The 57,671-nt window shown below is 55.5% G+C and carries 47 protein-coding genes and 1 tRNA gene (2 of these 48 running past the window's edge); 13 read left to right on the top strand and 35 right to left on the bottom strand.

Going from position 1 to position 57,671, the window contains the following annotated elements:
- Window positions 1-253: the beginning of a 7-carboxy-7-deazaguanine synthase QueE gene (queE, locus tag QLG08_RS13610; protein ID WP_013026941.1), read on the bottom strand. 419 nt of this gene lie to the left of the window's left edge; the window shows 253 of its 672 coding nt (coding positions 1-253); the start codon lies at window positions 251-253; its stop codon lies off the left edge, out of view.
- 267 nt (window positions 254-520) lie between these two features.
- Between queE and QLG08_RS13605 the strand changes: the two genes are divergently transcribed.
- From QLG08_RS13605 to QLG08_RS13595, 3 genes are read left to right on the top strand one after another with little or no spacing between them, the layout of a single operon-like run.
- On the top strand, window positions 521-1,234 hold the full coding sequence (locus QLG08_RS13605; RefSeq protein ID WP_112900404.1) for a nucleoside recognition domain-containing protein: 714 nt from the start codon (window positions 521-523) through the stop codon (window positions 1,232-1,234).
- Window positions 1,227-1,694, top strand: a complete 468-nt coding sequence (locus tag QLG08_RS13600; protein WP_194761706.1) for a YjiG family protein — start codon at window positions 1,227-1,229, stop codon at window positions 1,692-1,694. Before QLG08_RS13605 ends, QLG08_RS13600 begins: the two co-directional genes overlap by 8 nt.
- A 3-nt stretch (window positions 1,695-1,697) precedes the next feature.
- Entirely contained in the window at window positions 1,698-2,810 is a 1,113-nt protein-coding gene (locus QLG08_RS13595; RefSeq protein WP_029570604.1) for a M20 family metallopeptidase, read from the top strand.
- 57 nt (window positions 2,811-2,867) lie between these two features.
- On the opposite strand, the gene QLG08_RS13590 is transcribed toward QLG08_RS13595, so the two are convergent.
- The 6 genes from QLG08_RS13590 to rlmD all read right to left on the bottom strand — a co-directional run bounded on the left by QLG08_RS13590 (window position 2,868) and on the right by rlmD (window position 11,926).
- The gene (locus tag QLG08_RS13590; RefSeq protein WP_014594448.1) at window positions 2,868-3,983 is read right to left on the bottom strand and encodes an endonuclease/exonuclease/phosphatase family protein; all 1,116 of its coding nucleotides are present in this window, start codon (window positions 3,981-3,983) and stop codon (window positions 2,868-2,870) included.
- A gap of 239 nt (window positions 3,984-4,222) precedes the next feature.
- Entirely contained in the window at window positions 4,223-5,518 is a 1,296-nt protein-coding gene (gene eno / locus QLG08_RS13585) for a phosphopyruvate hydratase (protein ID WP_013026946.1), read from the bottom strand.
- Window positions 5,519-5,594: 76 nt separating this feature from the next.
- Complete coding sequence (gene pyrG, locus QLG08_RS13580; protein WP_013026947.1) at window positions 5,595-7,232, bottom strand: glutamine hydrolyzing CTP synthase; 1,638 nt, start codon at window positions 7,230-7,232, stop codon at window positions 5,595-5,597.
- Between the two features lie 229 nt (window positions 7,233-7,461).
- Window positions 7,462-8,250, bottom strand: coding sequence for a nucleoside triphosphate pyrophosphohydrolase (mazG, locus tag QLG08_RS13575; RefSeq protein WP_028715728.1), 789 nt, complete (start codon window positions 8,248-8,250; stop codon window positions 7,462-7,464).
- Window positions 8,251-8,342: 92 nt separating this feature from the next.
- Window positions 8,343-10,574, bottom strand: coding sequence for a GTP diphosphokinase (relA, locus tag QLG08_RS13570; RefSeq protein WP_013026949.1), 2,232 nt, complete (start codon window positions 10,572-10,574; stop codon window positions 8,343-8,345).
- Between the two features lie 32 nt (window positions 10,575-10,606).
- Window positions 10,607-11,926: a 23S rRNA (uracil(1939)-C(5))-methyltransferase RlmD gene (rlmD, locus tag QLG08_RS13565; RefSeq protein ID WP_014594451.1), complete on the bottom strand. Its 1,320-nt coding sequence runs from the start codon at window positions 11,924-11,926 to the stop codon at window positions 10,607-10,609.
- An 86-nt stretch (window positions 11,927-12,012) separates the two neighbouring features.
- Here rlmD and barA point away from each other — a divergent pair, with 86 nt between their 5' ends.
- On the top strand, window positions 12,013-14,742 hold the full coding sequence (gene barA, locus QLG08_RS13560) for a two-component sensor histidine kinase BarA (RefSeq protein ID WP_026020900.1): 2,730 nt from the start codon (window positions 12,013-12,015) through the stop codon (window positions 14,740-14,742).
- A 56-nt stretch (window positions 14,743-14,798) separates the two neighbouring features.
- Here the strand turns inward: barA and QLG08_RS13555 are convergent, their stop codons facing one another.
- From QLG08_RS13555 to QLG08_RS13530, 6 genes are all read right to left on the bottom strand, one after another.
- A complete protein-coding gene (locus tag QLG08_RS13555) occupies window positions 14,799-15,938 on the bottom strand; it encodes a glycerate kinase (RefSeq protein ID WP_014605158.1) in 1,140 nt (379 codons plus the stop codon).
- A 74-nt stretch (window positions 15,939-16,012) separates the two neighbouring features.
- Complete coding sequence (gene garR / locus QLG08_RS13550; protein WP_145033480.1) at window positions 16,013-16,897, bottom strand: 2-hydroxy-3-oxopropionate reductase; 885 nt, start codon at window positions 16,895-16,897, stop codon at window positions 16,013-16,015.
- Window positions 16,898-16,915: 18 nt separating this feature from the next.
- A complete protein-coding gene (gene garL / locus QLG08_RS13545) occupies window positions 16,916-17,686 on the bottom strand; it encodes a 2-dehydro-3-deoxyglucarate aldolase (protein ID WP_019104734.1) in 771 nt (256 codons plus the stop codon).
- Window positions 17,687-17,732: 46 nt separating this feature from the next.
- Window positions 17,733-19,064, bottom strand: coding sequence for a glucarate dehydratase (gene gudD / locus QLG08_RS13540; RefSeq protein WP_024471447.1), 1,332 nt, complete (start codon window positions 19,062-19,064; stop codon window positions 17,733-17,735).
- A gap of 10 nt (window positions 19,065-19,074) precedes the next feature.
- The gene (locus tag QLG08_RS13535) at window positions 19,075-20,421 is read right to left on the bottom strand and encodes an enolase C-terminal domain-like protein (protein WP_013026956.1); all 1,347 of its coding nucleotides are present in this window, start codon (window positions 20,419-20,421) and stop codon (window positions 19,075-19,077) included.
- 9 nt (window positions 20,422-20,430) lie between these two features.
- Entirely contained in the window at window positions 20,431-21,774 is a 1,344-nt protein-coding gene (locus tag QLG08_RS13530) for an MFS transporter (protein WP_014594458.1), read from the bottom strand.
- A 511-nt stretch (window positions 21,775-22,285) separates the two neighbouring features.
- Between QLG08_RS13530 and garD the strand changes: the two genes are divergently transcribed.
- Window positions 22,286-23,845 (top strand): galactarate dehydratase, encoded by a 1,560-nt coding sequence (gene garD, locus QLG08_RS13525; protein ID WP_019104736.1) that lies wholly within the window; start codon window positions 22,286-22,288, stop codon window positions 23,843-23,845.
- Window positions 23,846-23,964: 119 nt separating this feature from the next.
- Here garD and QLG08_RS13520 read toward each other — a convergent pair whose 3' ends face one another.
- The 4 genes from QLG08_RS13520 to syd form a co-directional block, all read right to left on the bottom strand.
- Window positions 23,965-24,411, bottom strand: a complete 447-nt coding sequence (locus tag QLG08_RS13520) for a flavodoxin (RefSeq protein WP_019104737.1) — start codon at window positions 24,409-24,411, stop codon at window positions 23,965-23,967.
- 12 nt (window positions 24,412-24,423) lie between these two features.
- Entirely contained in the window at window positions 24,424-25,203 is a 780-nt protein-coding gene (gene truC / locus QLG08_RS13515; RefSeq protein ID WP_019104738.1) for a tRNA pseudouridine(65) synthase TruC, read from the bottom strand.
- On the bottom strand, window positions 25,203-25,532 hold the full coding sequence (locus QLG08_RS13510; RefSeq protein ID WP_013026961.1) for a YqcC family protein: 330 nt from the start codon (window positions 25,530-25,532) through the stop codon (window positions 25,203-25,205). The genes truC and QLG08_RS13510 overlap by 1 nt, the downstream gene beginning before the upstream one ends.
- 579 nt (window positions 25,533-26,111) lie before the next feature.
- Window positions 26,112-26,660, bottom strand: coding sequence for a SecY-interacting protein (gene syd, locus QLG08_RS13505; protein WP_042677904.1), 549 nt, complete (start codon window positions 26,658-26,660; stop codon window positions 26,112-26,114).
- 61 nt (window positions 26,661-26,721) lie between these two features.
- On the opposite strand from syd, the gene queF reads away from it, so the two are divergent.
- The 3 genes from queF (at window position 26,722) to xni (ending at window position 29,893) form a co-directional block, all read left to right on the top strand.
- Window positions 26,722-27,567 carry an NADPH-dependent 7-cyano-7-deazaguanine reductase QueF gene (gene queF, locus QLG08_RS13500; protein ID WP_072138264.1) on the top strand — a complete coding sequence of 282 codons (846 nt, stop codon included), beginning with the start codon at window positions 26,722-26,724 and terminating at the stop codon, window positions 27,565-27,567.
- A gap of 169 nt (window positions 27,568-27,736) precedes the next feature.
- Window positions 27,737-29,101: a nucleotide 5'-monophosphate nucleosidase PpnN gene (ppnN, locus tag QLG08_RS13495; RefSeq protein ID WP_014605152.1), complete on the top strand. Its 1,365-nt coding sequence runs from the start codon at window positions 27,737-27,739 to the stop codon at window positions 29,099-29,101.
- Window positions 29,102-29,134: 33 nt separating this feature from the next.
- Window positions 29,135-29,893, top strand: coding sequence for a flap endonuclease Xni (gene xni / locus QLG08_RS13490; protein WP_014605151.1), 759 nt, complete (start codon window positions 29,135-29,137; stop codon window positions 29,891-29,893).
- Between the two features lie 42 nt (window positions 29,894-29,935).
- Here xni and rlmM read toward each other — a convergent pair whose 3' ends face one another.
- The 4 genes from rlmM to QLG08_RS13470 all read right to left on the bottom strand — a co-directional run bounded on the left by rlmM (window position 29,936) and on the right by QLG08_RS13470 (window position 32,950).
- Window positions 29,936-31,036, bottom strand: coding sequence for a 23S rRNA (cytidine(2498)-2'-O)-methyltransferase RlmM (gene rlmM, locus QLG08_RS13485; protein ID WP_029569102.1), 1,101 nt, complete (start codon window positions 31,034-31,036; stop codon window positions 29,936-29,938).
- A complete protein-coding gene (locus QLG08_RS13480) occupies window positions 31,029-31,424 on the bottom strand; it encodes a DUF423 domain-containing protein (RefSeq protein WP_014605150.1) in 396 nt (131 codons plus the stop codon). The genes rlmM and QLG08_RS13480 overlap by 8 nt, the downstream gene beginning before the upstream one ends.
- Before the next feature lie 50 nt (window positions 31,425-31,474).
- On the bottom strand, window positions 31,475-32,392 hold the full coding sequence (locus QLG08_RS13475) for a transcriptional regulator GcvA (RefSeq protein ID WP_014594466.1): 918 nt from the start codon (window positions 32,390-32,392) through the stop codon (window positions 31,475-31,477).
- Window positions 32,393-32,728: 336 nt separating this feature from the next.
- Entirely contained in the window at window positions 32,729-32,950 is a 222-nt protein-coding gene (locus tag QLG08_RS13470) for a YgdI/YgdR family lipoprotein (protein WP_013026969.1), read from the bottom strand.
- 211 nt (window positions 32,951-33,161) lie between these two features.
- Between QLG08_RS13470 and csdA the strand changes: the two genes are divergently transcribed.
- Both csdA and csdE read left to right on the top strand, forming a co-directional pair.
- Window positions 33,162-34,370: a cysteine desulfurase CsdA gene (csdA, locus tag QLG08_RS13465; RefSeq protein ID WP_105091895.1), complete on the top strand. Its 1,209-nt coding sequence runs from the start codon at window positions 33,162-33,164 to the stop codon at window positions 34,368-34,370.
- Between the two features lie 2 nt (window positions 34,371-34,372).
- Window positions 34,373-34,822 carry a cysteine desulfurase sulfur acceptor subunit CsdE gene (gene csdE, locus QLG08_RS13460; protein ID WP_013026971.1) on the top strand — a complete coding sequence of 150 codons (450 nt, stop codon included), beginning with the start codon at window positions 34,373-34,375 and terminating at the stop codon, window positions 34,820-34,822.
- Here csdE and tcdA read toward each other — a convergent pair.
- Together tcdA and mltA are read right to left on the bottom strand one after the other, a co-directional pair.
- A complete protein-coding gene (gene tcdA / locus QLG08_RS13455; RefSeq protein ID WP_014594469.1) occupies window positions 34,819-35,619 on the bottom strand; it encodes a tRNA cyclic N6-threonylcarbamoyladenosine(37) synthase TcdA in 801 nt (266 codons plus the stop codon). The genes csdE and tcdA overlap by 4 nt on opposite strands.
- A gap of 49 nt (window positions 35,620-35,668) precedes the next feature.
- Window positions 35,669-36,817 (bottom strand): murein transglycosylase A, encoded by a 1,149-nt coding sequence (gene mltA, locus QLG08_RS13450; RefSeq protein ID WP_019104743.1) that lies wholly within the window; start codon window positions 36,815-36,817, stop codon window positions 35,669-35,671.
- A 204-nt stretch (window positions 36,818-37,021) separates the two neighbouring features.
- Here mltA and QLG08_RS13445 point away from each other — a divergent pair.
- Window positions 37,022-37,098 (top strand) — tRNA-Met (locus QLG08_RS13445).
- Window positions 37,099-37,293: 195 nt separating this feature from the next.
- On the top strand, window positions 37,294-38,622 hold the full coding sequence (gene dsdA / locus QLG08_RS13440) for a D-serine ammonia-lyase (protein ID WP_282472975.1): 1,329 nt from the start codon (window positions 37,294-37,296) through the stop codon (window positions 38,620-38,622).
- A 130-nt stretch (window positions 38,623-38,752) separates the two neighbouring features.
- Here the strand turns inward: dsdA and amiC are convergent, their stop codons facing one another.
- Window positions 38,753-39,997, bottom strand: coding sequence for an N-acetylmuramoyl-L-alanine amidase AmiC (amiC, locus tag QLG08_RS13435; protein ID WP_013026975.1), 1,245 nt, complete (start codon window positions 39,995-39,997; stop codon window positions 38,753-38,755).
- A gap of 233 nt (window positions 39,998-40,230) precedes the next feature.
- Between amiC and argA the strand changes: the two genes are divergently transcribed.
- Window positions 40,231-41,559: an amino-acid N-acetyltransferase gene (gene argA, locus QLG08_RS13430; RefSeq protein ID WP_013026976.1), complete on the top strand. Its 1,329-nt coding sequence runs from the start codon at window positions 40,231-40,233 to the stop codon at window positions 41,557-41,559.
- A gap of 34 nt (window positions 41,560-41,593) precedes the next feature.
- On the opposite strand, the gene recD is transcribed toward argA, so the two are convergent.
- The 11 genes from recD to ptsP form a co-directional block, all read right to left on the bottom strand.
- The gene (gene recD, locus QLG08_RS13425) at window positions 41,594-43,441 is read right to left on the bottom strand and encodes an exodeoxyribonuclease V subunit alpha (protein WP_282472974.1); all 1,848 of its coding nucleotides are present in this window, start codon (window positions 43,439-43,441) and stop codon (window positions 41,594-41,596) included.
- The gene (recB, locus tag QLG08_RS13420) at window positions 43,438-46,977 is read right to left on the bottom strand and encodes an exodeoxyribonuclease V subunit beta (RefSeq protein ID WP_282472973.1); all 3,540 of its coding nucleotides are present in this window, start codon (window positions 46,975-46,977) and stop codon (window positions 43,438-43,440) included. Before recB ends, recD begins: the two co-directional genes overlap by 4 nt.
- Window positions 46,974-49,865, bottom strand: a complete 2,892-nt coding sequence (gene ptrA / locus QLG08_RS13415) for a pitrilysin (RefSeq protein WP_072138269.1) — start codon at window positions 49,863-49,865, stop codon at window positions 46,974-46,976. Before ptrA ends, recB begins: the two co-directional genes overlap by 4 nt.
- A 101-nt stretch (window positions 49,866-49,966) precedes the next feature.
- Window positions 49,967-53,344: an exodeoxyribonuclease V subunit gamma gene (recC, locus tag QLG08_RS13410; RefSeq protein ID WP_282472972.1), complete on the bottom strand. Its 3,378-nt coding sequence runs from the start codon at window positions 53,342-53,344 to the stop codon at window positions 49,967-49,969.
- 112 nt (window positions 53,345-53,456) lie between these two features.
- Window positions 53,457-53,783 carry a prepilin-type N-terminal cleavage/methylation domain-containing protein gene (locus QLG08_RS13405; protein WP_230957768.1) on the bottom strand — a complete coding sequence of 109 codons (327 nt, stop codon included), beginning with the start codon at window positions 53,781-53,783 and terminating at the stop codon, window positions 53,457-53,459.
- Window positions 53,743-54,147, bottom strand: coding sequence for a DUF2509 family protein (locus QLG08_RS13400; protein ID WP_072138270.1), 405 nt, complete (start codon window positions 54,145-54,147; stop codon window positions 53,743-53,745). Before QLG08_RS13400 ends, QLG08_RS13405 begins: the two co-directional genes overlap by 41 nt.
- Window positions 54,144-54,671 carry a prepilin peptidase-dependent protein gene (locus QLG08_RS13395; RefSeq protein WP_029569105.1) on the bottom strand — a complete coding sequence of 176 codons (528 nt, stop codon included), beginning with the start codon at window positions 54,669-54,671 and terminating at the stop codon, window positions 54,144-54,146. Before QLG08_RS13395 ends, QLG08_RS13400 begins: the two co-directional genes overlap by 4 nt.
- Window positions 54,668-55,138, bottom strand: coding sequence for a prepilin peptidase-dependent protein (locus tag QLG08_RS13390; RefSeq protein ID WP_013026984.1), 471 nt, complete (start codon window positions 55,136-55,138; stop codon window positions 54,668-54,670). The genes QLG08_RS13395 and QLG08_RS13390 overlap by 4 nt, the downstream gene beginning before the upstream one ends.
- A 192-nt stretch (window positions 55,139-55,330) precedes the next feature.
- Entirely contained in the window at window positions 55,331-56,125 is a 795-nt protein-coding gene (gene thyA, locus QLG08_RS13385) for a thymidylate synthase (RefSeq protein ID WP_014594480.1), read from the bottom strand.
- The gene (gene lgt, locus QLG08_RS13380; protein WP_024471441.1) at window positions 56,122-57,003 is read right to left on the bottom strand and encodes a prolipoprotein diacylglyceryl transferase; all 882 of its coding nucleotides are present in this window, start codon (window positions 57,001-57,003) and stop codon (window positions 56,122-56,124) included. Before lgt ends, thyA begins: the two co-directional genes overlap by 4 nt.
- Before the next feature lie 109 nt (window positions 57,004-57,112).
- Window positions 57,113-57,671, bottom strand: partial view of a phosphoenolpyruvate--protein phosphotransferase gene (ptsP, locus tag QLG08_RS13375; RefSeq protein ID WP_028715746.1) — the 3' end only. 1,688 nt of this gene lie beyond the right edge of the window; 559 of the gene's 2,247 nt are visible here — the last part of the coding sequence; the start codon falls outside the window, past its right edge; its stop codon occupies window positions 57,113-57,115.

Raw genomic sequence — 57,671 nt, 5'->3', positions numbered from 1 at the left:
TCCAGCCCTGTTGCGCGATGCTGCTGAGCAGCGTCGCCGTATCGGCGTTGCCCCAGGCATCGCTTTCCACCGTTTTGACCAGAATATCGCCTAATGATGTTTCCCGATCCGCCTGTTTTTCCCAGGTGTGTTTGGTGTCACACCAACTGCATCCTACCGGACATCCCTGTAAGCGGATGAAAATAGCCGGCACGCCGGTGTAATAACCTTCGCCTTGCAGCGTCTGGAACATTTCGTTAATCGGGTACTGCATAATGGTCTCTGTGGTTTTAGCAAAACGCGATTATCGCAGAACTCCGGGTTGAGATCATGTCAGGTGATGCGGCGTGGCTGACTCTGTCTAAGGCAAGCCGGATTTTTGCGTTTATCCAGAGGCGAATTTCACTGATTATTGTGAGCTGATTAGCACTATTTGGCCCGTTGCTGGCTCTTTGTCCTGCAAATTGATCGTCATCATTCCTCCGCTTACATCCCACTTTTAGCATCGCCTTTTGTCGCCAAAGATGTAAGGAAATAAACGATGACTGACTCTTCTCAATCCGAACCGCTTAAGGTCGGAACGGGCGCTTACCTGGCCTTGCTGTTTGCCATGGTGTTTTTCTCCGGTCTGCTTGGCGGAAAAGAGTGGTATGGCGTGTTTGACTTCACCACATTAAACGGGGCATTCGGAAAAGTGGTATCCGGTGTCAGTCTTCAAACCGACACCCTGGATGTCGCGCAAAGCGCCTTTCGGGGAAAAGGCGGTTATGGGGCAATGGATGGGTTCCTGTTCGCATTTGGCTTGATCCCTGCAGTTATGTTTGCGTTAGGCATGATCAACGTGCTTGAGCACTACGGCGCACTTCGTGCAGCCCGTAAGCTACTTACCCCGCTACTGCGGCCTCTGATGGGGATCCCAGGCTCAACCGGGCTGGCCATGATTGGGAGTCTGCAAAGCACGGATGTTGGCGCATCATTAACCCGCGTACTGGCTGATGAAGGGCAGATCACGGAAAAAGAAAAAACAATTTTTACTATGTTTCAGTTTTCCGCTGGCGCGATGATTACCAACTTTTTCTCCTCCGGTGCGGTGCTGTTTACCCTGGTAGCGCTTGATGGCTCGCATGCCGTTCCAGCCTCAATTGGTCTGTGCGTGGCGGTAATGTTCGTCATGAAAATCGTGGGCGCTAATCTGGTTCGCCTGATCCTGACGATCGGCGAACGCAGACAAGGTACAGAGGTAAAAAATGACTGACTCAGCTAAACCGATGATCACCGATGTCTTTGTGGCCGGAGCGCGAAAAGGCTGGACCATCGCGACGACCAGCACACTGCCTAACGTTCTGATGGCCTTCATTATTATTTATGCCCTGGAACTCACCGGCACGCTGGCTGGCATGGCATGGCTGTTCGGCCCCCTGATGCGGCTTTTCGGCCTGCCGGGCGAGGCCGCCGCGGTGCTCATTGGCGGCTGGATGTCCATGGGCGGTGGCGTGGGCGTTGCCATCAGTTTATTTGAGCGAGGGATTCTGACCGGTGCCCATCTGGCTATCCTGGCGCCAGCCATCTACCTGATGGGTTCACAGGTCCAGTACGCTGGACGCATTCTTGGCGTGATCGGCACTCCAGCAAAACGTATCCCTTTGATGATTGCCCTGTCGGTGCTGAATGCCTTCGGCGCCATGATAGTTATGCGACTGATGATTGCGGAGTAACCTATGGAATTAACACAGTATCTTCAGGAACTGGAACAGGTTGTCAATATTGACTGCGGAACGGGCTCGGTGGAAGGCGTGGAACAGGTATACCAGCACTTTCAGCAATGGTATCAACAGGATGGCTGGCACTGTCAACGTGTTGAGCTGGACGACAAGGTGGGCCCGGGCCTGCTGGTTACCAACAAACCTGATGCAGAGCATTATGATGTTTTACTGGTGGGGCATATGGATACCGTTTTTCCTGTCGGAACGGTGGCTGCACGTCCTTTCTCTCTTGAGGGCGATCGCGCCAGAGGCCCCGGCGTGGCGGACATGAAAGGGGGATTGCTGACCATTCTCTGGGCATTACGTGGGCTGAATCACGCTGAGCGCGATCGTTTATCTATTGCCGTCGCCATGAATCCCGATGAAGAAACCGGATCGGTGTATTCTCATCACTGGTTGACCGGGCTGGCAAAACGCAGCCGTTGCGTGCTGGTTGGCGAAGCGGCGAGAAGCGATGGCTCACTGGTCAAAGCACGGAAAGGCATGGCGCGGTATCGGCTGAATTTTAGCGGCGTTGCTGCGCATTCGGGCAACGATCCCGATAAAGGCCGTTCAGCCATCAACGCACTGGCGTACAGCGTCATTGCCGTTGCGAACCTGGCCGATCCCGCACAGGGCACAACGGTAAACACCGGCGTGATCTCAGGCGGGGACGCGGCAAATATTGTGCCAGACCACGCAGAGATGATCGTAGACGTGCGCTTTCAGCTTAACGCTGAGTTTGAGCGGGTCAACATGGCGATGAAAGCCCTTGCGCATTCTGAGACGGAGCCCGGCGTAACGACGCAGGTTACCCAGCAGGCTTACACGCCTGCCATGACGCCAGATGCTAAAACAGAAGCGCTAATGCAGATCGTCGAGCAAGCCGGGCAAACAGAAGACATTGAGATTAGCTGGCAGGCTGTAGGCGGGGGCTCAGATGCCAACCATACCGCCGCAGTGGGCACGCCCTCACTGGATGGGTTTGGCCCCATCGGCGCAAATTTTCATAGCCCGTCTGAATATATGGAACTGAACAGCATTGAACCGCGCATTCGTTTACTGAAACGCATCATTCAGTCGCTGTAATGCTGTGGCTGCACAGGCTGCGGTCAGCGCCGCGACCTGTGCCGTCTATACCTCGGACTAGATCTTCAGGTCCACCCAGACTGCCGCATGATCCGAGGCGGCATTCACCTCTTTTTTCAGTTCGGGATAGGTTTCCCATTTTACCGGGCGCACGCCTGGCCACATCCCTTTGCGCCACACGCCGCCCTTTTCCACTTTTTTCCACAGCGCGGGGGACAGTAAAATGTAGTCAATTTTATTACTGGCGCTGCAGCCGCCCCAGGTTCCTGGATAGCCGCCGTTATCAAATTTTTCATGGGTGAAGATATCTTTCAGATCGGTTTCTTTCAGCAGAGGTGCCAGCGCCTCGCTGTCCGGCGTATCGTTAAAGTCTCCGGTGATAGCAATCAGCGTTTGTCCCTCTTTAATTCGCTGCTGATAAATTGCCTTCACCCGTTCGGCCTGCAGTTTACGGCGGGCGTCGGAAAGCGTTTTGGCACCGTAGCCTTTGCTTTTAAAATGGTTAACCAGCACGTGCAGGGTTTGTCCATCGGGTAGCGGAATCGCAAATTCGGGACAATCGCGCGAGAAAATCAGGTCGCCCTGCTTATCCTTATCATCAACGTGGCTGCGAATGGTGTCGATTGCGAAGCCTGCTCCTGTCATCAGGCCAACATCTATGCCCCGCTCATCGTTGCCGTCAATCACCATGACGTGGCCAAAAGGCGTTCCCTGGCGCGCAGGCAGCATGGCGTTATTAAATTCCAGTAAAGCGGGCCGGCTTTCTGCCTCAACAACGGTCAAAATATCTGCCTTAAGGTCAATCATGACCTGCGCTGTTAATCCCATAGCTATTTCATCTACCGGCGCACGCCGCAGTTCCAGCGAACCGACCCAGTCGGCGCGTCCTGCGGCAATAATCTTTATTCCGCTGTTGTCTGTGGGGCGGGTTAAAAGCTTTCCCCGGTTACGCCGCAGGATAACAAAGGGGCCGGTATCTGACTTTTGCAGCCCCAGCGCCTCCATCAATTCCACCATTTGCTTCTTAGTCGCATCGCTGTATTCCACCTGCCCCAGCAGTGCATTCAGTTGGGCGAATTTTTCCAGCGTCGGTTTGCCCTCACGCCATTCGTTTTGGTTCATTGCTCTGGCGCGATCGAACAGGTTTTCCACGTTATAAGAAGCCAGTCTCATGCGTTTCCCCCTTCTGCCTGTCAGAAATATGAACCTGAAGCGCGTGCTTCAGGCCAGCGGTAAGGTGCGGGGTCAGCCCGGCGCACCTTGCTCGTTATTCAGTGTCGGTGGGTTTTATTAAGAACGGATGTAAACAGCATAGACGTCGCGCAAAAAGATGGCGGAAGCTGCATAAGGTCCGGGCATAAAAAAACCCGCCACGTGGGCGGGTTATGATCAGAAGTCAGACGGCAGTAAACTTACTGACCTTTAACTTCTTTCAGACCGTTGAAGGGGGCTTTTGAACCCAGCGCTTCTTCGATACGGATCAGCTGGTTGTACTTAGCAACACGGTCAGAACGGCTCATTGAACCGGTTTTGATCTGGCCCGCAGCTGTACCGACCGCCAGGTCAGCGATGGTCGCATCTTCAGTTTCGCCTGAGCGGTGAGAGATCACAGCGGTATAGCCTGCATCTTTCGCCATTTTAATTGCAGCCAGGGTTTCGGTCAGTGAACCGATCTGGTTGAATTTGATCAGGATAGAGTTAGCGATGCCTTTCTCGATACCTTCTTTCAGGATTTTGGTGTTGGTTACGAACAGGTCGTCGCCCACCAGCTGGATTTTGTCGCCCAGCACTTTGGTCTGGTAGGCGAAGCCATCCCAGTCAGACTCGTCCAGGCCATCTTCGATAGAAACGATCGGATACTGTTTAGTCAGATCTTCCAGGAAGTGGGTGAACTCTTCTGAGGTAAACGCTTTACCGCCTTCACCGGCCAGAACGTATTTGCCATCTTTGTAGAATTCAGAAGCCGCACAGTCCATGGCCAGGGTGATGTCTTTACCCAGCTCGTAACCGGCTGCTTTTACCGCTTCAGCGATAACGGCCAGCGCTTCGGCGTTAGAACCCAGGTTTGGCGCATAGCCACCTTCGTCACCCACCGCCGTGCTCATGCCTTTGCTTTTCAGCACTTTTGCCAGGTTGTGGAACACTTCAGAACCCATACGGATCGCTTCTTTAACGTTTGAAGCGCCAACCGGCTGAATCATGAATTCCTGAATGTCGACGTTGTTGTCTGCATGTTCGCCGCCGTTGATGATGTTCATCATTGGCAGTGGCATTGAGTATTTGCCCGGGGTGCCGTTCAGCTCAGCGATGTGCTCATACAGCGCCTGACCTTTAGAGGCCGCTGCGGCTTTCGCTGCTGCCAGGGAAACAGCCAGAATGGCGTTAGCACCGAAGTTAGATTTGTTCTCAGTACCGTCCAGGTCGATCATGATTTTATCGATGTTCGCCTGATCTTTCGCGTCTTTGCCTTTTACCGCTTCAGCAATCGGGCCGTTAACCGCAGCAACGGCTTTGGTTACGCCTTTGCCCAGGAAACGGGATTTGTCACCGTCACGCAGTTCCAGTGCTTCACGAGAACCGGTAGATGCACCTGAAGGTGCCGCAGCCAGACCAACGAAACCACCTTCCAGGTGAACTTCTGCTTCAACAGTTGGGTTGCCACGTGAGTCGATAATTTCGCGACCGATGACTTTTACGATTTTGGCCATTACGATTTTCCTCAGTACAAGTTAGTCAATCCTAAGACAAACAACGCGCGAAAAGTTCGCGCGTTGTTCGTTAAACTTATTTCGCTAAACGCTTCTGATGCTCATGTGCTGCTTTCACAAAACCCGCAAACAACGGATGACCATCGCGAGGCGTCGATGTGAACTCAGGGTGGAACTGGCAAGCAATAAACCATGGATGATTCGGGATCTCAATGATCTCAACCAACTGATCGTCACCTGAACGACCTGCCACGCGTAAACCCGCTGCCTCAATTTGCTTCAGCAGCATGTTGTTCACTTCATAGCGGTGACGATGGCGCTCAACAATGGTGTCAGAACCGTACAGCTGGCGAACCTTACTTTCCGGATTCAGCTGGCACTGCTGGCTGCCCAGGCGCATGGTGCCACCCAGATCGCTCTGTTCAGTACGCACTTCCACGTTGCCTTCTTCGTCACGCCATTCGGTGATCAGTGCCACCACCGGATACTTACAGTCTGGCACAAATTCAGTGGAGTTAGCGCCTTCCATTCCGGCGACGTTACGGGCGAACTCCATCAGTGCGACCTGCATGCCGAGGCAGATGCCGAGATAAGGCACGTTGTTTTCACGCGCGTATTTCGCCGTCATTAGCTTGCCTTCTACGCCACGGTAGCCAAAGCCACCAGGGATCAGAATGGCATCCAAATCTTTCAGCAATTCGACACCACGGGTTTCAACGTCCTGTGAGTCGATCAGCTTGATGTTTACGGTCACACGATTTTTCAGACCGCCGTGCTTCAGCGCTTCAATAACGGATTTATAGGCGTCCGGCAGCTCGACATATTTGCCCACCATGCCAATGGTGACTTCGCCGCCCGGATTGGCTTCTTCATAAATCACCTGCTCCCACTCGGCCAGATTGGCTTCCGGGGCGTTCAGGTTGAAACGCTTACAGATGTAGTCGTCCAGGCCCTGTGATTTCAACATGCCAGGAATTTTATAAATTGAATCGACGTCTTTCAGCGAGATAACGGCTTTTTCCGGCACGTTGCAGAACAGGGCAATTTTGCCACGCTCATTGGCTGGCACCGCACGATCGGACCGGCAGATGAGCACGTCAGGCTGAATACCGATGGAGAGCAGCTCTTTGACCGAGTGCTGCGTCGGCTTGGTTTTCACCTCGCCTGCGGCAGCCATGTAAGGCACCAGCGTCAGGTGCATATACATCGTATGCTCGCGGCCCACATCCACCGCCATCTGACGAATCGCTTCCAGGAACGGCAGGGATTCGATATCACCGACCGTACCGCCGATTTCGACCAGCACCACATCGTGGCCTTCACCGCCTTCAAGAATGCGCTCTTTGATCGCATTCGTGATATGAGGGATGACCTGAATAGTGGCGCCAAGGTAGTCACCGCGACGCTCTTTGCGCAGGACTTCTGAGTAGATACGGCCCGTGGTGAAGTTGTTGCGGCGCGACATTTTAGTGCGGATGAAGCGCTCGTAGTGACCCAAATCCAGATCGGTTTCGGCACCATCATCGGTGACAAACACTTCACCATGCTGAGTAGGGCTCATGGTACCCGGATCGACGTTAATGTACGGATCCAGTTTCATGATGGTCACATTCAGACCACGCGCTTCGAGAATGGCTGCGAGGGAGGCTGCGGCAATGCCTTTACCCAGAGAGGATACGACCCCGCCGGTCACAAAAATATAATTCGTTGTCATGCTGAACCTGAGAGTTTAGGTTTAAAGACGGTGGAATAACCAGGACGGGAAAACAGTATACTGGAAACCGCTATCAGCCACAATTGATGAATCACATCCCTCTCCCAAAGCATTGCTGCGGGTAACATAGCGGATAGCGGTAAATAAAATTTTGACCTGCGTCACAAATCTGACGTCAGGCTGAATCGAGTAAGCTCGAGCGCACACTTTATGCGCGGTACAGGAATAATCAGCTTTTTTCCGTTGCCTTCACCTGCTGCCAGGCGGCCTCCATCTGTTCCAGCGTCGCCCCCGGCATTGTCAGGCCCTGCGCGCTGATAATAGCTTCTACCGCGCGGAAACGTCGCTCAAACTTGTCGTTGGCTTTCTGCAGCGCCGTTTCGGCCTTGCTGCCCAAATGACGAGAGAGGTTAACGGTCGCAAACAGGAGATCGCCAATCTCTTCTTCCAGTTTTTGGGGATCGATAACGCTTTGCTGCGCTTCATGCATGACTTCGTCAATCTCTTCATGCACCTTATCGACCACCGGCCCCAGTGTGCTCCAGTCAAAGCCCACGTTGTGGCATCGTTTCTGAATTTTATGGGCGCGCATCAGGGCTGGCAGGGCTTTGGGAATATCGTCCAGCGCCGAGTGCTGGGCTTTTTCTGCCCGTTCGGCGCTTTTAATCGCTTCCCAGTTTTTTAACACGTCTGCGCTGTTCTCTGCCGTGCCGTCCGCAAAAATGTGTGGATGGCGGCGTTCCAGCTTGTCACTGATGGCATGGCAGATATCATCAAAATTAAAACGCCCCTGCTCCTGGGCCATCTGGGCATAAAACACCACCTGAAACAGCAAATCGCCCAGCTCCCCCCGCAGATCGTCGAAGTCCTCGCGCTGGATGGCGTCCAGCACTTCATAGGTTTCTTCCAGCGTGTAAGGCGCGATAGTGGCAAAGGTCTGCTCGCGATCCCACGGGCAACCCTGCTGCGGATCGCGCAGGGTTTTCATAATGCCCAGCAGGCGATCAATTGACGTCATAGGGAAATCCTTCAGGTGTTCAGTTGGCATAACAGCGGTGATAAAAGCAGCCAGGCGCACGTCGGTCAAGACATGCGCCTGATAACGGACGATTAGTGCAGGCGGCGGGCATCGATAATGTCAGGCACCTGATTCAGGCGAGACAGCACGCGCCCCAGGACCTGATGGTTATAAATCTCGATGTCCATATCAATGGTGGCGAGCTGTTTTTTGGTATCGCTGCGGCTTGAAACGCCCAGGACGTTAACCTTCTCATTCGCGAGGATGGTGGTGATATCGCGTAACAGCCCGCTACGATCGTTGGCCGTCACCCTTACGACCAGCGAATAGCCGCTGGAGTAGCTTTCGCCCCATACGGCATCCACAATGCGCTCGGGCGCGGTGGAAATCAGCTCAGACAGTTGGTCGCAATCGGCGCGGTGAATCGAAATGCCCCGTCCGTGCGTGATAAAACCCACGATGTCGTCACCCGGAATCGGCTGACAGCAGCGTGCAATATGGTGCATCAGGTTGCCCACGCCTTCCACGACCACACGGCCGCTCTCTTTGCGTGACGTTGGCGCATGCGATTTTTGTGTGAGCTGGCGCAGGGCTTCACGATCCTGCTCTTCCGCCGTCGGCTTATTGAGCTTCGCCTGCAGGAAATTCACCATCTGATGAAGGCGAATGTCCCCCCCGCCGATGGCAGCCAGCAACTCGTCCAGCGAGGTAACGTTATAGCGCGGCAGCAGCAGTTTCTCGGCTTCACGCAGGCTGATATCCATCTGATTCAGCTCGTTATCCAGAATCTGACGGCCGGCAAGAATGTTTTTATCGCGATCCTGCTTGCGGAACCAGTTATGAATCTTGGCGCGGCCTCGGCTGGTGGTGATGAACCCCAGGTTAGGGTTCAGCCAGTCACGACTCGGATTCGGCTGTTTTTGGGTGATGACTTCCACCTGATCGCCCATCTGCAACTGATAGGTGAAGGGCACGATGCGGCCACCAATCTTGGCACCGATGCAGCGGTGACCGATATCGCTGTGAATGTGGTAAGCGAAATCCAGCGGGGTAGAACCTGCCGGCAAATCGACCACGTCCCCTTTTGGCGTAAAGACATAGACGCGGTCGTCAAATACCTGGCTGCGCACCTCTTCCAGCAGCTCGCCGGAATCCGCCATCTCTTCCTGCCATGAGATCAGCTTACGTAGCCAGGCAATGCGCTCTTCGTGACCTGCCGCGCCGCGCGCATGGCTGGACGACGGCCCTTCTTTGTATTTCCAGTGCGCGGCGACGCCCAGCTCAGCGTCCTCATGCATCTGGCGGGTACGGATCTGGATCTCGACGGTTTTGCCCTCGGGCCCCAGAACCACGGTATGAATGGACTGATAGCCGTTAGGTTTGGGGTTGGCGACATAGTCGTCGAACTCGTTGGGCAGGTGGCGATACAGCGTGTGCACCGTGCCCAGCGCGCCGTAGCAGTCCTGCAGTCGCTCGGCGACAATACGCACCGCGCGAACATCAAATAGCTCATCAAACGCCAGCGACTTCTTCTGCATCTTGCGCCAGATGCTGTAGATATGTTTAGGACGGCCGTACACTTCGGCCCGCACGCCCTCTTTTGCCATCTCTTTGCGCAGATTATCGACAAAGTTATCGATGTACTGCTCACGGTCGATGCGGCGCTCGTGCAGCAGCTTAGCGATGCGCTTGTACTCGTCGGGATGCAGGTAGCGGAAGCAGTAATCTTCCAGCTCCCACTTAAGCTGACCAATGCCCAGGCGGTTCGCCAGCGGGGCATAAATATTGGTGCTCTCTTTCGCCGCCAGTACGCGTTCATCTTCCGGCGCGTCTTTAACTTCGCGCAGGTTCATGATGCGCTCAGCCAACTTCAGCACCACGCAGCGGAAATCTTCCACCATGGCGAGCAACATACGGCGGACATTATCCACCTGCTCAGAAGCCATTGAATCGTTATGAATGGCTTTCAGCTGACGAATGGCGTCCATATCGCGGACCCCGTGCACCAGCGAAACGATGCCCGGACCGACGGTTTTTTCCAGCTCTTCTTCGCTGACAACTTCGTCATTCGCAAGCGGGAAAATCAATGCGGCGCACAGGCTTTCGATATCCATGCTGAGCATCGAGAGAATTTCCACCATCTCGATGCCGCGCCACAGCAGCAGCGACTGGTGAGGATGCCCCTGAGTCTGCGCTTCACAATAGCGCCAGGTTTCAGCAAGGCGATCACAGGAATGCGGGTTAGCAACGCCAAGACTGGCGATCCACTGGTCAAGGGCAAACTCCCCTTCCGTATTTAAATGCGCACTTCTGACCGCAACCATATCCTCTCCTGCACAGCGCCCCTGCCGGACACTTATATTTTTTTTCTGAACAGCACCATGGATTCGAGATGACGGGTATGAGGAAACATATCCAGCATCGCGACCCTTTCCAATTGGTAACCCGCTGACAGCAATGTTTCACTGTCACGTGCGAGTGTCACAGGATTACACGAAACATAGACCACGCATTCTGGCGATAATTTGACGACATGTGCCATGACACCTGCCGCCCCAGCGCGAGCCGGATCGAGTAATACCTTGTTAAATCCCTGCATAGCCCAGGGCTGGCGCGAAACATCTTCTTCCAGATTATGCTGGAAGAATTTGACGTTTTTTAGCGCATTCACGTCAGCATTATACTCTGCCTGCTGCACTAATGCTGCAACGCCCTCCACACCCACGGCACTTTGTACCGATTTTCCTACAGGAAGCGTAAAGTTTCCCATGCCGCAAAACAGATCCAGCACCCGATCTTCAGGTTGCAAATCCAGCCACGCAATGGCCTTCGCCACCATCTGCTGATTCACCGTATCGTTGACCTGAATAAAATCCTTTGGACTGAAGATTAGCTCAAGCTGGTGAGAATGATAAAACGGCTGCCGATCGCCAGATGCGCGCAGCGTCTCGCTTCCATCATCCAGAAACAGCATCAGTTGGTGCTGATGCGAAAAACGTTCCAGTTTTGCAATATCATCGGTACTTAATGCATCGAGATGGCGCAATAACAGCACCGGGCCGTTGTCAGCCAGCACCAGCTCAACATGACCTAAGCGTTTGACAGCATTAAGCATAGTGAGACAATTGCGCAGCGGAATAATCAGCGCTTCAAGCTGGGGCACCATGATGGGGCACTGCTGGATATCGACGAGATCGTTGGTGGCCGCCTGGCGAAACCCCATCAGCAACTGCTGTGTTTTGTTCTGCCACTGCAGGCCAAGCCTGACGCGGCGACGGTAGCCCCAGGCCGGTCCGGCAATGATCTCATCAACCGCCACCGGCTGGTTCGCTGCCTGGGTCAACATCCGTGCCAGCGCACGTGATTTACTTTGCTGTTGTAACGCCTCGTCGACATGCTGCTGCTGACAACCGCCACAGCGGCTAAAATGGGGACAGCGCGGCGCAACCCGTGAAGGACTGTGGTTAAGCAGGCGCACGGCTTTCGCTCTGGCATACTGGCGTTTATCCTCCAGCAGGGTGACCTCGGCCTGCTCTCCGGGCAGCGCGCCCGAGACAAACAGGGTTTTGCCCTTGTAGCGGGCAACGCCCTGACCAAACGGGTCGAGGTCTTCAATGGTGACGGTGATCCGTTGTTGGGTCGTCACGCGCTGTTTTGCGGAGTAAAATTGCGCCATAGTGTGGTTCTTTCTCTTTAAGATTCGATGTGCACAAGGTTCAGCAGATGCACAGGGACGTTCATGCCGGACAGCAGGCGACTATTATGACCAAATACAGCCTGCGGGCGCGAATGATGATTTTAATTTTGGCCCCAACGTTGATGGTTGGGTTACTGCTCAGCTCATTTTTTGTCGTGCATCGTTATAATGAGCTGCAGCGCCAGGTCATCGATGCCGGGGCCAATATCATCGAACCGCTGGCGGTTTCTACCGAATACAGCATGACATGGCACAATCGTGACGCGCTGCGTGAACTGGTCAGTTTACTGCATCGCCGCCATTCCGGGATCGTGCGCGCCATCTCCGTTTTCGACGATAATAATCAGCTTTATGTCACCTCTAATAATCACCAAAACCTGAGTCTGGAAAGCAAGCAGGCTATTCGCGCGCTGCCTGAGGATGTGTCCGTTGAAGGCAGTGGCAACCTGCTGATCTTACGCAAGCCGATTATCTCTGAACGTTACGCCGTGGATGAGCTGCCGGGTCAGGATGCCAAACCCGCAGGTAACCCGTTGGGCTATGTGGCGATAGAGCTGGATCTGCAATCCGTGCGCTTACAGCAATATCGGGAAGTTTTTATTGCTACCCTGATGCTGCTGTTCTGCCTGTGTATTGCCATGCTGTTTGCCTATCGCCTGATGCGGGACGTCACCGGCCCTATTCGTAATATGGTCAGCACCGTTGACCGAATTCGCCGTGGACAACTGGACAGCCGGGTTGAAGGCCATATGCTGGGTGAATTGAGTATCCTGAAAAACGGTATCAACGCGATGGCGATGTCGCTCACCGCCTATCACGAAGAGATGCAGCACAATATCGATCAGGCCACATGGGACCTGCGGGAAACGCTGGAGCAGTTGGAGATTCAGAACGTCGAGCTGGATCTGGCCAAAAAGCGCGCGCAGGAAGCCGCCCGTATCAAATCCGAATTTCTGGCAAATATGTCGCATGAGTTGCGTACGCCGCTTAACGGCGTGCTGGGCTTTACCCGTCAGATGTTGAAAACGCCGCTGCGCACCACGCAGCGCGACTACATGCTGACCATTGAGCGCTCGGCCAACAATCTCCTGTCCATCATTAATGACGTGCTTGATTTTTCCAGACTGGAAGCCGGCAAGCTGATGCTGGAGTCCATTCCCTTTCCGTTGCGCGCCACCCTGGATGAAACCCTGGTTTTACTGGCCCCATCCGCCCATGAGAAGGGGCTGGAGTTGACCGTGGTCTGCGATAACAGCGTGCCGGACAACGTGATTGGCGATGCGCTCCGCCTGCAGCAGATCCTGATCAACCTGATGGGCAACGCGATTAAATTTACCGAAAAAGGGACCATCAATTTACGGGTAGAACAGCACACGATTACGGCGACGCATGTTGAACTGGAGATTCAGGTTCGCGACACAGGCATTGGCATTTCTGAAGAGCAGCAGGCCCAGCTGTTTCAGGCCTTTCGCCAGGCGGATGCCAGCATTTCCCGCCGCCACGGAGGATCGGGGCTGGGGCTGGTCATTACCCAAAAACTGGTAAGGGAAATGAACGGGGAGATCACCTTCGTCAGCCGTCAGAACCACGGCTCTACCTTTTGGGTGCGCGTTAAACTAGACCTCAATCCCAATGCACCGAGTATGCCTCGAGTGCTGGATGCACTGTCGAACACGCGCATGGCCTATGTGGAGGCGAACCCCGACGTCGCCAGCGCGGTGGTAGAGATTTTAGGTGCCACGCCGTTGCAGGTTGAGCACAGTTTAACCCTGGAGGGTCTGAGCCAGTCGCGCTATCCCATTGTGTTAATGGCCATGCCGGTCAACGCCAGCCAGCCGCAGGTGCTTGAGGACAGGCTGATCCATACGCTTTTGGAGCGCGCCGACCAGGTCATTATGGCGCTGCCGAGTCCGATGATGTTACTGGCCGATGAGCTGAAAGTGCGTGGCATTGATGGCTGCATCGCAAAACCCGTCTCGCAGACGCGCCTGTTGCCGATGCTGCTGGAGCTGCATGCCCGTCACAGCAGCGAACTATCGGCCTCACCGCGTCTGCCGCTGACCGTGATGGCCGTGGACGACAATCCCGCGAACCTCAAGCTGATTGGGGCGCTGCTGGAAGAGCAGGTTCAACACATCGTACTGTGCAATAATGCGGAGCAGGCCATCCGTGTGGCCCACAGGCAAGTGCTGGACGTGATCTTAATGGATATACAAATGCCCGATATTGATGGCATTCGGGCCAGCGAGATCATCCGCACGCTGCCCAACCACGCAACCACCCCGATAGTCGCCGTCACCGCCCACGCTATTGACGGTGAACGCGAACATCTTATCCGGGCCGGCATGAACGACTACCTGGCCAAGCCTATTGATGAAAACAAGCTCGCTCAGGTCCTGGCCCGCTATATGCCCAGCCCGAGCACCACGGCGCCCGAGATCCCCCCAATATTACCCACGCTGGACTGGAAGCTGGCATTACGCCAGGCAGCGAATAAGCCGGATCTGGCGCGGGATTTACTCCGAATGCTGTTGGCATTCCTGCCGGAAGTGCACGGTAAAATGGCGCAGTTTATCGCCGACAACGACGCGACCTCCCTGCGTGAGATCATTCATAAACTTCACGGCAGCGCCAGCTACAGCGGCGTCCCGCGGATGAAACAACTGTGCCGTAAGCTTGAGAAAGAGCTTCATCAGGCAAGCGATATCGAAGCGCTGGAGCCGGAACTGCTGGAGCTTCAGGATGAAATGGAGAACGTCGCCAGACAGGCACGGCGCATCCTCTCCATGCCTTAGCCGGGCATACTGCGGAAGAACGAACGGCCCTGTCAGGTGAAGGGCCGTGAATACGCTTAGTGAAACCCGGCGATTTTCATTGTGGCAGCCACATTGCGCGCGGTGAGACGGACATTGTTTTCTGCCCCTTTTAGCGCCTCATCCAGCGAGCAAATACGGTAAAGCACGCTAAATACGGCATCCAGGCCATGCTGATGCACCACACCGACATCGTCAGTCAGGCTACCGGCAATGCCTATCACGGGAATATTAAAACGCTTAGCGACCTTTGCCACACCAATCGGCACCTTGCCCTTGATGCTCTGGCTGTCGATTCGCCCCTCGCCGGTAATGACCAGATCGGCATCTTTTACCTGCTCCTCCAGGCCCAGCGCTTCCGTCACAATCTCAATCCCACGGCGTAATTCCGCCTGACAAAACGCGTGCAGCGCAGCCCCCATGCCACCGGCAGCGCCGCCACCGCTGATCTGCAGCACATCAATACCCAAATCGCGCTGAATAAGCGCAGCGTAATGTGTCAGGGCTCGATCCAGTTGCTCAACCCGTTCTGGCGTCGCGCCTTTCTGGGGGCCAAACACCGCAGAGGCACCGTGATCGCCCGTCAGCGTATTGGTTACATCGCAGGCCACTTCAACGCGGCACTGCCGAATGCGCGGGTCCAGTCCGGTAACGTCAATGCTTGCCAGGTCAGGCAATGCGCCACCTCCCCGACCAATTTGCTCGCCTTGTTTATCCAGCAAGCGAGCGCCCAGCGCCTGCATCATGCCAGCACCACCGTCATTGGTGGCGCTGCCACCGATACCGATAATGATGTGTCGGACGCCTTTATCCAGCGCGTTTTTAATTAGCTCCCCAGTCCCAAACGAGGTGGTGATCAGGGGATCCCGCTGCGCTGCCGGTACCAGCTCCAGGCCGCTGGCCGCCGCCATCTCGATATAGGCGGTATCTTCATTACCCGACAGGCCGTAAAACGCCTCGACAGGTTCACCCAGCGGACCGGTGACCTTTAACCTGACCCGCTTTCCCTGGGTCGCAGCCACCATGGCTTCCACCGTGCCTTCACCACCATCAGCAACCGGTATTTTCACATAATGGGCATCGGGAAAAACCTCACGGAACCCCGCTTCGATTGCCGATGCCACTTCCAGGGCCGAAAGACTTTCTTTATATGAATCCGGTGCGATTACGATTTTCATAGGCAATCCAGGCGGTATTAATTAACGATCAGAGCGTGAAATCGGCCCGGCCTCCACAGAAGCCGGGCAAGGCATTAGCGAGAGATCTCAACCTTTGCTAATTTTTCATAATAGCAGGCCAGCGCGCTGTGGTCGGCACTCCCCTGTCCGTCATTACGCAACGCCTGCATCATTTCCATCACGGCCGCCGTCAGCGGCAGGTGCGCACCAAGGCTGTGCGAGGTATCCAGCGCGTTAGCCAGATCCTTGATATGTAAATCAATGCGGAAACCCGGCTTAAAGTTGCGGTCCATCACCATGGGCGCTTTGGCATCCAGCACGGTGCTGCCCGCCAGACCGCCACGAATCGCCTGATACACCAGTTCCGGACTGACGCCCGCTTTGGTCGCCAGCGACAAGGCTTCAGACATGGCGGCAATATTCAGCGCTACAATGACCTGATTTGCCAGCTTCGTCACGTTACCTGCGCCGATATCGCCGGTATGAACCACCGATCCCGCCATGGCTTTCATGATGTCGTAGCACTGGTCAAACACGGCTTTATCGCCGCCCACCATCACGGATAACGTCCCCTCAATCGCTTTGGGCTCGCCGCCGCTCACCGGCGCATCCAGCATGTGAATCTGCTTTGCTGCCAGCGCATCGTGGACTTCACGGCTCGCCAGCGGCGCAATGGAGCTCATATCGATCACAATCAGGCCCGGTTTCGCGCCATCGATAATGCCGTTTTCGCCCAGGCAAACCTCTTTCACCTGTGGGGAATTTGGCACCATGGTGATCACCACATCGCACTGTTGCGCCAGTTCTTTGGCATTCGCCGCTGTGGCCGCCCCCAGCTGCACCAGCTCGGCTTCGTTTTCTGCATTATGATCGCGTACCACCAGTGAATAACCGGCTTTCAGCAGGTTTTTACTCATTGGTTTGCCCATGATGCCCAGGCCAATAAAGCCAATTTTCATGTCGTTTCTCCTGGATGATTACTTTTTAAATTTGTCGCACAACGCCTGCGTGGCACTGCGGAAAACACCGAGATCGCTGCCAACGGCAACAAAGGTTGCGCCCCATTCGAGATAGCGACGGGCATCGGCTTCCACCGGTGCCAGAATGCCGCTGGGCTTGTTGGCGGCTTTTGCCCGCTCAAAGATGTGTTTGATGACCGTTAACACCTCCGGATGGGCCGGCTGCCCGAGATAGCCGAGTGCGGCAGAGAGATCGCCCGGCCCGACAAAAATGCCGTCCACGCCGTCAACGGCGGCGATGGCGTCAATGTTGTCGACAGCCTGCTGGGTTTCTATTTGGACCAGCACCGAAATGTTGTCGTTGATGGTGGCGTTATAATTCGGCACCGTGCCGTACATGTTGCTGCGATGGGAAACCGACACGCCGCGAATTCCGGCAGGCGGATAGCGCGTGGAGGCAACTGCACGTCTGGCTTCGTCTTCGTTCTCGACGAAGGGAACAAGGATGTTATTAAAACCAATATCCAGCAGGCGCTTAATGATGACCGGTTCATTACAGGGTGGACGCACCACCGGCGCGCTGCGGCTGCCCTTCAGCGCCATTAGCTGGGGAACAAACGTGGTGATATCGTTCGGTGCGTGCTCGCCATCCAGAACTAACCAGTCAAATCCGGCCAGCCCTAACACCTCGGTCGAAACAGGACTTGCCAGGGCGCACCAACTGCCGATCAGGGTTTCACCTGCCAGCAGGCGGCGACGGAATTCATTTGGCCAGGCTGTATTACTCATGATTTGACTCCTGTGGAACGGGCTTCCTGAAGGAAGCCCAAAAAAGTTAACGCACCAGGCACGGACGCTTGTTATCAAACGTCCACTGTGGGATCAGGAACTGCATGGCCTGAGCATCATCACGTGCGCCAAGGCCATGCTTTTGATACAGCGCGTTAGCCTGCATGACCTGGTCCATATCCAGTTCAATGCCCAGGCCCGGTGCCTGCGGCACTGCGACCATGCCGCCTTCAATCTGGAAAGGCGTTTTCGTCAGTCGTTGATTGCCTTCCTGCCAGATCCAGTGGGTATCAATAGCGGTGATCTTGCCCGGTGCGGCAGCGGCAACATGGGTGAACATCGCCAGTGAAATATCGAAATGGTTGTTGGAGTGCGAACCCCACGTCAGGCCAAACGCGTGGCACATTTGCGCCACGCGCACGGAACCCTGCATCGTCCAGAAGTGCGGATCGGCCAGTGGGATATCCACCGACTGTAATGACAACGTGTGGCCCATTTGACGCCAGTCAGTGGCGATCATATTCGTCGCCGTCGGCAGACCGGTAGCGCGCCGGAACTCGGCCATCACTTCACGCCCCGAATAGCCCTGCTCTGCGCCACAGGGATCTTCTGCATAGGCGAGGACGTTTTTAAGCTGCTTACCCAGCGTAATGGCTTCGTCAAGCGACCAGGCACCGTTGGGATCGATAGTGACGCGCGCCTGGGGGAAGCGCTTCGCGAGTGCAGTAATCGCTTCTGCCTCATCACTGCCGCTCAGCACGCCGCCTTTAAGTTTAAAATCGTTGAACCCGTATTTTTCATAGGCCGCTTCGGCCAGCCGCACCACGGCATCCGGCGTGAGCGCTTCCTGATGGCGCAGGCGATACCAGTCGCAGGTATCGTTGTCCTGATGCTGGTAGGCCAGCGAGGTCTTGTTGCGATCGCCAACGTAGAACAGATAACCCAGCATTTCGACTTTGTCGCGCTGCTGTCCGTCGCCCAATAGCGAGGCGACATTGACGCCCAGATGCTGCCCCAGCAGATCCAGCAGTGAGGCTTCGATGCCGGTGACCACGTGAATGGTGGTGCGAAGATCAAAGGTCTGATTACCTCGCCCAGCGGCATCGCGATCGGCAAAAGTGGCGCGAACCTGGCTCAGGATGTTTTTATATTCGCCAATCGTTTTGCCCACCACCAGCGCGGCAGCCTCTTCCAGGGTTTGACGAATCTTTTCGCCACCGGGGATTTCACCTACGCCAGTATGGCCTGCGTTGTCTTCAATGATAACGATATTGCGGGTGAAAAAAGGCGAATGTGCGCCGCTCAGGTTCAGTAACATGCTGTCATAGCCGGCAACCGGGATGACCTGCATGGCGGTAATTTTTGGTGTGGTATTCATCTGTTATCCCTTAAGCAGAGGCCCGGCCAAAGGCCGGCCGTTTACGGTCAAATGTCCATCCTGGTAGCAAGTACTGCATGGCTGTGGCGTCATTACGTCCGCCCGCCGGCAGTGATTTGTAGTGTTCGTTTGCCAGGCGGAGTCGTTCCCAATCCAGTTCAATGCCCAGGCCAGGCGCATCTGGCACCGTGATTTTGCCCTGACGGATCTGCAGCGGCTCTTTTGTCAGGCGTTGATCGCCCTCCTGCCAGATCCAGTGCGTATCTATGGCGGTGGGATTACCGGGCGCGGCGGCACCGACGTGGGTGAACATCGCGAGAGAAATATCAAAGTGGTTATTCGAATGGCAGCCCCAGGTTAAGCCCCATTCATCGCACAGTTGCGCGACCCGAACGGCGCCGCTCATCGTCCAGAAGTGTGGATCGGCCAGTGGGATATCGACAGCATTGAGCATCAGCGCATGGTTCATTTCACGCCAGTTGGTGGCGATCATGTTGGTGGCGACCGGTAATCCGGTCGCACGACGAAACTCGGCCATCACCTCGCGCCCTGAATAACCCTGCTCGGCGCCACAGGGATCTTCTGCATAGGTCAGAACATCCTGCATGCCCTTACAGAATCCGATCGCCTCGTCCAGCCACCACGCGCCGTTAGGATCGACGGTGATGCGCGCCTCGGGGAAGCGCTTTTTCAGCGCCTGCGCGGTGGCGATCTCCTGTTCGCCTGGCAGCACTCCGCCCTTGAGTTTGAAATCTTTGAAACCGTATTTATCCTGCGCCGCCTCGGCCAGCCGGACAACCGACTCGCTATTCAGCGCTTCCTGATGGCGCAGGTGATACCAGTCATGCTGCGCCTTCTCACCCGTCAGATAAGGCAAATCGGTTTTACGGCGATCGCCTAAGTAGAACAGGTAGCCTAAAACCGTCACCTCATCGCGCTGCTTACCCGGTCCAAGCAGTTCGGCGACCGGCACGCCCAGGCATTGTCCCAGAAGGTCCAGCAGTGCGGCTTCCAGTGCCGCGACCGCGTTGACGCGCAGCTCAAAAGTCCAGGCCCCTTTGCCAAAAGTCTCGAAATCGGCGGACTGATTCCCCTGATGAATCTTCTGCACCAGCCGGTTCATACGGGCGACCTGCTGACCGATCACCTGCGGCGCGGCCTCGACCAAGGTCTGATAGAGGGTTTCGCCCCCCGGTGCTTCACCCAGCCCGGTGTGTCCTGCACTGTCGGTCAGGATCACGATATTGCGCGTGAAGCGGGCATTGTGTGCCCCGCCAATGTTGAGCAGCATACTGTCGTAGCCAGCCACAGGGACCACCTGCATAGTCGTAATAACGGGCGTCGATTGCGTATTCATGCAGGCTCCTTAGCGTGTTTTCAGCTCAATGCGCTTGATGTTATCCACCAGCACCAGGTAGCTGAGTACGGCAACGAACGCGTGGATACCGACATAAACCAGCGCGCCGTTATAAGAACCGGTAGAGGCAATGATGTAGCCGATCGCGATGGGGGTAATAATGCCGGATGCATTACCGAACATATTGAACAGGCCGCCGCTCAGGCCGCTAATCTCTTTCGGTGCGGTGTCCGCCATCACTGCCCATCCCAGCGCGCCAATCCCTTTACCAAAGAAGGCGGTTGCCATGAACAGCACCACGACCCAGTCCGTCTCGACATAGTTACAGACCACCATGGACGTCGAGAGCAACATGCCAAGCACAATCGGGGTTTTACGGGCGATATTGAGTGAGCCGGTTTTGCGCATCAGCCAGTCAGAGATCACCCCGCCGAGCACGCCACCGATAAAGCCGCACAGCGCAGGCACCGAGGCGACAAAGCCCGCTTTAAGGATCGACATGCCCCTTGCCTGCACCAGATAAACCGGAAACCAGGTGATAAAGAAGTAGGTCAGAGCGTTGATGCAGTACTGGCCAATGTAGACACCGATCATCATGCGCGACTGCAGCAGTTGCTTGATCTGGAACCACTTATCACTGAAGCTGACTTTTTGCTTTTCGCTTTTCTGATCCATATTGATCAGCGCGCCGCCCTCCGCCATATAGTCCAGCTCCGCTTTGTTCACGCCGGGATGATCGCAGGGATCGTAAATCACTTTGAGCCAGATAAAGCTCAAAATAATGCCCAGCCCTCCCATAAACCAGAACACGTGCGCCCAGCCCACCGCGGAGGTCAACCAGCCCATGATGGGCGCGAAAATTACCGTCGCGAAGTATTGTGCGGAGTTGAAAATCGCCACGGCAGTGCCGCGCTCCTGAGCCGGAAACCAGGCTGCCACAATACGGCTGTTACCCGGGAATGAAGGGGCTTCCGCCAGCCCGACCATAAAGCGCAGCATAAACAGCGCCATGACGATGGTGTAGCCGCTGAACACGTCCACGAACCCCTGCAGCAGGGTAAACAACGACCAAAGAAAGATACTCCAGAAATAGACGCGCTTAGAACCAAAGCGATCCAACAGCCAGCCACCGGGGATTTGCCCAATGACATAGGCCCATGAAAAAGCAGAGAAGATAAACCCCATCCCCACGGGATCGAGGCCAATTTCTTTTGCCATGGCCGAACCCGCGATAGACAACGTGGCGCGGTCACCGTAGTTGAATGAGGTCACAATAAACAGCATGACCACTATCCAGTAACGCGCGTTCGTCCGTTTTTGTACCGCCTCCGTTGTCTGGTGATAACTACTCATGATGCACTCCTGAAATATAGCGAAAGCTACATTCGCTCTGACTGCATACACATCGCGTTGGGTATCAGAGAGATGTAGGTTAAACACGGCGATTTTTTTTAATGGCAAACCGATAATGCGTCGTGACGAATAACCTGATCGGGAAAACGGAAATCAGTATAGGAAGCGGGTTTGGGTGAGGCATTGGAACATCACCCTGGAATAAGGTGAATGAACGATGATTTTTTGGGCTAATGCATAAACTGCTGCGGGACGTTTCACGTTATTTGTAAAAAGTCACAATAAGCACGCCCAAACAGGCGTTGATAAGCGGCTTTGTGAGAATCTTCACTTGATTTAGTAAAAAGATAATAAAACCGCGTCATCTCTCAGCCGAATATAGGTCAATTGCACAATGTGCAGGCGGTAACACCTTCTTATACTGACGGTGGCAAATACCGAACCTGTGACACCTGACGTCTCATAATGAATGCGCCGTACCAGCAAGGCGCTACGCACTGGAAGGTGAGCGATGAACCCCATTTCAAAAGAGCAGCCGCTTTACATTAAAGTTCACGAAAACGATAACGTTGCGATTGTGGTAAACAGCCAGGGGCTGACTGCGGGCACCACGTTTAAAGATGGATTGACACTAACCGAACATGTACCGCAGGGGCATAAGGTGGCGTTGGTTGCCATTCCTCAGGGTCAGCCTGTGTTGCGCTATGGTGAAATTATTGGCCTTGCCGTTCGTGATATTGCCCAAGGCAGTTGGATCGATGAGTCACTCATTGCGCTTCCGGACGCACCGGATTTGCAGAGTTTGCCCCTGGCGAATAACGTGCCGCCTGACTTACCGCCGCTTGAAGGTTATACCTTCGAGGGCTATCGCAACGCTGACGGCAGCGTGGGCACCCGTAACCTGTTGGGCATTACCACCAGCGTTCACTGCGTGGCGGGCGTGGTGGATTATGTGGTGCAAATGATAGAGCGTGATTTGCTGCCCCGTTATCCCAATGTGGACGGCGTGGTTGCGCTAAATCATCTCTACGGCTGCGGCGTGGCAATCAACGCGCCTGCGGCGGTTATTCCTATCCGTTCCGTCCACAACCTGGCCCTTAACGCGAATTTTGGCGGGGAGATCATGGTAGTCAGTCTGGGTTGTGAAAAATTACAACCTGAGCGCTTGTTGACCGGTACGCCCGACGTGCAACCCATCTCGCTGGGTGAGGAGGATATTGTGCGTTTGCAGGATGAGAAGCTGGTGGGCTTTGGCGCCATGGTGGATGAGATCCTCCAGGTCGCAGAGCGCCATCTGAAACGGCTTAACCAGCGCCAGCGTGAAACCTGCCCTGCCTCGGAACTGGTCGTGGGCATGCAGTGCGGCGGCAGTGATGCTTTTTCTGGCGTGACGGCGAATCCCGCAGTGGGCTTTGCTTCCGACCTGCTGGTGCGCAGCGGCGCGACCGTTATGTTCTCTGAGGTCACCGAGGTGCGCGATGCCATTCACTTACTGACACCGCGCGTGATCAATCAGGAAGTGGGTCAGCGGCTGATTGAAGAGATGGCATGGTATGACCGCTACCTTGATCAAGGCAAAACCGATCGCAGCGCCAATCCCTCACCGGGCAACAAGAAAGGTGGGCTGGCAAACGTGGTGGAAAAAGCCCTGGGTTCCATTGCCAAATCAGGCCGAAGCCCGATTGTGGAGGTTCTGTCGCCCGGACAGCGTCCGACACGACGTGGACTGATTTTTGCCGCGACGCCAGCCAGCGATTTTGTGTGCGGCACGCAGCAGCTCGCCTCAGGTATCACCCTGCAGGTCTTTACCACCGGCAGAGGAACCCCGTATGGCCTGGCGGCAATCCCGGTGATAAAAATGGCTACCCGTAACGCGCTGGCCGAGCGCTGGCATGACCTGATGGACATCAATGCTGGCACGATTGCAACAGGCGAGGAAACCATTGAGCAGGTTGGCTGGCGGTTGTTTGAATTGATACTGGACATTGCCAGTGGCAGAAAGCAAACCTGGTCAGATCGCTGGGGAATTCGTAATCAGCTGGCCGTATTTAATCCCGCGCCGATAACCTGAGAAACGGGGGCGCGCAGGGCAATGACGGAACGCGCTGTACGCAGAATCCTGTTGTCGTAACACCGCTGCCGCCGGTGTAATCCGGACGGCAGCGGAACAGCATAGCAGCCTTGATCTTATCAGAGCTGCTTGCCCCACTGCTCAACCCACGGCGTGGTGACGGATTCAGGTTCTGGATGTTCCGTGGCATCAACCAGCAGAACCTCGCCCACCCGTTTAGCCTGATGCTCCTGTAACAGGGCATCAAAGCGCTTACCCGCACCGCAGAAATTCTCGTAGCTGCTGTCGCCCAAGGCAATAACGCCGTAGCGCAGCCCTGGCTGGTGGCCCAGTTTGTCCTGCACGTCATGGAACAGGCCAGAAATAGTATCCGGGAAATCGCCCTGACCGGTGGTTGATGTAATCACTAAGGCGACATCATTCGCATAGTTTTGCCATTCGGCTAACGTAGGATCTTCAAAAATCCTTACGTCATGGCCTTGCTGCTGCAATGCCGGTTCTGCTTCTTCTGCAACCAGTAATGCATTGCCATAAACGGTGCCTACAAAAATACCAATTTTCGCCATTTCTTTTCCCCTTTATTCCGTCCCGCTATCCTGACCTGAGCCAGCTATAAACTCAACCCGTGGCACATCCGGCATACAGGCCTGCCAGCCAAACTGATCCATTACCCGTTGCCAGACAAGATCAAGTCCGGCGCGAATAACCAGGGGTTCTCCCGTCACCGGGTGGCTGAGCGACAAGCTGCTGGCATGCAACATTAAACGATTTGCGCCAAAGTGTGCAGCCGCCCCCCGATTCTGACGCAAATCGCCATGGGCCGAATCGCCGATAATGGGATGGCGAAGATGAGACATATGCCGACGCAGCTGATGCTTTCGTCCGGTTTTGGGTTTGAGCTCAATCAGGCTGTAACGCGCAGTGGGATAACGACTCACTGCGACCGGCATTTCTACGGTTGCCAGTGAGGCGTAATCGGTCACCGCAGGCTGAGGCGCGCGGGGGTCGCTGACAAATTTGTCGGCAATTTTATCCAGTTCTTCGACAAGCGGATAATCCAGCCGATCGCGGCCTTCCAGCCAGCCGCGCACCACGGCATGATAGGTCTTCTCCATCTGATGATGCTCAAACTGCTGGGAAAGCAGGCGGCCCACCTCACTGGACAGGCCCATTAGCAGAACGCCCGATGTGGGGCGATCAAGCCGGTGCGCCGTGAAAACATGCTGGCCTATCTGGTCGCGTACCGTCTGCATGACAAACTGCGTTTCATGGCGATCAAGCCAGCTACGGTGGACCAGCCAACCGGCGGGTTTGTTCACCGCCACCAGCCACGCATCCTGATAAATGATCTCTAACATCAGGCAGACTCATCCTCCAGAAGGGCATCCAGCTGCTTTAACGTCAACACCAGCAGGGCACGACCGGGCTGCCCGGGCGTTAACGCCACTTCAAAATAGGGGGCGATCGCGACGTTCTTCGGCAACGGCTGCCCGGCACCAATGATGGCCTGAACGCGCGGTATCAGCACCCACTGTAACCATTCCAGCGGCTGAAGCGTATCAAGGAAGAAAGGTTGCTGGCTGGTGAACGCGTGATCGTCTGGCGCAACAGACTGCCAGAGATCGTGCTCGCGCATTATCGCTTCGACCTGTTCGAGTCGTTGCAAAATTAAGTGTTCCAGCGTCATGCTTCACCTCTGACCGGATAAAAATGGGCGGCAAGCATAACCCGCAGGCATAAAAAAAGGGAGCACTGTATTAAACAGTGCTCCCGGTTCGTTTGCAGCTTTCCCGCTACGTTAGTGCTCCCTGCTCATCCGTGACAACTTTTCCCGTGCGAATTCCATTCGCGCATCATCCTGACAAATCCTTAGCATCCAGGCCCGCCACCTCTTCTGAGGGGCTCTCATTCTCCGTCCTGGAGGTGTCCTTTAACTCAATCCAGAGTGTCCTGCTTCATCCTGAAGCCTTCCTTGTGACGTAAACTCCGTTACGTTCCGGCCTCCTGGCTACCGTCATCCTGACGGCTCCTGTTGTCCAGGACATCCTGTCCGCGAGTGATATTCTCGTCAGAAATTACTCAGAGCACAAGGTGGTAAAACGCCTTATAACGATATCTTATGAAAAGCGCTCATCAGCGCAGCTAATAAGTTAATGATTTACAATATTTTTACATCTTTCCGAAATGATCACTGCGTGAAGGATAGAGCGATCTCTCACAGAGCTTGTAAGAGATCTCTCACACCGCCGATAGCGGATATCTGCAACTAGTCACTAAGCGGTTGTAAATCATTAAGAAATGATGGGATATCAGGTGCCAGCGTCTGGCGATGTTTGCGCCCTGGGGTTTCGAGAATGACATGTCCGCTCAGGTTACAGAGCGAGATAATGTTTTCTTCGGAATCCGTTGTCGCGATAAACAGCGTCGGCGCCTGCTTCAGCCGGCGCTGCATCACTAAATGACCAATCAGATTTTCCTGCAGTCGGACAAAATCCTCTTCGCTCCAGACCTGCAGAAGCGTTAACCTGATTTGGTCGTGAGTGGCGCGCATGTCTCCCGCGAACTGGTGGGTATAAAATGCGGTAATCTGCGGCTGGAGCTGGATATCCAGCGCGCGTTCAACGGCATCCAGAGACGGCGGCAGGCTAAAGGGCTGCGGTTGCCACAGCGCCCGCTCGCCACGATTTTCAATCAGGCAGGGTGAAGGAACGCCATAAAGATCGCTACTGGCCGGTGCATGGCCATTATTCTGCTGCCAGTGCAGACAGTATCGGGTGGTAAAATCAGTTAACGCTTCAGCCGTTTGCTGCATCATTCAAATTCTCACTTCTGATAGGTTACACTTACTCACTTTGATGACCTCAGTGGTAACCGTTATGTCTTCTTATCAGCCGGATCCGGCGCTCAGCAACCTGACGCTTGGCAAGCCCACAGCTTATCACGATCGCTATGACAACAGCTTATTACAGGCCGTTCCGCGCAGCATGAACCGCGAACCACTCGGCCTTTATCCTGATAACCTGCCTTTTACCGGAGGCGATATCTGGACGCTATATGAACTCTCCTGGCTCAACAGCAAAGGCGTTCCGCAGGTGGCGGTTGGCGAAGTGGTGCTGGACGCCCACAGTCGTAATCTTATCGAGTCCAAGAGTTTCAAACTCTATCTTAACAGCTTTAACCAGACGCGGTTCGCAGACTGGGGCGAGGTGCGCCAGACGCTGGAGCAGGATCTGCGTGTCTGTGCCGAAGGCGAGGTGCGCGTCGCGCTGTTTCGGTTGAATGAAATTGAAGGTCAACCTGTGGGACACTTTGCAGGCTACTGCATAGATGAGCAGGATATCGAAATTGAAGATTATGCCTTTAATGCCGATTATCTGATTGACGCAGCCGGTGAGGAACAGGTGGAAGAAACGCTGGTCAGTCACCTGCTGAAGTCCAACTGTCTGATCACGAATCAGCCTGACTGGGGCTCGGTGATGATTCGCTATAAGGGCCCACGGCTCGATCGCGAAGCGCTGCTGCGCTACATCATTTCATTTCGTCAACATAATGAGTTTCATGAACAGTGCGTTGAGCGTATCTTCAATGACCTGATGCGTTTTTGTCAGCCCGAACAGCTCACCGTTTACGCGCGCTATACGCGTCGGGGCGGACTGGATATTAATCCATGGCGCAGTAATGTGCCCTTTACGCCGGGTCATTCTCGTCTGGTTCGTCAGTAGTTTGCGAGGTATTTCTCAGGCTGCCGGTCAACTATAGCGTTCCACTTGAGTCAGCCCTGCCGACAAGGCTACTCTGGGCAAGGCGGCATACAGTGGATTGCCAACCAGGGATTTTCGTCACTGCATTTGCAGTGTCAGCCATCACCCCAGCGGGTGCAAAGGAGTTCATTTGATTACACATGTCAGCCCTCTTGGCTCTATGGATCTGCTCTCCCAACTGGAAGTAGATATGCTGAAGCGCACAGCCAGCAGCGATTTATATCAACTTTTCCGTAACTGCTCGCTCGCCGTGCTCAATTCTGGCAGCCAGACTGACAGCAGCCACGAGCTCCTGTCCCGCTTTGAGAACTTCGATATTAACGTGCTGCGCCGCGAGCGCGGTATCAAGCTTGAACTGATCAATCCCCCCGAAGAGGCCTTTGTTGACGGCCATATTATTCGTTCACTGCAGGCTAACCTGTTTGCCGTGCTGCGCGATATCCTGTTTGTTAACGGCCAGTTAGCCAGTTCCGGCCGGTTACCCTGCGCAGAAGACAACGACTCGGTCATGATTACCAACACCGTGTTTTCTATTCTGCGTAATGCCCGGGCATTACACGTGGGCGAATATCCCAATACCGTTGTCTGTTGGGGCGGCCACTCGATTAACGCGGTGGAATACCAGTACTGTCGTAACGTCGGTACGCAGTTGGGCCTGCGTGAACTGAATATTTGTACCGGCTGTGGCCCGGGCGTGATGGAAGCGCCCATGAAGGGGGCGGCGGTAGGCCATGCACAGCAACGCTACCGCGACAGCCGCTTTATCGGTTTAACCGAGCCGTCGATTATCGCGGCTGAACCGCCTAACCCGCTGGTGAACGAACTGATCATCATGCCGGACATCGAAAAACGTCTGGAAGCCTTTGTACGCATTGCACATGGCATCATTATTTTCCCTGGCGGCGTGGGGACGGCAGAGGAGTTTCTTTACCTGCTGGGCATTCTGATGAATCCGCAAAATGAGCATCAGGTTCTGCCGCTCATTCTAACCGGGCCGAAAGAAAGCGCCGACTATTTCCGTGTGCTGGATGACTTTATTGTCAGCACGCTCGGGGAGCAGGCACGTAAGCATTATCAGATCATTATTGATGATGCCGCCGAGGTGGCCCGCCTGATGAGAAAAGCGATGCCGCAGGTGAAAGAACACCGCCGCGAAACGGGTGATGCCTACAGCTTTAACTGGTCTATCCGCATCGCGCAGGATTTGCAGGTGCCCTTTATGCCAACGCATGAAAATATGGCCAATCTCAATCTCTACACTAACCAGCCGCCGGAAAAACTGGCAGCCGACCTGCGCCGGGCGTTCTCGGGCATTGTGGCAGGTAACGTTAAAGAGATGGGCATCCGTGAGATCCGGGAAAAAGGCCCTTATAAACTGCACGGTGATGCCGACATCATGCACCGCATGGATGAACTGCTACAGGGCTTTGTGGCGCAGCAGCGTATGAAACTGCCAGGTACTGCCTATATCCCGTGCTACGAAATCATTAAGTAAATCAGGAGGCAGCCGCCGGGCTGCCCGTACCTTATGTCACATCACTTACTTATTGTTGATGCACTCAATCTCATTCGCCGCCTTCACGCCGTTCAAGGCTCTCCCTGTGTGGACGGCTGCGTGGCGGCATTGCGCCAGCTTCTCGGCCACACGCGTCCTTCTCACGTTGTGGCCGTGTTTGACGGGGAAGCGCGCCATCAGGGATGGCGGCATCAGCTGCTGCCCGACTATAAAAGCGGTCGCCCGCCCATGCCGGAAGATTTGCAGGCTGAAATGCCCGCTTTGCAGGCGGCGTTTCGGGCCGTGGGCGTGAGCTGCTGGATTGCCGAACAGGATGAAGCCGACGATCTGGCGGCCACGCTGGCGGTAAAAATGGCGCGGGCGGGCCATCAGGCCACTATCGTTTCCACCGACAAAGGCTACTGTCAGCTACTGGCACCGGACATTCGCATCCGCGATTATTTTCAGAAGCGCTGGCTGGATTTGCCGTTTATTGAAACGGAGTTTGGCGTTGCGCCCACTGTGCTGCCCGACTACTGGGGATTATGCGGCATCAGCAGCAGTAAAATCCCGGGTATCGCGGGCATCGGCCCCAAAAGCGCCCGGGAACTGCTGCAGCAGTTTGGCTCACTGGAATCGCTTTACCAACAGTTGGATCAGGTCCCCACCAAATGGCGCAATAAACTGCAGACAGGGCAAGAGATGGCGTTCATCAGCCGCGACGTCGCCCGGCTGAAACAGGATTTGGTGCTGGAAGGAAATCTGAATTTACTGCGTTACAGCGGTGACTAGCATCGTCAACCGATCGGGCGCCATCGCGCCCGATCGGTTCGATTAGCGCTCGTCGCGACGGCCACCGACCGCGGCCCAGATACGACGAATATGCACCGTTACTTCTTCACGATCGTGGTAGAGCTGGCGTGCGCGAATTTGCGCATTAATGCCCTTTTCCGTGAGGCGCTGCTCGATCATGGCCAGATTCTGCGTGACTTCTTCATACCGCTTCTTCATGGGCAGCTTCAGGTTGAAAATGGCCTCACGACACCAGCCATTCACCAGCCAGTCCGCCATCAGATTGGCCACGCGAGCCGGTTTTTCCACCATGTCGCAGACCAGCCAGCTGATATTGGTGCGCGGTGGGCGGAAGCGGAAACCGTCTTCGCGTTCGTGAAAGACCTGTCCGGTATCCATCAGACTCGGTGCCATGGGGCCGTTATCCACGGCGTAGACCATCATGCTGCGCTGTACCAGCTGATACGTCCAGCCGCCAGGGCAGGCGCCCAGATCCACCGCATACATGCCGCTGGCTAACCGCTCATCCCACTCGTCGGCGGGCACAAAAACGTGGAAAGCCTCTTCCAGCTTAAGCGTTGAACGGCTTGGCGCATCAGAGGGAAACTTAAGACGCGGAATGCCCATATAAAAGGGGGAATTGTTTTCTGGCAGCGAATAGCCCACGTAACAGGTACCGGGAGCAATAAAGAACACGTGCACGACCGGGCGTTTTGGGCTCTCGTAATTAAGCAGAATTTTGCTCTCACGCAGGCTGGCACGTAGGGGAACGGTAAACTTGCGGCAGAATTTGGTGAGCTCTTTTGCTTCATTGGTGTCAGGCACCTCAACACGCAGCTCGCCGCCTTTCTCGACCACACCGCTCAACATGCCAACGATCGGCGAAATACGATCGTCCTGAGGCAAGTCACGCAGCAGCTCGCCGACAACCAGCATCTGGCGGGCGAAAATCAGGGTTTCAAATGGCAGTTCCCGAATCAGCCTTTCCGCATCGGGCTGCTGATAGCATTCAAACAGCACATAACCGGCATCTTCTTTTACCCGTGGAAAGCCGTAGACGTTACGCTCTGCGGCTTTCGCACTAATCTCTGCCGCACACTCTTTTTCAAAGCCGGAGCGGCAATACAGTAAAACTTTATTCATGGCGTTCTGCCTTGGTTTTAAGACGCAGTGCGCCAATCAACATCAATAGCCAGCCGACGAGGAAGAACAGGCCTCCGACTGGCGTGATAAATACAAAAAACGTTAAATGCGACAGCGCCAGTGAATAGAGGCTGCCGCTAAATAATACGGTTCCCAGCGCCATAGACGCACTGCTCCAGTAAAACCAGATGTTACAGCGATACAGCATTGCCGCACCCAGCCCCAGTACAGCCAGCGTATGGTAAGCCTGATATTCCAGCCCGGTGTGAATCCAGGCCATTTCAGTGGCTCCCAGCGTTTTGTTCAACACGTGAGCACCAAAAGCACCAAATGCCACCAGGAAAAAGCCGCTGATGGCCGCAAAAATAAACATGGCACGTCTGGACATCAATCTATCCTCAAGGTGCGTTTGCAGGTCCCTGCAAAAAAATCAAAAAGTTACTGATCATAACGAAAGCGGAATTTTTCTTGTTCGGTTGCCGCTTTAGCGAGGATCCACTGTCGAAAGGCGGCTATTTTACCCAGTTCTGCCTGGCTGTCATGACAAACCAGATAAAAAGCATTTTTGCTCACTAAAACGTCATTAAACGGACAAATCAACCGCCCCGCTTCGATTTCGCTCTGCGCCATAACGTTATTGGCCAATGCCACGCCCTGACCATGAATCGCCGCCTGCAACACCATGGCGCTGTGACTGAAGATGGGGCCCTGTTGAACGTTGATATGCTGAACGCCGAGCTGACGAATATAGGATTGCCAGTCACGACGCGACGCATCATGCAGCAGAGTAAAGCGAGCAAGATCCATAGGGGTTTTAAGCGGATTTTCCCCGGTCATCAACGCCGGAGAACAGACCGGCAGCAGGTATTCTGCGTAGAGTTTTTCCACCCGTAAGCCAGGCCAGTTGCCCCGACCATAGAAAATCGCCACGTCCACATCGTCGGCCAGTTTCTCCTCATCGCGGTCAACGGCCTGGATACGGACATCGATTCCCGGATAAGCCAGATTAAAGCTGGAGAGGCGCGGCACGAGCCATTGAATGGCAAAACTCGGCAGTAAACTGACCGTGAGCGCGCCTTTGGCACTGCGTGCCTGCAGCTTGCGCGTGGCTTCATTCAGGGCAGAGAAGATTTCTTTAATGTCCAGATAGTAGCTTTGCCCCTCTTCCGTGAGCAAAAGCGAACGATTCCTCCGCCTGAACAGCTTTAATCCCAGAAAATCTTCCAGTGATTTGATCTGATGGCTGACGGCAGCCTGGGTGACAAACAGCTCTTCAGCCGCTTTGGTAAAGCTTAAATGGCGTGCTGCGGCATCGAAAACCCGCAGTGCATTAAGGGGAGGAAGACGTTTTGACATGGTTATCCATAGCCAGCCTGGCAAAAAATACGCGAACTAATACAAAGGCTTTACGTATTAGAATTTATAATCCGAGACATTATAAATTGTCCGTTGATGAAGCTCCAGCAAATACCTATAGTTGCGCTACTTCCTGAGCCGGAACGAAAAGTTTTTAGATTTGTGAGTGAGTTCGCAGATTTTCTGAAAGCTTTTGGCTTGTGGTCGTGATGTTGTGTTTGCAATTTTGGTCTGACCTTTACAGATCAAGCTTTTTTAATTCCTGTAGATTTACCCTGTCTGTCCATTGTGATATTGAGTAGCACCGCAAATTGCGGTGCTTTTTTTATGGGCTGATTACTTCATTTCAACCATTTCTTTCACATCTGAACGGTTAATCTGCTGCTCATTGCCATTCGCATCTTTATAGCTGATCATACCGGTGTCAGTATCGACCTTTGGTTTGCCTTCAGCGACGATAGTGCGTCCATCATTGGTATGCATCACGTAGTTGCTTGAACAGGCAGCCAGGGTAAAGGCCATTGTACAAATGGCCAGCATTGCGGCGAGTTTTTTCATCTTCTATCTCCTTGCAGATTGATTGCACCAAACCCCCCGCGTTACGCTGACCAAAGAAACGGTCAAGTGCGATCGACTGTAAGTAGGTCGTCTCGCCATGCGGGTTAAGTTTATACCTTGCAATACTCAGCATAACCCGCTTTTCCAGCTTTGCCAGACAGACAGCCATCTTTCAGCCTGGACCTGAAAATTAACAACCTGTGAGCCACGTATGAGCGCCTTCAACCCTTCTTCATTTCGTCAGCAGTTTCCTGCGCTAAACGATGCCGGTGTCTATCTTGACAGTGCCGCCACCATGCTGAAACCGCAGACGGTGATAGACGCGACGCAGCAATTCTACAGCCTGAGCGCTGGCACCGTTCACCGGAGCCAGTTTGCTGCTGCCCGCCAGTTAACGGAGCAGTACGAACAGGCGCGTAGCATGGTGGCACACTGGCTGAATGCCGCCAGCGATCGCCAGATCGTATGGACGCGCGGCACCACTGATGCGATAAACCTGGTGGCGCATGGCTGGTTAGCGCCGCGTTTACAACCTGGCGATGAGATAATTGTCAGTGAGGCAGAACATCATGCGAATCTGGTGCCCTGGCTGATGGTTGCGCAGGCCAGCGGCGCGCGGGTGGTGAAATGGCCGATTGGTGCCGATCGCCTGCCGGATATCTCACTGCTGCCTGCGCTGATTAACAACCGGACCCGGCTGCTGGCGGTCGGGCAGATGTCTAACGTGACCGGCGGCTGTCCCGATTTAGCGCAGGCCATTGCGCTGGCCCACGCAGCAGGCGCAAAAGTCATGGTGGATGGCGCTCAGGGCGTGGTGCATTGCCCACCGGATGTGCAGGCGCTGGATATTGATTTTTATGCTTTTTCCGGCCACAAGCTCTATGGGCCAATGGGCATTGGCGTGCTGTACGGAAAAGCGGAACAGCTGGAAGAGATGGTTCCCTTACAGGGCGGCGGAAAGATGCTGACACAGGTCGATTTTACCGGCTTTACGCCGCAGCCCGTTCCCTGGCGTTTCGAGGCGGGCACACCCAACGTTGCTGGCGTTACCGGGTTAAGCGCCGCGCTCGGCTGGCTGAAGCAGTTGGATATGCGCAAAGCCGAGATGTGGAGCCAGCAGCTTGCCAGCCTGGCCGAGGAGCAACTGGCTGAACTGCCCGGCTTTCGTAGCTTCCGCTGTGGCAGTGCCAGCCTGCTGGCCTTCGACATTCAGGGCATTCATCACAGCGACATCGTGACGCTTCTGGCCGAGCACGGTATCGCCCTGCGGGCGGGTCAGCATTGCGCTCAGCCATTGATGGCGGCATTGGGCGTTGACGGCACGCTGCGCGTTTCGTTTGCACCTTATAATAATCTTCAGGATGTCGATGCCCTGCTGCGCGCCATGCGCAGCGCCATCGATCTGTTATCGGAGTTTTAATAATGAACGCACCGCTGTTAGCGCCTCACCCGTTCGGCGCTGAAATCACCACGGCTGATTTACAGGCTACCTTCTCCCGCTTTCATCAGTGGGAAGATCGCTACCGGCAGCTGATTTTACTGGGACGGCAGTTACCCGGGTTGCCTGACGCGTTAAAAACAGCGGATATCGAACTGAGCGGCTGCGAAAACCGCGTCTGGTTCGGCAGTCAACTGGGAGAGAAGGGTACCCTGCACTTCTATGGAGACAGCGAAGGTCGTATCGTGCGCGGTCTGCTGGCCGTGTTGCTAACCGCCGTTGAAGGCAAGACGCCAGCTCAGTTGCTGGCGTCCGATCCGCTCGATCTGTTTGAGGCGCTGGGCCTGCGCGCTCAGCTTAGCGCATCACGCAGCAGTGGCCTGAAAGCGCTGGCTGACGCCGTGCGGCAGAGTGCCCAACGGTATCAGGGTTAAGCCTGGCGCGCCGCGCGCGCCAGAAACTTCTTCAGGGCATGGGATACCGCAACAAAGCCGAAGGTGGCCGTCACCATCGTTGCCGCGCCAAACCCGGATTCGCAGTCCATTCTTTTCGGCCCTTCTGCCGTACTGCGTGAGGCGCAAACCGTGCCATCCGCCTGCGGATAAACCAGCGCCTCAGTAGAAAATACGCAGTCAATGCCCAGCTTGCCTTTGCTGTTCTTCACGACACCAAACTGTTTAAGGCGCTCGCGCAGTTTGGCCGCAAGCGGATCCTGGATCGTTTTGGCTAAATCGGTGACCTGAATTTGTGTCGGATCGATCTGGCCGCCTGCGCCACCGGTAGTGACCAGCGGGATCTTGTTGCGCCGACACCAGGCAATCAGCGCGGCTTTGGGCCGCACGCTATCAATGGCATCAATCACGTAATCGATATCGCCCGTCAGCAGGGTCGCCGTGTTTTCCGGCGTAATAAAATCATCAATGCACACCACTTCACAATCAGGATTAATGGCGCGCAGGCGATCCGCCATGACTTCCGTCTTGGCTTTACCCACGTTGCCATGGATCGCATGTATCTGACGATTGGTATTGGTGATGCAGACATCGTCCATATCGATCAGGGTAATCCTGCCAATACCGGTGCGTACCAATGCCTCTGCAGCCCAGGAACCTACGCCACCAATCCCAATAACGCAGAAATGCGCATCCGCAAACCGCTGCAGAGCCTGCTGGCCATAAAGACGTGCCGTGCCACCAAAGCGCTGGTGCCAGGCATCGTTTAACACTTTCATAGTCAAACCTGTTACAGAGTGCGGGCCAGAACGCCCGCCACATCAAAAATTAGTTAGCACCCAACAACAGGGTGCCGTTGTTGCCGCCCTGCGCATTGCTGAACAGCGGCTGACCGGCGCCAGGGGCAGATTTAAGCACCCATACGCGTCCATAATGGTTATAGAAACCGGCAAGATGAGCGGCATCCGGGCCCACGCCCTGATAAATGTCGAAGTGCTGGCCTTTGATGGCACCGCCAACATCCAGCGCCACCATCATTCGCATCTCATATTTACCGTTAAATTTCCCTTTTTCATTTAACTGCGGCACTTCTGCCAGCAACACCGTTCCGGCAGGAATCAGTGAGCGGTCTGATGCCACAGAAGCTTTCGCCACCAAAGGTACAGCGCTGGCACCGCGCACCGGCACATAGTCTTCAGGTTTGAAAAACACAAATGAAGGGTTGGTTTCTAACAGCGCACGCACTTCCTGCGGAGAATGCTCCTCAGCCCACTGGCGAATCGCCTGCATGGACATGTCTTCTCGCTTCACTTCGCCACGATCGATCAGCTCTTTACCGATGCTATGATAGCCCCAGCCGTTTTTTCCGCCATAACCAAAAAAGCGCATTGGACGCCCGTCGCCAAAATCAACGTAGCCGCTCCCCTGTACGTCCATAATAAAGTTATCGATGAGTGAATTACTCCAGGCAATCACATAGCGATCGTCCAACCCACCACTATATATAGAAGCACGGCTTGGCAGCTTTTGTCCGCGCTTACGTGGCGGCATCCGGTAAATGGGATACTGGAACTCACCCTGACGGGTGTAACGTGCCTCAACGACTGGCGTGTAGTACCCGGTGAACTGCACGTTGCCGTAATTGTCTGTGCCTTCCATCTGAAACGCGTCCAGACCAAACTGGCGCAGCTGGCGCGTATCGCCGCCGGCTATCAGCCAGTTTTCTACCGCACTGTAAGTACTGTTGTTACGGAGAAACAGGCCAGAGGAGGCAGACTGAATCTGCCGGACCTGTTCACCAAAGTCCCGGCCGTTAACCGGGCGGCCTTTAGCGTTAGGTTGATTGACCAGCGCAAGGGGCTGATCCAGTTTGCCGTCTTTATATTGCTGACCCCGATCGGTTGGCTTACCGCTACAGCCAGCCAGCAGCGCTAAAAATGCGCCAGTAAGTGCGTACTTCGCCCAACGTCCTTTCATCTTCATCTCTTTTTATAACTGTTCGCCACGCGACGATAGCAAAGCCGTCATCAGAATGAAATCCATCCTGTTTCGTCATAACGGATATCGGCGCAATAAATCACCAAATGGAGGAATCCTTCATCAATTAACAGCAAATTTAGCCTTTTAGGGCAAAAAGGGGTTGCAACAATCATCGTGCGGAGTATAGTGCGCATCCACGGACGCGGGGTGGAGCAGCCTGGTAGCTCGTCGGGCTCATAACCCGAAGGTCGTCGGTTCAAATCCGGCCCCCGCAACCACTTTAAACACCTGAAAGGGTGTTTTTTTGTTTCTGAAATTCGCTAAACCGCCAGTGTAGTCACCTCTCCTTCTCTCCCTCTTTTTAAGCTGTTATCGCGTTTGCCACTCAGACAGAACCCTGTTCAAGCCGCAGCTATTGCTCTTGCCGCTATATTTCTGTTTTGATGATTCATTCGGACATCACAAGGTCTGCTATGAATAACCACAATATTGCTGCACTGACCACTCAGTTTCCGCAGGTCGCGGATTTAATTGCGCTCAATGAAACCACCTGGTTTAATCCCGCCACGACCACCGTCGCAGAAGCCTTACCCCATGTTGGCCTGACGACCCAGGATGTTGAAGAGGCGCATGCACGCCTGAACCGGTTTGCACCTTTTCTGGCACAGGCCTTTCCTGAAACGGCCGCCACGGGAGGAATTATTGAGTCGGAGCTCGTAGCCATACCGGCGATGCAGGCGCGGCTACAAAGGGAATACGGACAACACATTGCGGGTACGCTGCTGTTGAAGAAAGACAGCCACCTGCCAATTTCTGGCTCAATCAAAGCGCGTGGTGGGATTTATGAAGTGCTGACCCATGCCGAGAAACTGGCACTGGATGCAGGTTTACTGACCAGGGAAGAGGATTACAGCAGGCTACTCTCGCCTTCGTTCAGGCAATTTTTTAACCGGTACAGTATTGCCGTGGGCTCAACCGGCAATCTTGGCCTGTCGATTGGCATCATCAGCGCCCGCCTCGGCTTTAAAGTTACCGTGCATATGTCGGCGGACGCCCGCGAATGGAAGAAAGCCAAACTACGCAGTCACGGCGTCACGGTAATTGAGTATCAACAGGATTATGGCGTAGCGGTAGAGCAAGGACGTAAAGCGGCAGAGTCCGACCCGGACTGTTTCTTTATCGACGATGAAAACTCCCGCACCCTGTTTTTAGGTTATGCCGTTGCCGGGCAGCGCCTGAAGGCTCAGTTTGAACAGCAGGGCCGCGTGGTTGACCGCCATCATCCGTTATTTGTGTATTTACCCTGCGGCGTGGGCGGTGGCCCCGGCGGCGTCGCCTTTGGTCTGAAGCTGGCTTTTGGTGAACACGTTCACTGCCTGTTCGCCGAACCCACCCACTCTCCCTGCATGTTGCTGGGCATCTGCACGGGTTTGCACGAGGGTATTTCGGTACAGGACATCGGCATCGACAATATCACGGCAGCCGATGGACTGGCGGTCGGACGCGCTTCCGGCTTCGTTGGCCGATCCATGCAGCGCCTGCTGGACGGGCTCTATACGCTTGACGATCAAAGCCTGTACGACATGCTGAGTTGGCTGGCGCAGGAAGAAGACCTGCGGCTGGAGCCCTCGGCCCTTGCCGGTATGGCTGGCCCCCAGCGCGTCTGCAGTGCCACAGCTTACCTGCAAATGCACGGTTTTACCGCGGCGCAGTTAGGTCAGGCGACACATCTGGTCTGGGCAACGGGCGGCGGAATGGTGCCGGAAGACGAAATGGCCCGCTATCTGGCAAAGGGGCGCTGAGCACCCGGCGGCCTCTGAACAGCAGGCCAACCTGCGCGGCCTGATCCTGAAGCCGCGTGGGATCGCTTTCCGGTCCTGGTGTCTCAGCAGGCCAGGAAAATGCGCCAGCGGCCGTTTTCCTGAGGGTTACTCAGCGATGAGCCAGTGCGACACCGCTTTTAAAATAGGCTTTGATTCCTTCCAGTATCGCCTCTGCCACCTGATGCTGATAGCGCGTGGTGCGCAACTTACGCTCTTCTTCAACATTACTGATAAAGGCCGTTTCCACCAGTATAGAGGGAATATCTGGTGCCTTAAGCACGGCAAAACCGGCCTGATCCACGGTGCGTTTGTGCAGGTGATTGATGCGCCCCATGCGGTGCAAGACTTCTTTACCAAACTTCAGGCTGTCATGGATCGTCTGGCGCTGCACCATATCAAACATGGTGTGATCCAGATAGCGATCTCCACTCATGCTGACGCCGCCAATCTGATCGGCTTCGTTCTGGGTTTGCGCCAGGAAACGCGCCGCCGCAGAGGTCGCGCCGCTGGTGGACAGCGCAAACACGGAAGAACCGCGCGCGGCCCGGCTGGTGAACGCATCGGCATGAATTGAGACAAACAGGTCGGCACGTTGCTTGCGTGCTTTAGCAACCCGCACCCGCAGAGGAATAAACACATCCTCGTTGCGGGTCATGTAAGCCTTCATGTTGTGCTCTTTTTCGATCAAGGTTTTCAGCCGACGGCCAATCTTCAGCACGATATCCTTTTCACGTGTTTTATGTTTACCGTGGGCACCGGGATCTTCACCGCCATGCCCGGGATCGATCATGATGATGATCGGGCGATCACGCCCCGCTTTACCGGGCAGAGGCGCCTGAACGGCCTCATTTTTTTCCAGATCGCCCTGATTGTAATCTTTAAGTAATGCCAGAAGCGGATCATCTTCAACGCTATCCTGGCTGGGATAGAGATCGACCACCAGTCGGTGTTTGATCGTGGACACCGGGTCAAGGCTGAAGATTTTAGGGGACACGTTGCGCTTCAGTTCCAGTACGACGCGCACGGTATTGGCATCAAACTGCCCCACTCTGGCGCTTTTAATAAAAGGATCGTCAACACGCACGTGCTGATTCACGCCCTTAAGGACTGAGTTGAGATGCAAGCCATCGATATCAATGACCAGGCGGTCAGGGTTCGTCAGGGCAAACTGCTTGTACTTAAGCGCGACGTTAGACTCCAGCGTCATACGCGAGTAAGTGGAAGAGGGCCAGATGCGGACCGCTAAAATATGGCTGGTCGCGGCCATACTCACACCGCTGACGCTGAGCAGTAACAGCGCCCCTGTACCTTTTAATAATCGTCTACGTGAAACCAGGGGATTACCTTCCGACATGCCACTCCAGCTGTTATATAGTGTTTAAAAAAACGGCAGCCAAATAAAATGGCGGCGAAAACTTTATCCAATCCTGCAGGCAATGTCACCCCGGAAACCCCAAATAATGCAGGCTGTTAGCGGCTTTGGCACCAAAAAAAACGTAAATTATCGTCAGGATTAGCGCTTGCAAAACGATGGCTAAAGGCATAAAAATACACAAAATACGAATAAACATTCACTGAGGGTTAGCCGTGAAGGAACGTAGTACCGAACTGGTTCAGGGTTTTCGCCACACCGTTCCCTATATCAATGCGCATCGGGATAAGACATTCGTCATCATGCTCGGCGGTGAAGCCATTGAGCATGAGAATTTCTCCAGTATTGTCAATGATATCGGCTTGCTGCATAGCCTCGGTATCCGTCTGGTCGTGGTGTATGGCGCGCGCCCACAGATTGATGCCAGCCTGGCGGCACATCAGTTGGAACCGGCTTACCACAAATACACCCGTGTGACCGATGCTCAGTCGCTGGAACTCGTCAAACAGGCCGCAGGCCGTCTGCAGCTGGATATCACGGCCCGGCTCTCAATGAGCCTGAACAACACACCTTTGCAGGGCGCACACATTAACGTGGTGAGCGGTAACTTCATTATTGCTCAACCGCTCGGCGTGGATGACGGGGTGGATTACTGCCACAGTGGACGCATTCGTCGTATTGATGAAGAGGCCATTCATCGTCAGTTGGATAACGATGCCATTGTGCTGCTTGGCCCGGTGGCGGTGTCGGTGACGGGTGAAAGCTTTAACCTGACGTCTGAAGAGGTTGCCACCCAGCTCGCCATTAAGCTCAAGGCCGAAAAGATGATTGGCTTCTGTTCTGAACAAGGCGTGATCGATCGTGAAGGCAATATTGTCTCGGAGCTCTTTCCTAACGATGCGCAGGCACGTATCGATGAAATGGAAAGCGACGGTGATTTTCTTTCAGGTACCGTGCGTTTTTTACGGGGCGCGGTAAAAGCCTGTCGCAGTGGCGTACGCCGCAGCCATCTCATCAGCTATCAGGAAGACGGTGCGCTGCTGCAGGAGTTGTTCTCGCGCGACGGCATCGGGACGCAGATTGTGATGGAGTCGGCCGAGCAGATCCGCCGTGCCACCATCAACGACATCGGCGGTATTCTGGAGCTGATTCGCCCGCTGGAGCAGCAAGGCATTCTGGTACGTCGCTCACGTGAGCAACTGGAAATGGAGATCGATAAATTCACCATCATCCAGCGCGATAACCTGACCATCGCCTGTGCCGCGCTTTATCCGTTTATGGATGAAAAGATTGGGGAAATGGCCTGCGTCGCAGTGCATCCGGACTATCGCAGTTCATCGCGTGGCGAGTTGCTGCTGCAGCGCGTCGCGCTACAGGCTCGGCAAATGGGGCTGGAAAAACTGTTCGTGCTGACTACGCGCAGTATTCACTGGTTTCAGGAGCGCGGTTTTACGCCGGTGGATATTGAGTCGCTGCCAGAAAGTAAGAAAGAGATGTACAACTATCAGCGCCGCTCAAAGGTGCTGATGGCGGATTTAACCTGACAGTTACCGGGCGGCAGCCATGCCGCCCTTGCTGTTACGCCTGCCCGGCCGCCCCTAACCTTTCCACCAGCCCGCTTCGCCGCTGCGTTTGCAGCTGTACGGCGCGGTCAAATATTGCACGATCGCTGTAAAGCGTCAGTTGACTGCGCGCACGCGTAATTGCGGTATAAACCAGCTCGCGGGTCAGCACCGGCAGAAACTGGGTCGGCATGACCAGCGCGGTATGGTCAAACTCCGATCCCTGCGACTTATGTACCGTCATAACCCAGGCGGTTTCATGAGACGGCAAACGGCTGGGCTGAATCGCTTTCACGCTGCCGTCTGGCAACGGAAAAAAGACTCTGAGCTGGCCTTCCTCATCGCGCAGAGTAATACCGATATCGCCGTTAAACAGCCCCAGTGCGCTGTCATTACGGGTGATCATTACCGGCCTTCCCGCATACCAGCGGCTGCCCAACGCAGGACGTCTGATGCGCTGCAGCTGCATCAGGCGTTGCTCAATGCGCTGATTCAGCCCGTGCACGCCAAAGGGCCCTTCACGCAGGGCACACAACAGCTGATAACGGCTGAATGCGTCAACGACCTGCTCTGGCGTAGCCTGATGCTGAACGGCATGCAGATAGTCGCTATAACCCCGCGCTACCTCGTCCAGCATGGCCTGATAAGCGTCGCCGTCGTTCAGCGGCTGAAAAGAAACATCCTGGTGTCCGGCGGCAAAAATCGCGCTCATCTGGCGCGCATCGCCCTGGTTCACCGCCCGTGCCAGCTGACCTATTCCAGACTTTTCATCAAAACGATAGCTCTGTCGCAGCAGGCAAATGCTGTCGCGAACGGCTGGCGCGGCCTCAACATCGTCGCCTGTGAGCGTGCAGCCGGTCAGGGCCGTCAGCTGTGCAGCCCGTGACGGGCTAAATCCTGTTTCGCTGCAGCGGCAAATATCCCCCAGCACGGCGCCCGCCTCCACCGAAGCCAGCTGATCGCGATCGCCCAGAAAGACCACGCGCGCATGCTGTGGCAAGGCAGAGATCAGTTTTGCCATCATGCTCAGGTCGACCATTGAGGCCTCATCGACCACCAGCACATCCAGATGCAACAGGTTGCCCGCGTGATAGCGCAGACGCTGCGTGTCCGGTTGTGCACCCAGCAGGCGGTGCAGCGTCGTCGCTTCCGCAGGGAACCGGGCGCGCTCTTCCTCGCTCACGGCCAGTCCCTGTAGAGCTTTACCCAGCGACTCCGTTAAACGGGCCGCGGCTTTGCCCGTGGGTGCCGCCAGCTGTATGCGCAGCGGCACCGTATTCAATCGGATTAGCGCAGCCAGCAGCTTTGCCACCGTGGTGGTTTTACCGGTTCCCGGCCCACCTGAAATCACGGCGGTTTTTCGCGTCAGCGCCACGGCTGCGGCAATCTTTTGCCAGTCGTCTGGACGGCTGCCAAACAGGCTGGTCAGTACCTCGCTGGCCCGGTGCGCATCAAATGTTCCTTCGTCGGGCTGCAACGAAAAAAAGCGCGCAACCTGCCCTTCGCTCTGCCACAAGCGATGCAGATACAAACGCTCATGGCTCAGCACCAGCGGGGTGACGGCACTGCCATCACTGATTGCTGACCAGCCCGCCAGTGCAGCATGCACATCGTCCGGCGCGCCTGCGGCCTGCCACAGTGCCTGGGCCAGCGCCGGCTGACGCCCCGCAAAGAGTCCGGCCTCGCTCAGATTAGCCAGCGGCAGACAGACGTGACCTTCTCCGGCATCGGCACTGACGCAGGCCGCTGCCAGCAGCAGAAAAGGCTGGGCGTCATCCGCAATCAAGCGGGCAAACTGTATATCCAGAGGACGCAGTAAACGCTTTTCGACTGCCTGGAGCAGTAAGGCGTTTATATCACTCATAACATTTCCTCTGTATTGCCAAACAGCCTGTCCATTTCATCAATAAACGCCGGGTCGGGCCGGGTGGTGAAAATGCCGTTGTCGGCCGGGCTGCCATCGACGCCACGCAGAAACAGGTAAAAGACGCCGCCGAAATGCTGTTGGTAGTCATAGCCTGCCAGACGGTGCTGGAGATAACGGTGCAGCGCCAGGGTATACAGCTGGTATTGCAGATCGTAGCGGTGGTCGATCATCGCCTGCTCCATCGCCTCGGGCGTGTATGCGGCATGACTTTCCCCCAGCCAGTTCGATTTATAATCCAGCAGATAGTATTTTCCCTGCCAGCGGAACACCAAATCAATGAACCCTTTCAACATGCCTTTCACCTGGCGGAAATCCAGTGCCGGACCGCGCTGCGACAGAGGATCGTACCGGCGTACCAGCGCATCCAGATCGGTCGCGGTCAGCAGGTTATTGATCGGGAGATAAAATTCCATTTCAATCAGCCGGTCGCGGCTGTTAATACTGGCCAGCGTTACGCCTTCCTTGTTAAGCGGCGTTGTCAGGACGCGCGCAATCCACTGCTGAATGACCGGGAGCCAACTGAGTGAATACCCGTTTTGCTGGAGCTGATCTTCCAGCCACAGCGCCTCTGGCGGTTCGGTGAAATCGATTGATTCAAACAATCCGTGGAGGAACGTCCCGGGTGCCGCACCGCGCGGAAAATGGTGCGGCGTCAACAGGGTATCCTCTTCGTCTGCCGTTTCGCCTGCGGCGTCGATATCAAATTTAGGCAAGGCGTCCAGCAGCGGTGAGCTACCGTGCTGCTGCAAACCCGAATAACTGGTGACGCGCCAGCTGTCGGCCAGCGCTCGCGTCATTTCCCGACTGCTCAGCGCATCGTTGCTGCCCAGGCCTTCATGCCAGATCGCCCCGGGCTGGAGCGCGCTGCTGATAACCTCAATTCCCGCGCCCTCAAGCGCCTGCAGATGCTGACTGAGCTGCGTGGCATCGGCGATTTCGCCGCGCTGCACCAGATAACCGAGCGCGCTTTTGTGCAAGTCGCTTTCACCCGCTTTTTTACGCGCGCCCTTAATCAGCGGTGCAATGCCTACGCTGCAGTGGTGAACCGAACGGGTCAGTGCCACGTAGAGCAGGCGTAAATCCTCTGCCAGGCGCTCCTCTTCTGCCAGCGTCAGGCTGTACTCATCCCCCTGCACGTCCAGCATCGCAGCAAAGCTTTCACGATCGTGATACAGCGCACTGGCGGCCTCGCGGAATCCGGCGGCAAAGGGCAGCCAGACCAGGGGATACTGCAATCCTTTCGACTTATGAATGGTGACGATTTGCACCAGATGACGATCGCTTTCAAGACGCAGTTGCTGACTGGCGGCCTGGCTATCGGGACGGGCAATTTGCTGCGCCAGAAAACGCACCAGCGCATGGGTGCTGTCGAGCTGAACCGCCGCTTCCTGCAGGAGTTCACCCAGGTGCATCAGATCGGTTAAGCGCCGTTCGCCATTGTCTGATGCCAGCATATTTTCGGCCAGTTGCCGCGTGATCATCACGTCGCGCAGCATGGGTAAAACGCCGCGCTGATGCCAGATTTGCTGCCAGCTGACAAACTGCTCCACCAGCGCATCCCAGTGGCGTTCGTTCTGCGCCAGCGCGTCCAGTTCGGCGGCATCAATAGCAAAGATGGACGTCGCCAGCGCGCTGCGCAGCAATCGCTCCTGTTCAGGTGACTGAACCGCCTGCAGGAGCCATAACAGTTCACGCGCTTCCGGCGTGGTGTAAACGCTGTCGCGGCTGGAAAGATAAACGGAGGGAATCGACAGGCTGTTTAGCGCATCGCGGATCAGGCTGGCCTCGTTACGGCTGCGCACCAGCACGGTAATGTCCGATGCCTTAACCGGCTGCAGGGCATCGCCTTTACCAATCAGCGCCTGCCCCTGCTGTCCGGCTACCAGCCAGCGGCTGATATCCGCGGCACACTGCTGCGCCATAAATTGTTGGTAATCACTTACTCCCACACCTTCACCCGGCTGAAGCCAGAAGCGCAGCGCGGGCTGCGGTTGCTGCTGATAAATCAGCTTCAGGGCCTGATTAGGCGCAGCCGGACTGACCGGGAGAAAAGGAATGGAAGAGAACAGAAACGGCGAATCAACCTGTGAAAACAGCCGGTTAACGCTGTCCACCATGTCAGGCGAGGAGCGCCAGTTAGTATCTAATGTGTAGTGAGCACTAACTTCACTACGGGCGCGCAGATAGGTAAAGATATCCGCACCACGGAAGGCATAAATCGCCTGTTTGGGATCGCCAATAAGCAGCAGGGCTAACTCTGGCTGATGGAGATACAGCGTACGAAAGATACGATACTGCTGCGGATCGGTATCCTGGAATTCATCAATCAGCGCGACCGGGAAGCGCCCGCGAATCGTTTCCGCCAGCAGTGCCCCGCCCGGCTGTTGAAGCGCCTCATCCAGACGGCTCAACAGGTCATCAAAGCCCAGTAGTGCGCGCTGACGCTTTTCGCGCTGGACCGCCTCGCGGACCTCGGTCAGGGCCTGCCAGATAATGACGTCTCGCAACGTCAGCGGTTCGGCCAGAAAGCGATCTACCGCATCAAACAATGCATGTTGCGGTGCCTCGCCCTTTTTGGTCTTCTCGTGCAGCACCTGCTGCCCAAAGCGCTCCAGCTCTTTGGGCAACTGGTAATCAAGCGTGTCATCGAGTGCCCACTGGGTGACTTTAGCCACCCAGTTAGGTAAGTGCTTACTGCTATAACTGCGCTTATCAACACCAGACGCGCTAATGAGCCCTTCCACATCGGCGCTGGCAGCCTGCCACTGCTGCTTAAGGGCGTTAATTCGCTCAAGATTGGCCGCATGGCGGGAGGCCAGCGTTTCCTCTGGGCGAGGTGGGCGCCTGAGCGTCGGTGACTCCCCCTGCAGCCAGGGCCGCAGCGTGGTCAGTAAACTGTCCGGCCCGCTCCACTCCGCCGCAATGACTCTGGCCACATCCAGCGACAGGGGATAACACTGGCGACGCCAGAAATCGGCCGTGGCCTGTCGGAGCAGCGTTTGTTCGTTTTCAATCAGCTCCTGCTCGAACAGCATGCCCGATTCAAAAGCGTTCAGGTTAAGCATGCGCTGACAAAAGCCGTGGATGGTAAAAATTGCCGCCTCATCCATTTGTCGCTCGGCCGCCAGCAGTTGTGACGCGGCCTGGGGCAGGTCTGGGATCTGCTCCATCAGCTGTTGGTGCATGGGGTTATGGCTTTTACCACGCACGCAGGCCAGACGTAGCTGATGGATATTGTCACGGATACGACCGCGCAGTTCAGCCGTAGCGGCTTCGGTAAAGGTCACCACCAGAATCTCTTCGACGGACAGCGGCCTGCGCCAGGCGTTCTCACCGCCCAGCCCTAATAGCAGACGTAAATAGAGCAGGCCGATCGTAAAGGTTTTACCGGTCCCCGCTGACGCCTCAATTAACCGTTCACCGTTCAGCGGCAGCGTTAACGGGTTAAGCGACTCGGGTCTTGACTGCATCATTGGGTTTCACTCTTTACCGGCAGCGACTGCTGCAGTTTGGCGATTTCCTGCCAGGTTCTCCAGCCAGGCAGCGGGGCAAATTCGATTTTACGCTCGCCGCTTCCGGCGATCTGCGACGTCATGGCCATGCCTTTTTTCTGCATCACGGCCTGATGAAAGAAATCGGCCAGGCCGGCAGGCGTAAGCAGCTGGACCTGCTCCATCAGCTTTTGCCGGGTATCGAAATCGTTGTTCTGGCGATCGAAATCGCGGCTGAAACGATCGGCTTCTTCGTTCAGCGTTTGTGGACGCTGTCTGAGATCGTTGAGCATCGCCTGCTGATACTGCGTAAAATCGGCCTGGCTCATCGTACGCAGACGCTGCTCAGCCTGGGGATAAAATGCCTGATAGCGCTGCATCAGATAGGCGGGCTGCTTGCTGTTACTCTGCAACAGAAAACCAATTCCCCACTGACGTCCCACCGGCATCCGGAAGGCAAAGACGGCATAGCCCAGTTGCTCTTCCGTCCGTAGCTGATTGTAAAACCATGGCTGCACGATCTGGCTGAGCATCGCGCTGTTGGCCATGCTCTGGTATTCGTCATAGCCTAAAGGAATATAGAGCGCGGCCAGCGCAGAGTCGGTACTGCTGCCGTGCTGCTCCAGATTCGCCTTTAACGGCTTTTCAACGCTGAGGTAGTTGCTGTGCCAGTAGTGAGTCCCTTTGCACTGCATCTGCTGTTTCAGATCGCGCCCCAACTGCGTGACGCTGTCGGCGCTCAGGTTGCCAACCGCCATCATCTCCGGCGTGGCATTTTTTATTAACGCATCGCGGTAAGCCACCACCTCATCCAGCGTAATGCCGCTCACCAGTTTGCGGCGGGTTTCTCGCTGAGTATAAGGCAGTTGCGACAGGAGCTGCATTGGCTGAATAGCCTGCTCAAAGGCTTTGCCTTTTTCGGCCGCGTCCAGTCGCTCCAGGTACCAGGATTTAGCCTGCTCCAGCTGCGACTCACTGGGCTGGAAGGTGCGGTAACGATCCACCAGCTGTTTAAGCAAGGCGGGCAGACGCTGCGTAAAGCCACTGGCGTTAAAGACCAGACCATCGTTCTCACTGGTCGAAAAGCTGATACCGCCAATGGAGGCCTGTGAGCTCAACTCATCCAGCGCCAGGCTGGCCAGATAGTCATTCAGACCAAACAGCACCTGCTGGCGCGCATCGCTGATGGCCTGCTGGTTTCGCAACGCCACGGTAATGCTGGCTTTGGGCTCATTCGCATAGAACTGGCTTGGCATCCAGTAAATACGCATCCCGAAATCGTTATCTAGCTTTACCGGATGGCGATAGGCCTTCTCTGCGGCAGAAACCAGCGTAAAATCATCGGGAATATAGGGATTCAGCACCGGCATCGCGAGCTGAATCCCGCGCCCGCGCTGCTGCCACTGCGCAAAAGTCTGAGCGCTAATTTTATCTACCTGATAGGGCGCATTGACGAAATAGGCCAGCCTGTTGTGCGGCTCCTGCGGGCTGATATACCAGATGCGCGCCTTCTGCGGCGTCATCTCTTCCAGACGGGCCTGAATCGCCCCGGCATCGTAGCGGTCGGCAAGATAAGGGGCATCCAGCGTATGCTCTACCGGTACCCGCAGCATCGTATCGGCCAGCCACTCGATGTAGTCCATGTTGCGGGTAATGGAGGGATAAAGGAAATCCAGCGCCAGAACATGTGAAACTTCGTCGAAGTAGCGACGATCGATGCCTTTTTCGCGCAGCATGGCAATGTAGCTAAAGACGGCCGCCACGACGTCGTCGCGTTGGGCGAGGCCTTTATCGGTGAGTGAGACGCTGATCGTAAAGATGCCGCTGTTGCGCTCGGTAACCGGATCGGCTCCGGCGCTGACGCCATCGGCCAGCCCCTGTTTTTGCAGCCAGTCAGCCAGCGTATTGGGGCTACGGTTGCCAATTAAATAGCCGATGAGCGTGTCCGTTTTACTACGGAAGCGATCGCTGTTATTCGGAATGCGGAACTCAATTTTGAGCTGTTTACGGGGTTGTGCAGGCACATAATGAATAAGAATACCCTGCTGCGCCTCGGTGACAACAGGCTCATTAATCATCGGAACGCTGGCATTGTGGTTAGCCACCCGACCAAAGGTGTCTGCCGCAATGGCGGCCATCTGCGCCAGGGACTGGTTGCTGTAGATAACGGCCTTCATCAGGTTGGCAGAATAGTGGCTGTGGTAAAAGTCCAGCAGCGCCTGATGCAGGTTACTGCCGGGTTTATCTCGCAGGGTTTCAAGATTGCCCCCATAGAAGTGCGCAGCCGGATGGGCCGGATTGATCGTCTCGGCCCCCACTTGGCCCATGCGCAAAGCGTCGCGGGCGCGCGCCATTGTCAGCTCAGCATTGACCGCATGACGTTCCCGATCGGCATTGACCGGATCCAGTAACGGTGCCGCAATGGCGTCGGCCAGGCGATCGACGGCAGGCGCAAGGGCATCGTTTTCCACTTCAAGGTAAAAAGCGGTGCGGTAGGACGCCGTGCTGGCATTGTGGCTGCCACCATGCTTTTTGAGGAAGTCCGCCAGGCTGTCAGGTTCCGGATAACGCGTTGAGCCCATCAGCACCATGTGCTCAAGATAATGTGCCAGGCCAGCCTGTTGCGCAGGATCGTCCAGTGAACCAATCGGCAGGGTTAAAGCCGCCAGCGATTTAGGAGCATCCTTGTCTGACACCAGCAGCACGGTCATGCCATTATCCAGCGTAATAGCCTGATACTGACGCGGATCCTGTTCGCTTTTACCGATGGTACTGTTAACGGGCTGCCAGCCCTGGCCCGTTTCGGCCTGAACCGTAAACGCCACCAGGCTGAACAGAATGGCCAGGATCAAGCGTGCATGTGTGCGCATGTAAACCTCTTACGTTACCCAAAAGCCGCCTTGCCAGCGCATTGGCGGCTGAAAATACAACAAACGTTCGTTGGTGTTCTCATCACCTGCAAAGGTGTGACTTACCGATCGTCCTGATGGGCCTGCAGCACCGGTGAGTACCAGCACGCCGCCGCCTCGGTTATGCGCTGTAGCTGGGATTCGTCCAGTACTCTGTACAGCCGCTGCAAATAGGGATCGCTTCCCTCGCCCTCCTGCTGATACCCCCCCACCCAGGCCGCCAGCAAATTGTTGCGGGCTTTGAGCTGCGTGGCCTCATCACTGAGGAACTGATGGCTTTTCTTATCAAAACAGGTGCTGATCCAGGCGCCCCCGCTTTTAGTCAGGAGCATCAAGGGTTCGCGCATTCCTTGCAGATAACCTTGCATGTAGCGCGCTAACTGGGCCGTGGCGTCATCCGGCGCAACGGCGTGGAAGCACCAGTAGCTCTGCTGGCGGCCAAACATGCGGCTTCTGCCGTTACCGCCCAGTGCACAATAAACTAAATGTTCGAGCCACAGTAATAAACCATCATTGATATTCAGCACGCCTGGCCGCCAGCGCAGTAGCCCGTCACTCTGCACCTGAGTCAGCCAGCCGGACAGGCTGACGCCGTCCAGATCCAGATTGATTTCCCAGCTTTCCCCTTCGCTACGTTGAGAGGTGACGTCTGCCGCCACCTCCTGCATCTCTTCACGCTGAGCCTGCCAGAACAGTTCACCAAACGCGCCATAAGGTAAGTTTCCGGCAGCGCGGTGATGGGCATAAAGACGATCGGTGTCCTCGCCTGTTACCAGTGCATTCAGCAGTTGGGCATTAATCTGGTAACGCTCCAGGCTATCCAGCGCAAAGGGTTCGCTGTCGGGGAGTTCATTTTCTTCAAGCCAGAAACTCACGCCCAAGCGTTGCTGAAACCAGGCCCGCACGGGATGACGCCAGAATCGCAGGAACTGTTCAAGGGCTAATGTCTCTACGGGCGGCGTGAGCAGGGGCTGAACGAAATCGGGCTGGGGCTGACCCGTACCCCGCGCGGCGGGAAGCCATTCGCGGGCAAAACTGTGGGCTGCCGACGCGGGCTGAAAGTTCTCGGGCGCGAACGGCATCCGGCTGTGTAAGTGTTCCAGATGCGACCTGACCCGGCGCGCGCTCTCGTCCAGATCCTGGTCTTCATCGCCTGGCAGATAAAAACTTTGCCCAATATATTCCAGTAATTCTGTGACCAGCACGGACGGATAACGTTCGGTATTGTCCTGTATCGCGCGTCCGATATAGCTGATATAGAGCTGTTGCTGCGCGGAGATCAGGGCCTCCAGAAACAGGTAACGGTCGTCATCACGGCGGCTACGGTCCCCTTTACGCGACTGCTGTTGCATCAGGTCAAATCCCAGCGGCGCCAGGGTACGCGGATAAACGCCATCGTTCATCCCCAGTAAACACACGACGCTAAACGGGATGGAACGCATTGGCATCAGGGTACAAAAGTTGATTTGTCCGGCGAGAAAACGCTGACTGATACGCTGCTGGTCCAGTCGGCCGCGCAGATCGTCGCGCAGCAACACCACCGGAATGGGCTCATCGAAGCGTGCGTCCATGCCGTATTCAATCAACGCCTTCCACTGCTCTTCCACCAGCAGCAGTGCAGCTTCAGTTTCGGGATCGGCCGTAAAGAATGCATTGAGCAGCTCGCGGCACAAAGGCAGCCACGCTTCCAGCGGGCGCGGTTCGGACAGCACCTGACGCCAGTGGTTGAGCCGCGACAGCAGCTCAGCCAGATGACCTGCCAGTTCGGCCACCAGTCCACTTGACTCATCGTAGGGCAGGATGCCCTGCCAGTCGCCATGCTGGCTTTCCATCGCATAGCCAAGCAGCATGCGTTGCAGCCCAAAGCGCCAGGTATGCTGACCGGTAACCGGCAGGGCCAGTGCCTCAACGCTGGCATCATCCAGCCCCCAGCGTACGCCCGATTCGCTCACCCAGCGCCGCAGTAAACGCAGCCCGCTTTCGTCAATCGAGAAGTGGTTCGCTAAGGCGGGCACGTCCAGCAGCGCCAGCACATCTTCGGAGACGAAACGGCTGTCGGGCAGCGCCAGTAAATGCAGAAAAGCCACAATCGCTGGATGCGCCTGACTGGCACGGCGGTCAGAGATGGCAAACGGCAGATAACGTTCGGCCGGAGCATTAGCAAACACGGCCTGAATAAAGGGCGCATAGGCGTCAATGTCGGCGACCATGACAATGATATCGCGTGCTTTTAGCCCGGGATCCGCCTCCATCCGCGCCAGTAAATGATCCTGCAACACTTCCACTTCGCGTTGGGCACTGTGACAAACCTGTATGGCGATGGATCGATCCGCTGGATCCAGACAACGCTTTTGCCCACTGTAGGCCAGTTCGTCGGCCGTTAGACCGATCACGGCCTTGTCCTGCAGATTGAGAAGATCGTGCTGCATGCTGTGCAGCAGGTTGTCTTCCTCTACATCGACAAAGGCGTCAATTTCGCTGTTAAGATCCATCTGGCTGAGCAGGTAAAGGTTATCGCGCCCCAGCTTGCCCCAGGAGGCCAGGAGCGGGTTCGTGAGCTGCTGCTCGCCTTCGTCACTGAACAGCGCAGGCGCACGCGCCACATCGCTAAACAATCCACGATACTCCTCCCGATCGTGGCGGCGACGCTGACGGCTTTGTAACTTCGCCAGAAAAGCATAATCCTGAATGTCGCCCCAGTAGTCGCGGCAGGGATTCGTGAACAGCAGATAGATATCGATATGTCGCCCCAGCGCCTGTAACGCCTGAAGATAGACCGGCGGAAGCGCTGATATGCCGCAAATAAAAACCCGTTCGGGCAGGTTGGCTGGTGGGGTCTGCGTCTGCTCCAGCGTATGGATAAAGCGCGCATAGAGGTTGGCACGGTGCCATTTAGGCTGGCCCAGTTCCTCGGTGTAATTCACTAAGTCACGCCATAGCGCCGCCTGCCAAATCTGGGCATCGCCCAGGCCGTCGATGTGCTGACCCCGCTCCCAACTGTTCAGCCAGTCGGCGCGATAAACCAGATACTGGTCAAACAGGTCAGCGACGCGGGCACTGAGCTGAAACAGTTTGCGCTTGTCACCATCATCGCTCAGGTAATGGCGCAGTGAGGCAAACTCATCCTGTAGCAGCAGCGAGGGTAAACGGTGCATCAGCTTCCAGCTCATGCTGGCTTTGCTAAAAGCGCTTTCGACCGGAATGTCCGGCAGTACGCGAACAAACATTTCCCAGATAAAACTGGCCGGTAGCGGAAATTCAATATTCGCCGCAATGCCAAAGGTGTGCGCCAGCTCCATCTGTAACCATTGCGCCATGCCCGGACTTTGTACCAGCACCATTTCTGAGGCAAAAGGATCGTCAAGCGGATCCAGTTTAATCACTCTGGCTGCCAGGCTTTTGAGCAGATCAAGCTGATTAGAGTGATAAACGTGAAACATGAAAACTCCTGTGGAAAATCAAAACGGCATAGCGACCTCAGAGGATACTCACTCTACCGCGTATCGCATTTCAAGCCTACCAAAAGGCGGGTAAGCATAATGCCCTAACCGCTTAACAGGTTAAACGCATCAGGCTGGCGTGACGTTGATGCGGCCCGCTCACCTCGGCTTTTTCCAGCGCACAGCCTCCCGGACCTTGTGTTTTCTCGAAACGGGATTGCCAGCCTGGCACCTCGTGGCCAAGCAGTCGCTGCTCTGCAACGCGCCAGGCTTCTCGTTGCTGCCACTGCTGACTGAAACCCAGCGTCAACACGCGGTGATACTGAAGCAGAGCGCTGGTGCTCACAGCCATCAGTAGCAGGGCAAACAGGGCTTCCGGCAGGCTGAACCCACGCGCGTCAGAAACATTGCTCTGACGCGGCCAGCGGGCAGTAGTCAATCCAGCCCTGCGGCAAAGGATGAATGGTGCTGCCCTGCACCCGTACCCAGCGCCACAGGGCCATCTCGCCAGTGCGGTCTTCACCTTTAAGTAATCCTTTGTCATCTGCGGTTCTTTGCAGACAGCTCTGCCAGCCATACCGGTTCTCCTGTTGGCAGAATAACGGCGGCTGCTCGGTCCACTGTAAGGTCAGCCCCCACTGCAGCGCCGACTGCGCCTGCCAGAATCCCTGAATGAAACGCTGCTCATCGGCAACCCCGCGCATCCCCTGCGTCAGCATGTCGCGGCTGGCGTGCAGCGTTATGCCGCCTGTCAGCATGATGATTAACACCATCCCCAGCGCGCTGTTGCCCTGCGCCTTCACAAATTCATGCCCTCCACCCAGCGCACCACTGTTTCCTCCTGCTGACCCGTTCGCCCCTGCAGCATTATCCTGACCCGCTGGCCTTCCCGCTGCAGTTCAAGGGCTTCCACAGAGAGAAACGCGGGGTCGGACAAGCGCTCCCAGCCACTGCCATTGCAGTTATCCACACCGCGCTGCATCTCCAGCTGCTTTTGCCGCAGCCGGTAGCCGTAATAGTCGCTTTCACCATGACTGATATCTTCCCAGCGACCGTTGCTGTTCTCATCAAAGCGGATAAGCAGGCAGCTCCCGGTTATTGTTAATCCTTCACGGCCACATTCTCCCTGGCAATAGCCTGCCCGTCGCACGGCTTTTTCCAGTGTAGACAACATCTGCTGCAGCTCCGTTTGCAATTGCACCCGCTGTTGCAGACGGAGATTTTCCCCCAACAGCAGCGGCATAAAGCGCCCTGCGCCCACCATCAGTACCGCACTGATGGCCATCGCAATCAGCATTTCCAGCAGGCTAAATCCGGCCACTTTCATTCGCAGCCTGCTTCCTCTGAGGAGCACAGGCGAATCCGCGCCCGTGACGAGATGATCAGCCGGATTCGTCCCGCTGGATTGACCAGCTCAATGCTGCCCGCTCTGGCCACGTTGCGCCGTCCGTAAAAGCCTGGCTCACCGCGTAGCGGCTGCAAGGTCACGCCCGTGTGCGGCGCAATAAAATGCAGGCGTCGGGCGGGATCACAGCCGTTTACCGGCGCATCGCCAACACCTAAGCACCAGGGCTGCATGGTTCGCGCCCATAACACAAAGTCGCGGTTTTGCCAGTTGGCCTGCGCCCGTACGCTGAGCAAAAAAAATTGCAGCTGGCGAGCGCTGTCACGCAGTTGCTGACGCTGCTGCCAGCGCTGCCAGCCCTGCGTGGCAAACGCGCTGAGAATGCCGACAATCACCATGACAAACAGTAGCTCTGCCAGCGTAAACCCTTTTGATGTTGGTCTTTTCATGGCAACAGCGTGCGATCTGGCGGGCGGGATGGCAATGTGTAAAAGCGGGAACGGGAAGCGGCGCTGCAGACTATTTCAGCTGCATGCCGTGTTTGAAGCATCGTTTGAGATCATCGCCGCAAAGCGCCGGGCGGAAAGATAAAAAAAGCCCCGGTATGCAAAGTCATACCGAGGCTTAGTATCAGGAAACCGTCAGACGGCAACCGGGGCTTTAATCGCCGGATGCGGATCGTAACCTTCAATCTCGAAATCGTCGAAGCGATAATCGAACAACGAAGCAGGTTTGCGCTTGATGACAAGCGTCGGCAGCGGTCGCGGCTCACGTGTCAACTGCAGACGGGCCTGCTCCAGATGGTTGCTGTAAAGGTGCGTATCGCCCCCGGTCCAGACAAAATCACCCACGTCCAGATCGCACTGCTGTGCCACCATATGCACCAGCAACGCATAGCTGGCGATATTAAACGGCAGCCCCAGGAAGATATCGCAAGAGCGCTGATAAAGCTGACAGGAGAGTTTACCGTCCGCAACATAGAACTGGAAAAACGCATGGCACGGCGCCAGCGCCATTTCATCCAGCTCGCCGACGTTCCAGGCTGACACAATAATGCGGCGGGAATCCGGATCGCGTTTCAGTTGTTCAATCACCTTGGTGATTTGATCAATTTCCTGACCGCTTGCCGTGCCCCAACTGCGCCACTGCTTGCCGTAGACTGGCCCAAGATTACCCTGCTCGTCCGCCCACTCATCCCAGATTGAGACGTTGTTTTCTTTCAGGTAACCGATATTGGTATCGCCTTGCAGAAACCACAGCAGTTCATGAATGATGGAGCGCAGGTGGCACTTTTTTGTGGTGACCAGCGGAAAACCATCCTGCAGATTAAAACGCATCTGGTGACCAAAAATTGAAAGCGTGCCTGTACCGGTACGGTCAGATTTTGGTGTGCCTTCGTTCAGCACGTAGCGCATTAAGTCCAGATACTGTTTCATTTTTCCTCGTGAAGTTGTTGCTGCGGGCGACGGCGGTACGCCCAAATCATCATAATCACACCGGCAATAATCATTGGGATCGACAGGAGTTGCCCCATGCTCAGTCCACCGGTGAGCAAACCAAGCTGTGCGTCTGGCTGACGGAAGAATTCAACAATAATGCGGAATGTGCCGTAGCCAATCAGGAACAGGCCAGAGACGCTGCCCATCGGGCGAGGTTTACGAATAAACAGGTTCAGGATAATGAACAGCACGATGCCTTCAAGAAACAGCTCGTACAGCTGTGAAGGATGACGCGGCAGCACGCCATAGGTGTTCAGTAAGGCCTGATATTGTGGGTTGTTGGCCGCCAGCGCGATATCTTCGCTGCGCGAGCCGGGGAACAGCATGGCGAAACGGAAATTGGGATCGACACGGCCCCAGAGTTCACCATTGATAAAATTACCCAGGCGACCAGCGCCCAGGCCAAACGGAATAAGCGGCGCAATAAAATCAGAGACCTGAAAGAAATTACGTTTGGTGCGACGCGCAAATATCAGCATCACCAGGATCACGCCAATCAGCCCGCCGTGGAATGACATACCGCCATCCCAGACTTTGAACAGGTAAAGCGGATTATCGAGAAACAGCGGCAGGTTATAAAACAGCACATAACCAATACGACCACCCAGGAAAACGCCCAGGAAGCCCGCGTAAAGCAGGTTCTCTACTTCCTCTTTTTTCCAGCCGCTGCCTGGCTTGTTGGCCCGACGCACCGCCAGCCACATGGCGAAAACAAAACCCACCAGATACATCAATCCGTACCAGTGAAGCGAAAGCGGTCCGATCGAGAAGATTACCGGATCGAACTGCGGAAATGCGATATAGCCGTTATTCATCATTCACCGTTTATTTTCAGCCCTGAAAAGGGGACGTGATGCACATAAATTAGGGCTGCGCATGATAGCACAGCCAGTTTTCTGAGTAGCCGCAGAAATGTAACCTGGGTTAACGACCGCCGCGAATCAGGCCGCCCAGGCCGCGCTCTTCCATAAACGCCGAGACCAGCTGACGCACATCTGACGCTGAATAGGCTTTGAGCGCCTGGGTGCTGAGTTTCTGGACTTCTTCGTAATCCAGATGACGCAGCAGATATTTCACGCGTGAGACATTCTTGCCGTTCATGCTGAGATGGTGATACCCCATCCCTATCAATAGCGCCACACACATCGGATCGCCCGCCATTTCACCACATAAGCATAATTCCAGATTCGCCAAATGGGCTTCAATGGAAATTGCCTGTAGCGCACGCAGCATAGCCGGATGCAGCGAATCATACAGGTTCGCCACGCGAGTATTATTACGATCCACCGCCAGTAAATACTGCGTCAGGTCATTGGTTCCGACAGACACGAAATCGACGCGCGACGCAAGGTGCGGGATCATAAACAGCATAGAAGGCACTTCAATCATAATCCCGATGCGCGGCGTCGGAATGGTATAGCCGAGCATCTCTTCCACTTCTGTCCCGGCACGCTGAATGAGCCGCCTGGCTTCGTCGATCTCA

Source organism: Pantoea sp. V106_11 (assembly GCF_029967885.1).
Lineage (GTDB): Bacteria > Pseudomonadota > Gammaproteobacteria > Enterobacterales > Enterobacteriaceae > Pantoea > Pantoea ananatis.
The sequence above is the reverse complement of the archived record's forward strand: the minus strand, read 5'-3'. Positions and strand labels throughout refer to the sequence as shown.

Excerpts from the sequence above, each read along its gene's own strand:
- QLG08_RS13520 (WP_019104737.1), bottom strand. The coding sequence starts at position 24,411 with ATGGCGAAAATTGGTATTTTTGTAGGCACCGTTTATGGCAATGCATTA.
- QLG08_RS13510 (WP_013026961.1), bottom strand. The coding sequence starts at position 25,532 with ATGACGCTGGAACACTTAATTTTGCAACGACTCGAACAGGTCGAAGCG.
- rlmD (WP_014594451.1), bottom strand. The coding sequence starts at position 11,926 with ATGGCGCAATTTTACTCCGCAAAACAGCGCGTGACGACCCAACAACGG.
- eno (WP_013026946.1), bottom strand. The coding sequence starts at position 5,518 with ATGGCCAAAATCGTAAAAGTCATCGGTCGCGAAATTATCGACTCACGT.
- queF (WP_072138264.1), top strand. The coding sequence starts at position 26,722 with ATGTCTTCTTATCAGCCGGATCCGGCGCTCAGCAACCTGACGCTTGGC.
- csdE (WP_013026971.1), top strand. The coding sequence starts at position 34,373 with ATGAACGCACCGCTGTTAGCGCCTCACCCGTTCGGCGCTGAAATCACC.
- relA (WP_013026949.1), bottom strand. The coding sequence starts at position 10,574 with ATGGTTGCGGTCAGAAGTGCGCATTTAAATACGGAAGGGGAGTTTGCC.
- dsdA (WP_282472975.1), top strand. The coding sequence starts at position 37,294 with ATGAATAACCACAATATTGCTGCACTGACCACTCAGTTTCCGCAGGTC.
- garR (WP_145033480.1), bottom strand. The coding sequence starts at position 16,897 with ATGAAAATTGGCTTTATTGGCCTGGGCATCATGGGCAAACCAATGAGT.
- QLG08_RS13600 (WP_194761706.1), top strand. The coding sequence starts at position 1,227 with ATGACTGACTCAGCTAAACCGATGATCACCGATGTCTTTGTGGCCGGA.
- QLG08_RS13535 (WP_013026956.1), bottom strand. The coding sequence starts at position 20,421 with ATGAATACGCAATCGACGCCCGTTATTACGACTATGCAGGTGGTCCCT.
- QLG08_RS13595 (WP_029570604.1), top strand. The coding sequence starts at position 1,698 with ATGGAATTAACACAGTATCTTCAGGAACTGGAACAGGTTGTCAATATT.
- QLG08_RS13475 (WP_014594466.1), bottom strand. The coding sequence starts at position 32,392 with ATGTCAAAACGTCTTCCTCCCCTTAATGCACTGCGGGTTTTCGATGCC.
- mazG (WP_028715728.1), bottom strand. The coding sequence starts at position 8,250 with ATGACGTCAATTGATCGCCTGCTGGGCATTATGAAAACCCTGCGCGAT.
- recB (WP_282472973.1), bottom strand. The coding sequence starts at position 46,977 with ATGATGCAGTCAAGACCCGAGTCGCTTAACCCGTTAACGCTGCCGCTG.
- thyA (WP_014594480.1), bottom strand. The coding sequence starts at position 56,125 with ATGAAACAGTATCTGGACTTAATGCGCTACGTGCTGAACGAAGGCACA.
- garL (WP_019104734.1), bottom strand. The coding sequence starts at position 17,686 with ATGAGTAATACAGCCTGGCCAAATGAATTCCGTCGCCGCCTGCTGGCA.
- QLG08_RS13395 (WP_029569105.1), bottom strand. The coding sequence starts at position 54,671 with ATGAAAGTGGCCGGATTTAGCCTGCTGGAAATGCTGATTGCGATGGCC.
- recD (WP_282472974.1), bottom strand. The coding sequence starts at position 43,441 with ATGAGTGATATAAACGCCTTACTGCTCCAGGCAGTCGAAAAGCGTTTA.
- QLG08_RS13590 (WP_014594448.1), bottom strand. The coding sequence starts at position 3,983 with ATGAGACTGGCTTCTTATAACGTGGAAAACCTGTTCGATCGCGCCAGA.
- lgt (WP_024471441.1), bottom strand. The coding sequence starts at position 57,003 with ATGAATAACGGCTATATCGCATTTCCGCAGTTCGATCCGGTAATCTTC.
- QLG08_RS13390 (WP_013026984.1), bottom strand. The coding sequence starts at position 55,138 with ATGAAAAGACCAACATCAAAAGGGTTTACGCTGGCAGAGCTACTGTTT.
- pyrG (WP_013026947.1), bottom strand. The coding sequence starts at position 7,232 with ATGACAACGAATTATATTTTTGTGACCGGCGGGGTCGTATCCTCTCTG.
- xni (WP_014605151.1), top strand. The coding sequence starts at position 29,135 with ATGTCACATCACTTACTTATTGTTGATGCACTCAATCTCATTCGCCGC.
- amiC (WP_013026975.1), bottom strand. The coding sequence starts at position 39,997 with ATGTCGGAAGGTAATCCCCTGGTTTCACGTAGACGATTATTAAAAGGT.
- csdA (WP_105091895.1), top strand. The coding sequence starts at position 33,162 with ATGAGCGCCTTCAACCCTTCTTCATTTCGTCAGCAGTTTCCTGCGCTA.
- QLG08_RS13605 (WP_112900404.1), top strand. The coding sequence starts at position 521 with ATGACTGACTCTTCTCAATCCGAACCGCTTAAGGTCGGAACGGGCGCT.
- QLG08_RS13470 (WP_013026969.1), bottom strand. The coding sequence starts at position 32,950 with ATGAAAAAACTCGCCGCAATGCTGGCCATTTGTACAATGGCCTTTACC.
- truC (WP_019104738.1), bottom strand. The coding sequence starts at position 25,203 with ATGTTAGAGATCATTTATCAGGATGCGTGGCTGGTGGCGGTGAACAAA.
- mltA (WP_019104743.1), bottom strand. The coding sequence starts at position 36,817 with ATGAAAGGACGTTGGGCGAAGTACGCACTTACTGGCGCATTTTTAGCG.
- gudD (WP_024471447.1), bottom strand. The coding sequence starts at position 19,064 with ATGAATACCACACCAAAAATTACCGCCATGCAGGTCATCCCGGTTGCC.
- garD (WP_019104736.1), top strand. The coding sequence starts at position 22,286 with ATGAACCCCATTTCAAAAGAGCAGCCGCTTTACATTAAAGTTCACGAA.
- recC (WP_282472972.1), bottom strand. The coding sequence starts at position 53,344 with ATGTTTCACGTTTATCACTCTAATCAGCTTGATCTGCTCAAAAGCCTG.
- QLG08_RS13480 (WP_014605150.1), bottom strand. The coding sequence starts at position 31,424 with ATGTCCAGACGTGCCATGTTTATTTTTGCGGCCATCAGCGGCTTTTTC.
- syd (WP_042677904.1), bottom strand. The coding sequence starts at position 26,660 with ATGATGCAGCAAACGGCTGAAGCGTTAACTGATTTTACCACCCGATAC.
- QLG08_RS13530 (WP_014594458.1), bottom strand. The coding sequence starts at position 21,774 with ATGAGTAGTTATCACCAGACAACGGAGGCGGTACAAAAACGGACGAAC.
- rlmM (WP_029569102.1), bottom strand. The coding sequence starts at position 31,036 with ATGAATAAAGTTTTACTGTATTGCCGCTCCGGCTTTGAAAAAGAGTGT.
- tcdA (WP_014594469.1), bottom strand. The coding sequence starts at position 35,619 with ATGAAAGTGTTAAACGATGCCTGGCACCAGCGCTTTGGTGGCACGGCA.
- barA (WP_026020900.1), top strand. The coding sequence starts at position 12,013 with ATGACCAAATACAGCCTGCGGGCGCGAATGATGATTTTAATTTTGGCC.
- ptrA (WP_072138269.1), bottom strand. The coding sequence starts at position 49,865 with ATGCGCACACATGCACGCTTGATCCTGGCCATTCTGTTCAGCCTGGTG.
- QLG08_RS13555 (WP_014605158.1), bottom strand. The coding sequence starts at position 15,938 with ATGAAAATCGTAATCGCACCGGATTCATATAAAGAAAGTCTTTCGGCC.